This window comes from Amycolatopsis sp. La24 (assembly GCF_029087445.1).
Lineage (GTDB): Bacteria > Actinomycetota > Actinomycetes > Mycobacteriales > Pseudonocardiaceae > Amycolatopsis > Amycolatopsis nivea.
On sequence record NZ_JARACH010000077.1, the window covers coordinates 1 to 40,952 of the forward strand.

44 protein-coding genes are annotated in these 40,952 nt (G+C 68.8%); 24 read left to right on the top strand and 20 right to left on the bottom strand.

From position 1 onward, the window contains the following. Positions 1–115: 115 nt before the first annotated feature. Positions 116–1,189: a succinyl-diaminopimelate desuccinylase gene (gene dapE / locus PUT80_RS40985; protein ID WP_275295349.1), complete on the bottom strand. Its 1,074-nt coding sequence runs from the start codon at positions 1,187–1,189 to the stop codon at positions 116–118. Between the two features lie 42 nt (positions 1,190–1,231). Between dapE and PUT80_RS40990 the strand changes: the two genes are divergently transcribed. The 3 genes from PUT80_RS40990 (at position 1,232) to PUT80_RS41000 (ending at position 3,742) form a co-directional block, all read left to right on the top strand. Then, a complete protein-coding gene (locus PUT80_RS40990) occupies positions 1,232–1,672 on the top strand; it encodes a hypothetical protein (RefSeq protein WP_037816399.1) in 441 nt (146 codons plus the stop codon). A gap of 29 nt (positions 1,673–1,701) precedes the next feature. After that, positions 1,702–2,682 (top strand): 2,3,4,5-tetrahydropyridine-2,6-dicarboxylate N-succinyltransferase, encoded by a 981-nt coding sequence (gene dapD, locus PUT80_RS40995; RefSeq protein WP_275295350.1) that lies wholly within the window; start codon positions 1,702–1,704, stop codon positions 2,680–2,682. A gap of 100 nt (positions 2,683–2,782) precedes the next feature. Beyond that, positions 2,783–3,742 carry a CHAD domain-containing protein gene (locus tag PUT80_RS41000; RefSeq protein WP_275295351.1) on the top strand — a complete coding sequence of 320 codons (960 nt, stop codon included), beginning with the start codon at positions 2,783–2,785 and terminating at the stop codon, positions 3,740–3,742. Here PUT80_RS41000 and PUT80_RS41005 read toward each other — a convergent pair. Next, complete coding sequence (locus tag PUT80_RS41005) at positions 3,735–5,132, bottom strand: FAD-dependent monooxygenase (protein ID WP_275295352.1); 1,398 nt, start codon at positions 5,130–5,132, stop codon at positions 3,735–3,737. The genes PUT80_RS41000 and PUT80_RS41005 overlap by 8 nt on opposite strands. 87 nt (positions 5,133–5,219) lie before the next feature. Here PUT80_RS41005 and PUT80_RS41010 point away from each other — a divergent pair, with 87 nt between their 5' ends. After that, entirely contained in the window at positions 5,220–5,840 is a 621-nt protein-coding gene (locus PUT80_RS41010; protein ID WP_037815954.1) for a TetR/AcrR family transcriptional regulator, read from the top strand. A 60-nt stretch (positions 5,841–5,900) separates the two neighbouring features. Then, entirely contained in the window at positions 5,901–6,257 is a 357-nt protein-coding gene (locus tag PUT80_RS41015; protein ID WP_275295353.1) for a DoxX family protein, read from the top strand. A 10-nt stretch (positions 6,258–6,267) separates the two neighbouring features. On the opposite strand, the gene dapC is transcribed toward PUT80_RS41015, so the two are convergent. From dapC to PUT80_RS41030, 3 genes are all read right to left on the bottom strand, one after another. Then, positions 6,268–7,356: a succinyldiaminopimelate transaminase gene (dapC, locus tag PUT80_RS41020; RefSeq protein ID WP_275295354.1), complete on the bottom strand. Its 1,089-nt coding sequence runs from the start codon at positions 7,354–7,356 to the stop codon at positions 6,268–6,270. After that, positions 7,353–7,673, bottom strand: coding sequence for a ferredoxin (fdxA, locus tag PUT80_RS41025; RefSeq protein ID WP_009072848.1), 321 nt, complete (start codon positions 7,671–7,673; stop codon positions 7,353–7,355). Before fdxA ends, dapC begins: the two co-directional genes overlap by 4 nt. A 120-nt stretch (positions 7,674–7,793) precedes the next feature. Next, positions 7,794–7,967 (bottom strand): hypothetical protein, encoded by a 174-nt coding sequence (locus tag PUT80_RS41030; RefSeq protein WP_093575832.1) that lies wholly within the window; start codon positions 7,965–7,967, stop codon positions 7,794–7,796. Positions 7,968–8,014: 47 nt separating this feature from the next. Here PUT80_RS41030 and PUT80_RS41035 point away from each other — a divergent pair, with 47 nt between their 5' ends. From PUT80_RS41035 to PUT80_RS41070, 8 genes are read left to right on the top strand one after another with little or no spacing between them, the layout of a single operon-like run. After that, entirely contained in the window at positions 8,015–8,764 is a 750-nt protein-coding gene (locus PUT80_RS41035; RefSeq protein WP_275295355.1) for a GNAT family N-acetyltransferase, read from the top strand. Then, positions 8,761–9,753: a 2-phospho-L-lactate transferase gene (gene cofD / locus PUT80_RS41040; RefSeq protein ID WP_275295356.1), complete on the top strand. Its 993-nt coding sequence runs from the start codon at positions 8,761–8,763 to the stop codon at positions 9,751–9,753. The genes PUT80_RS41035 and cofD overlap by 4 nt, the downstream gene beginning before the upstream one ends. Next, positions 9,689–11,098 (top strand): coenzyme F420-0:L-glutamate ligase, encoded by a 1,410-nt coding sequence (locus PUT80_RS41045; protein ID WP_275295357.1) that lies wholly within the window; start codon positions 9,689–9,691, stop codon positions 11,096–11,098. The genes cofD and PUT80_RS41045 overlap by 65 nt, the downstream gene beginning before the upstream one ends. Beyond that, positions 11,095–11,622, top strand: coding sequence for an NUDIX hydrolase (locus PUT80_RS41050; protein WP_275295358.1), 528 nt, complete (start codon positions 11,095–11,097; stop codon positions 11,620–11,622). The genes PUT80_RS41045 and PUT80_RS41050 overlap by 4 nt, the downstream gene beginning before the upstream one ends. Before the next feature lie 9 nt (positions 11,623–11,631). Further along, on the top strand, positions 11,632–11,778 hold the full coding sequence (locus PUT80_RS41055; RefSeq protein ID WP_275295359.1) for an LPXTG cell wall anchor domain-containing protein: 147 nt from the start codon (positions 11,632–11,634) through the stop codon (positions 11,776–11,778). After that, positions 11,775–12,128: a GntR family transcriptional regulator gene (locus PUT80_RS41060; protein ID WP_037815963.1), complete on the top strand. Its 354-nt coding sequence runs from the start codon at positions 11,775–11,777 to the stop codon at positions 12,126–12,128. Before PUT80_RS41055 ends, PUT80_RS41060 begins: the two co-directional genes overlap by 4 nt. A gap of 55 nt (positions 12,129–12,183) precedes the next feature. Beyond that, the gene (locus PUT80_RS41065) at positions 12,184–12,417 is read left to right on the top strand and encodes a hypothetical protein (RefSeq protein WP_275295360.1); all 234 of its coding nucleotides are present in this window, start codon (positions 12,184–12,186) and stop codon (positions 12,415–12,417) included. A gap of 44 nt (positions 12,418–12,461) precedes the next feature. Then, entirely contained in the window at positions 12,462–12,776 is a 315-nt protein-coding gene (locus tag PUT80_RS41070; protein ID WP_037815966.1) for a hypothetical protein, read from the top strand. Between the two features lie 27 nt (positions 12,777–12,803). On the opposite strand, the gene PUT80_RS41075 is transcribed toward PUT80_RS41070, so the two are convergent. Then, positions 12,804–13,697, bottom strand: coding sequence for a DNA-3-methyladenine glycosylase 2 family protein (locus tag PUT80_RS41075; RefSeq protein WP_275295361.1), 894 nt, complete (start codon positions 13,695–13,697; stop codon positions 12,804–12,806). Then, positions 13,697–14,776: an NDP-sugar synthase gene (locus PUT80_RS41080; RefSeq protein WP_275295362.1), complete on the bottom strand. Its 1,080-nt coding sequence runs from the start codon at positions 14,774–14,776 to the stop codon at positions 13,697–13,699. The genes PUT80_RS41075 and PUT80_RS41080 overlap by 1 nt, the downstream gene beginning before the upstream one ends. A 140-nt stretch (positions 14,777–14,916) precedes the next feature. Between PUT80_RS41080 and PUT80_RS41085 the strand changes: the two genes are divergently transcribed. Beyond that, positions 14,917–15,396, top strand: coding sequence for a hypothetical protein (locus PUT80_RS41085; RefSeq protein WP_275295363.1), 480 nt, complete (start codon positions 14,917–14,919; stop codon positions 15,394–15,396). 170 nt (positions 15,397–15,566) lie between these two features. Here PUT80_RS41085 and PUT80_RS41090 read toward each other — a convergent pair whose 3' ends face one another. Together PUT80_RS41090 and PUT80_RS41095 are read right to left on the bottom strand one after the other, a co-directional pair. Further along, positions 15,567–16,430: a glycosyltransferase family 2 protein gene (locus PUT80_RS41090; protein ID WP_205670269.1), complete on the bottom strand. Its 864-nt coding sequence runs from the start codon at positions 16,428–16,430 to the stop codon at positions 15,567–15,569. A 50-nt stretch (positions 16,431–16,480) separates the two neighbouring features. Further along, the gene (locus PUT80_RS41095; protein ID WP_037815971.1) at positions 16,481–17,137 is read right to left on the bottom strand and encodes a TetR/AcrR family transcriptional regulator; all 657 of its coding nucleotides are present in this window, start codon (positions 17,135–17,137) and stop codon (positions 16,481–16,483) included. A gap of 133 nt (positions 17,138–17,270) precedes the next feature. Between PUT80_RS41095 and PUT80_RS41100 the strand changes: the two genes are divergently transcribed. The 3 genes from PUT80_RS41100 to PUT80_RS41110 are packed head-to-tail and all read left to right on the top strand — an operon-like array spanning position 17,271 to position 19,263. Beyond that, positions 17,271–17,888: an SRPBCC family protein gene (locus PUT80_RS41100; protein WP_275295364.1), complete on the top strand. Its 618-nt coding sequence runs from the start codon at positions 17,271–17,273 to the stop codon at positions 17,886–17,888. Between the two features lie 26 nt (positions 17,889–17,914). Next, positions 17,915–18,247 (top strand): hypothetical protein, encoded by a 333-nt coding sequence (locus PUT80_RS41105; protein WP_275295365.1) that lies wholly within the window; start codon positions 17,915–17,917, stop codon positions 18,245–18,247. 41 nt (positions 18,248–18,288) lie between these two features. Further along, complete coding sequence (locus PUT80_RS41110) at positions 18,289–19,263, top strand: amidohydrolase family protein (RefSeq protein ID WP_275295366.1); 975 nt, start codon at positions 18,289–18,291, stop codon at positions 19,261–19,263. On the opposite strand, the gene PUT80_RS41115 is transcribed toward PUT80_RS41110, so the two are convergent. Next, positions 19,260–20,390 carry a glycosyltransferase family 1 protein gene (locus PUT80_RS41115; RefSeq protein WP_134733810.1) on the bottom strand — a complete coding sequence of 377 codons (1,131 nt, stop codon included), beginning with the start codon at positions 20,388–20,390 and terminating at the stop codon, positions 19,260–19,262. The genes PUT80_RS41110 and PUT80_RS41115 overlap by 4 nt on opposite strands. A gap of 914 nt (positions 20,391–21,304) precedes the next feature. Next, positions 21,305–22,390, bottom strand: a complete 1,086-nt coding sequence (locus PUT80_RS41120) for a glycosyltransferase family 1 protein (protein WP_134668796.1) — start codon at positions 22,388–22,390, stop codon at positions 21,305–21,307. An 18-nt stretch (positions 22,391–22,408) separates the two neighbouring features. On the opposite strand from PUT80_RS41120, the gene PUT80_RS41125 reads away from it, so the two are divergent. From PUT80_RS41125 to PUT80_RS41135, 3 genes are read left to right on the top strand one after another with little or no spacing between them, the layout of a single operon-like run. Then, positions 22,409–23,338: a glycosyltransferase family 2 protein gene (locus tag PUT80_RS41125; RefSeq protein WP_275295367.1), complete on the top strand. Its 930-nt coding sequence runs from the start codon at positions 22,409–22,411 to the stop codon at positions 23,336–23,338. Between the two features lie 31 nt (positions 23,339–23,369). Further along, a complete protein-coding gene (locus tag PUT80_RS41130) occupies positions 23,370–25,883 on the top strand; it encodes a glycosyltransferase (protein WP_275295368.1) in 2,514 nt (837 codons plus the stop codon). Next, entirely contained in the window at positions 25,876–26,961 is a 1,086-nt protein-coding gene (locus tag PUT80_RS41135) for a glycosyltransferase family 1 protein (RefSeq protein ID WP_275295369.1), read from the top strand. Before PUT80_RS41130 ends, PUT80_RS41135 begins: the two co-directional genes overlap by 8 nt. Positions 26,962–27,353: 392 nt before the next feature. On the opposite strand, the gene rfbD is transcribed toward PUT80_RS41135, so the two are convergent. After that, positions 27,354–28,238 carry a dTDP-4-dehydrorhamnose reductase gene (gene rfbD / locus PUT80_RS41140; RefSeq protein WP_275295370.1) on the bottom strand — a complete coding sequence of 295 codons (885 nt, stop codon included), beginning with the start codon at positions 28,236–28,238 and terminating at the stop codon, positions 27,354–27,356. A 28-nt stretch (positions 28,239–28,266) separates the two neighbouring features. Beyond that, on the bottom strand, positions 28,267–29,259 hold the full coding sequence (rfbB, locus tag PUT80_RS41145) for a dTDP-glucose 4,6-dehydratase (RefSeq protein WP_275295378.1): 993 nt from the start codon (positions 29,257–29,259) through the stop codon (positions 28,267–28,269). A gap of 118 nt (positions 29,260–29,377) precedes the next feature. On the opposite strand from rfbB, the gene PUT80_RS41150 reads away from it, so the two are divergent. From PUT80_RS41150 to PUT80_RS41160, 3 genes are all read left to right on the top strand, one after another. Then, positions 29,378–30,916, top strand: a complete 1,539-nt coding sequence (locus PUT80_RS41150; protein WP_275295371.1) for an LCP family protein — start codon at positions 29,378–29,380, stop codon at positions 30,914–30,916. A 64-nt stretch (positions 30,917–30,980) separates the two neighbouring features. Beyond that, a complete protein-coding gene (locus PUT80_RS41155; protein ID WP_275295372.1) occupies positions 30,981–32,453 on the top strand; it encodes an LCP family protein in 1,473 nt (490 codons plus the stop codon). Between the two features lie 98 nt (positions 32,454–32,551). Continuing rightward, the gene (locus PUT80_RS41160; RefSeq protein WP_275295373.1) at positions 32,552–33,256 is read left to right on the top strand and encodes a TIGR03089 family protein; all 705 of its coding nucleotides are present in this window, start codon (positions 32,552–32,554) and stop codon (positions 33,254–33,256) included. Between the two features lie 44 nt (positions 33,257–33,300). On the opposite strand, the gene PUT80_RS41165 is transcribed toward PUT80_RS41160, so the two are convergent. Then, complete coding sequence (locus PUT80_RS41165) at positions 33,301–33,729, bottom strand: DoxX family protein (RefSeq protein ID WP_037815987.1); 429 nt, start codon at positions 33,727–33,729, stop codon at positions 33,301–33,303. Between the two features lie 146 nt (positions 33,730–33,875). On the opposite strand from PUT80_RS41165, the gene PUT80_RS41170 reads away from it, so the two are divergent. Next, positions 33,876–35,918 carry a translation factor GTPase family protein gene (locus PUT80_RS41170; RefSeq protein ID WP_343076917.1) on the top strand — a complete coding sequence of 681 codons (2,043 nt, stop codon included), beginning with the start codon at positions 33,876–33,878 and terminating at the stop codon, positions 35,916–35,918. Here the strand turns inward: PUT80_RS41170 and PUT80_RS41175 are convergent. The 6 genes from PUT80_RS41175 to PUT80_RS41200 all read right to left on the bottom strand — a co-directional run bounded on the left by PUT80_RS41175 (position 35,854) and on the right by PUT80_RS41200 (position 40,681). Continuing rightward, a complete protein-coding gene (locus PUT80_RS41175; RefSeq protein WP_134668777.1) occupies positions 35,854–36,276 on the bottom strand; it encodes a hypothetical protein in 423 nt (140 codons plus the stop codon). The two genes, PUT80_RS41170 and PUT80_RS41175, sit on opposite strands and share 65 nt — an antisense overlap. Before the next feature lie 84 nt (positions 36,277–36,360). Beyond that, entirely contained in the window at positions 36,361–37,290 is a 930-nt protein-coding gene (locus PUT80_RS41180; protein WP_275295374.1) for an alpha/beta fold hydrolase, read from the bottom strand. A gap of 75 nt (positions 37,291–37,365) precedes the next feature. Continuing rightward, positions 37,366–38,100, bottom strand: a complete 735-nt coding sequence (locus PUT80_RS41185) for an ESX secretion-associated protein EspG (RefSeq protein ID WP_275295375.1) — start codon at positions 38,098–38,100, stop codon at positions 37,366–37,368. An 8-nt stretch (positions 38,101–38,108) separates the two neighbouring features. Further along, positions 38,109–39,566 carry a hypothetical protein gene (locus PUT80_RS41190; RefSeq protein WP_275295376.1) on the bottom strand — a complete coding sequence of 486 codons (1,458 nt, stop codon included), beginning with the start codon at positions 39,564–39,566 and terminating at the stop codon, positions 38,109–38,111. A 3-nt stretch (positions 39,567–39,569) separates the two neighbouring features. After that, positions 39,570–40,211: a DUF3558 domain-containing protein gene (locus PUT80_RS41195; protein WP_275295377.1), complete on the bottom strand. Its 642-nt coding sequence runs from the start codon at positions 40,209–40,211 to the stop codon at positions 39,570–39,572. Then, positions 40,208–40,681, bottom strand: coding sequence for a hypothetical protein (locus PUT80_RS41200; RefSeq protein ID WP_037815995.1), 474 nt, complete (start codon positions 40,679–40,681; stop codon positions 40,208–40,210). The genes PUT80_RS41195 and PUT80_RS41200 overlap by 4 nt, the downstream gene beginning before the upstream one ends. Positions 40,682–40,952 lie beyond the last annotated feature (271 nt).

Here is a 40,952-nt window from a genome sequence, read left to right on the forward strand (position 1 = left end):
AAGGCATCTTTCCCGCCTTGACAAGCACCCCCGAACCGTCAGCACAATCAAGCTTCGGGGTGCCCCACGCAACCCCCACGGCAATGTCGCCGCCAGGCGACGAGCCGAAACAGAATCAACCCAAAAACCGCCTCAACACCTCAGCAACCCCCCGAATCTCCCCAACCCGAACCCACTCCTGCTGCGTATGCGCCAACGTAGGATCCCCAGGCCCGAAATTCACCGCAGGCATCCCCAACGCAGCGAACCGAGCCACATCCGTCCACCCCAACTTGGCCGCAGCCGACCCCCCAGCCGCAGCCACCAGTTCAGCTGCCGCCGGCGCGGACAACCCAGGCAACGCCCCAGGCGACATATCCACCAACGTCACATCAAACCCATCAAAAACCCCCCGCACATGCGCCTCGGCCTCCTCCGCCCCCCGATCAGGCGCGAACCGATGATTAACCGTCAGAACGGCAGCATCCGGCACCACATTCCCAGCCACCCCGCCGGAAATAGCAGTAGCCTGCAGCCCTTCCCGATAAGTCAGCCCGTCAATCTCCACCACCCGAGGCGAATAAGAAGCCAACCGCTGCAACGGCTCCGCCAACGCGTGAATCGCATTCGACCCCATCCAAGCCCGAGCAGTGTGCGCCCGAGCCCCGGAAGTCCGCACCTCAACCCGCAACGTCCCCTGGCAGCCAGCCTCAATCACCCCATTGGACGGCTCCCCGACAATCGCGAGGTCCCCGGCAAGCCACTCAGGCAACTCCCGCTCAATCCGCCCGAGCCCGTTCCGAACAGCCTCGACCTCTTCATTGTCGTAAAACACAAACGTCACATCATGCCGAGGCTCCGGCAAAGTAGCGGCGAGATGCAAGAAAACCGCATCCCCGCCCTTCATGTCCACCGACCCCAGCCCATGCAACACGGAGTCGTCCCCGACCCCAGTACGACGAGAAGGCAAGTTGGAATTCTCCGGAACAGTGTCCAAATGCCCCGCGAGAATCACCCGCGAAGGCCGCCCCAACCGAGTCCGCGCCAGCACCGCGTCCCCATTGCGCACGACCTCCAAATGCGGAGCCTGCTCGGCCAGCGCCGCCTGCACGAGGTCCGCGAGCTTGCCCTCCTCCCCGGAGACGCTGAACACATCCACAAGGGCAGCGGTGAGGTCGGCCGGATCGGCGCGCAGGTCAAGGGAGGTCATACCGGCACCGTACCCAGCAGGCGCGGGGGCTACCGTGAGGACGTGCGCACGCGAAGCTCCCTGGTCGCTCTCGGCGTCCTCGCCCTCGTCCTCACCGGCTGCAGCAACGAGGCCGGGCCCAAGGCCCGCCCCGGAGCCGGCGATCCGGGTCCGGACGCCCTGCCGACCAAGCTCGAGGCGCTGTCGGCCGACGCTTGCTTCACCGGTCCGCAGACCCAGCTGCCCAAGGGCTGTGAGAAATACGTCACCGAGGTCGGCAACACCGCCGGTTCGGTGCACAAGCTGGCGAAAGCGGGCAAGACGGTCAACCAGCCGCTCGACCGCGACGCGACCGCGCTCGACCAGGCGGTCGGCGCGTTCCGCCAGGCGGGCTGCACCACCGTGCCGACCCCCGGCGGGGCGTGCACGCAGGCGCTCGTGTCCATCTCGACCGCGCTGACCGAGGTCAAGCAAAAGGTGAACCAGCTGGCCACCACAGGTTGATCCGGCCCGCTTCGGCTACCGTGACCGGCGTGAGCGAGCAGACCACTGACCCCGAAACGACCGGCGCCGTCGGCGTCGGGCTGGCCACCGTCACGTCCGACGGGACCGTGCTGGACACCTGGTACCCGCACCCCAAGCTGGTCGACGCAGGCACGAGCGGCACCGAGCGGCTGACCGCGGAGCAGACCACCGAGCTGCTCGGCGAGTCCGCGGCCGCGCTGCTCGGCCCGGACACCGACCGCGGTGTCGAGGTCGTCGCGGTGCGCGTCACGATCGGCAGCCTTGCCACCGCGCCCGCCGACGCCCACGACGTCTACCTGCGCCTGCACCTGCTTTCGCACCGGCTGGTCCAGCCGCGCGTGCAGAGCCTCGACGGTATCTTCGGCCTGCTGGCCAACGTCGTGTGGACGAGCCACGGCCCGTGCCCGGTCGAGGGCTTCGAGCAGACCCGGCTGCGGCTGCGGTCGCGCGGCGCGGTCTCCGTGTACGGCGTGGACAAGTTCCCGCGGATGGTCGACTACGTCCTCCCGACCGGCGTCCGCATCGCCGACGCGGACCGCGTGCGGCTCGGCGCGCACCTGGCGTCCGGCACCACCGTGATGCACGAGGGCTTCGTGAACTACAACGCGGGCACGCTCGGCGCGTCGATGGTCGAAGGCCGCATCTCGGCAGGCGTGGTGGTCGGCGACGGCAGCGACGTCGGCGGCGGCGCGTCGATCATGGGCACGCTGTCCGGCGGCGGCACCGAGGTGATCTCGATCGGCGAACGCTGCCTGATCGGCGCGAACGGCGGCGCGGGCATCTCCCTCGGCGACGACTCGGTGATCGAGGCCGGGCTGTACATCACCGCGGGCACCAAGGTCGAGGTCGACGGCAAGACGGTCAAGGCACGCGAGCTGTCCGGCATCTCGGGCGCGGTGTTCCGCCGCAACTCCGCGACCGGCGCGGTGGAGGTCGTGCCGCGCGGCGGCGTCGGCATCCAGCTGAACGAAGCACTGCACGCCAACTGATCCAGCTCTTCGAAGAGGGTGCGCTTCCCGCTGCGGGAGCGCACCCTCTCGCTGTTTTGGCGGACTCCGATCGGATCGCTGTTCACCTACCATTAACTAGGTGACTTCCGACGCGACCAGCCGCCGCCGTACTCCGGAACCGACGACGCCGGCCGCTCTCGGGCTCCCCGCCGAACCGGCGAAGGCGGGCCCCGAGGCACCGGCCGCCGCGCACGTCCGCGCCAAACTCGACCACGAACTGCGCGAACTGCTGTCCCGCGAACCGGGCACCCGGGCCGGGGCCGATCCGGAGGAACTGCACCAGATGCGTGTCGCGCAACGGCGGATGCGAAGCGTGCTGAAATCCTCGAGCGCGCTGGTCGGCCCCACCGCGGAACCGGTACGCGCCGACCTCGGCTGGCTGGGCCAGGTCCTCGGCGAGGTCCGCGACTACGACGTCCTGATCGGCCACCTGCGCGAGGTGATCGCCGACTTCGACGTCCGAGACCAACCCGCCGGACGACGGCTGGTGTCCCGCTTCGTCTCCGAACGCACCACCGCCCGCCGCCGCTTGAACCGGGCGCTGTCGAGCCCCCGGTATGCGACCTTGCTGCAAGGCATCGCCCAGCTGTCCCGCACCGCCGAGCACGAGATCGACGAAACCCCCGCCGAGAAGCCCAGTTTGGCCGCGGACGTACGGAAGCCATACCGGAAACTCGCCCGCGCAGTCGCCGCCCTGCCCCCGAATCCCCCGGACGACGACCTGCACGCGCTGCGCATCCACGGCAAGAAACTCCGCTATACCGCCGAATTGGCCCGATCGGCGGCGAAGAAGAAGCAGGCCGCGAAACTGTCCGAACTGATCAAGGCGACGCGCAAATTCCAGACCGTGCTGGGCGATCACCAGGACGCGGTGTTCGCCGCGGAGAAGGTGCGCGGCGTACTGCCCAACGCAGACGCCGAAATCGGCTTCGTCGCCGGACGAATCGTCGAACACGAACTCGCCAAACGCGCCCACGCCCGCGCCACCTGGCTCGACATCTGGCACCGCATCGAAGCCGCCGAACACGCGGTCAGCTAACCGACCACACGTACCCATCCGGCCGCACCAGCACCCGCTTCGCCGGCGCCCCCTCGTACGCCGCGTACGCATGCCCGCCCGCGTCCACGAGCTCCCCCGTCGCACCCTGCGGCAGGATCCGGTACGCGGGATGCTCCGTCCCGAGCGGTCCGTCGCCGAAGACCAGTTCTGTCGCATGTGGACCCTGGAACAGCTCGAACAGCCGCACGCTCTTGCCGTTCGCGTCCACGAGCGGCGCGTCCGGTGCCCGATCACCCGGACGCAACGCTCCCACTCCAACCGGCGACAGCGGGCCGCCCCGGTAGGTCAGGTCGAGTTGCTGCGTCTCCGGCCCGCGTTCGTGCGCGTCCTCGGCACCCTCCTTGTACTTCTCCAGCAACGCAGTGCTCACCCCCAGAACCCGCGCCGCGACCGCGCGTCGTTCCGCCTCGTAGCTGTCCAGCAGCGCGGGCGATCCGTCGGCGAGCTTCCAGGCCAGGTTGTACGCGTCCTGCACCCCGGTGTTCAAGCCCTGCCCGCCGGTCGGCGGGTGTACGTGCGCGGCGTCCCCGGCGAGGAACACCCGGCCCTGCCGGAATGCCGCCGCCAGCCGGATGTTCGGCCGCCACACGGTTGACCACGCCAGCTCGAGCAGCCGGATCCCGCCGCCGGACACCGCGTCCAGGTGCTCCTGCAACTCGCTCAGCGAGGTGCCCGCGTCGCCGTCGCCGAGCGGGGAGGCGAACTGGAAGTACGGCGTCCCCGGGAGCGGCGTGAACGCGACGCCGGACATCGGCTCGTCCGCCTTCGCGAACCAGTACGCCGAGCCGTGGTCGAGCCCCTCCGCGGAGACGTCGCCCAGCAGCATCCGGATCGACTCGTCAGTGGTCCCCTCGAACGCGATCCCCAGCGTCTTGCGCACGAAGCTCTTCCCGCCGTCCGCGCCGACCAGGTAGTCCACGCGCACTGTCTCCCCCGTCGACAGCTCCGCGGTGACGCCCTCCTCGTCCTGCGTGAAGCCGGTCAACGCGGTGTTCAGCTCCACCCGCACGCCGAACTCGGCCAGCCGGTCCCGGAGGATCCCCTCGGTCTGCGACTGGCCGAGGAACCAGGCGGTCGGATACGGCACCGCGGGCGTCGGTTCGACCGGCTCGGCCATCCGCCGCACCATCGTGAACTCCCCGTCCAGGTACACGCGCATCTCGTGCGGCGGCGCACCCGCGGCGAGCACCGCGTCCAGCACGCCCAGATCCTCGAAGACCTCCATCGTGCGCGGCTGCAGACCGTCGCCGCGCGAGCCGACGAAGTACTGCTCCGCCTTGTCCACCACCCGCACGCCGACCCCGCGCCGCGCCAGCTCGATCGCCAGCGTGAGCCCGGTCGGGCCCGCCCCCGCCACCAGCACCGTCATGTCCTTCTCCCGTCTGACTGAATTATGATTCACTGAATTTAGATTCAGCATGCCCGCTGATAGCGTTCGCGTCAAGGGAGGTGCCGGATGACAGCGACGAGCCGCCGGGACAAAGCCGCCGAAACGGAAACGGCACTCAAGGACGCGGCCAAGCGCGTGTTCGCGGCCAAGGGCTACCTGAACACGAAGATCACCGACATCACCCGGGAAGCCGGCCGCGCCGCGGGGTCGTTCTACAACCACTTCGCGGGCAAGGAAGAACTGCTGATCGCGCTGCTGGCCGACCTGGCCGAGGACAGCGACCAGCAGGCCATGGCCGAGGACCATCTGTCCGATTTCAGCGATCCCGCCGCGGTCCGCTGGCACGTGCGGCAGTACTGGGACTTCTACCGCGCCAACGCGCCCACGATGCTCGCGCTGCGCCAGGCGGCGATGGTGAACGAGGACTTCGCCGCCGCGTACGCGAACTTCGGCGCCACCCAGGCCTCGGACGTCGAGAGCCACCTCGAGCACGTCACCGCGGCCGGCTTGCGGCTCCCGGCGAACACCCAGCTCACCATCGCGATGATGTACCAGCTGATCGACAACTTCGCGCAGATGTGGCTGGTCACGCCGCCGCCAGCAGGGTGGAACCAGCCCTCCGACGAGGAAGCGATCGAGGCGCTCACCCGGTTCGTCTACCGCGGTTTCACCGGCCGCGACTACTGACGGCCGGTCACCTTTCCGGCCCCCGCCCCGTCAGGGAAGTGGGACCGGAAAGGAGCAGCCATGGAAACCGGACTTCTCGTCGCCACCTTCGTCTGCGTCGCGATCAACGCCTTCGAGGTCGTGGCCAAAGCCGTCCGAGCGCGGTTCGTGGTGCAGAACTCGACCGAGGTCGGCGTCGGCCCGCGATGGATCCCCTACCTGGCGATCCTGGAAGGCGCGGGCGTCGCCGGGCTGGTGGCCGGCCTGCTCGGCTGGCCCCGCCTAGGGCTGGCCGCAGCGATCGGGCTGACGCTGTTCTTCATCGGCGCGGTCGGAGCGCACATCCGCGCGAAGGTGTTCCACAACATCGCGTTCCCGGCGGTCTTCCTCGCGCTCGGGGTCGCGGCGACCGGGTATTTCACGGGGTCAGTCGCCTGACCCCGTGCTCTCAACCCTGCGCCAGCCGCTCCGCGGCCGCCTCGATGCGCTCGTCCGTTGACGTCAGCGCGACCCGCACGTGTTCCTTGCCCGCGGGCCCGTAGAAGGTGCCCGGCGCGACCAGGATGCCGCGCTCGGCGAGCCATTCCACCGTGGCCTGCGCGGATTCCCCGCGCGTGGCCCAGAGATACAGCCCGGCCTCGGAATAAGTGATCTCGAAGCCGTTGTCCTGCAACGCCTTCCGCAGCACGACCCGCCGCGCGCGATAGCGTTCGCGTTGCCCGGCAAGGGCTTCGTCGTCGGAAAGCGCGGCCACCATCGCCTGCTGCACCGGGCGCGGCACGATCATGCCGGCGTGCTTGCGCACCTCCAGCAGGGTCTTCACCAGCTTCGGGTCGCCCGTCACGAACCCGGCGCGATAGCTCGCGAGGTTCGCCGACTTGGACAGCGAGTGCACCGCGAGCAGGCCGTCCGTCTGTCCACCGTGGACGGACGGATGCAGCACCGACAGCGGTTCCGCCTCCCAGCCGAGCGAGAGGTAGCACTCGTCGGACACCACGACGGTGCCGCGTTCGCGCGCCCATTCGACCACCTTGCGCAGGTGGTCGACGCCGAGCACGCGGCCGGTCGGGTTCGACGGCGAGTTCAGCCAGATCATCGCCGGGCGGCGCGGGCCGAGCTGGGTCAGCCCGTCCGCGCGCACCACCTCGGCGCCCGCGAGCAGCGCACCGACCTCGTACGTCGGATACGCCAGCTCCGGGATGACCACCAGGTCGCCCGGCCCGAAGCCGAGCAGCCGCGGCAGCCAGGCCACGGCCTCTTTCGAACCGATCGTCGGCAGCACCGCGTCCGGTTCGACGCCGGTGATCCCGTACCGCCGCCCCAGCGCCGCGACGGCCGTTTCCCGCAGCTCAGGCGTACCGTGCGTCGCCGGATAGCCGGGGATCTCCGACACCGACGCGAGCGCGGCGCGGATCGAGTCCGGCACCGGGTCGACGGGCGTGCCGACGGACAGGTCGACGATGCCCCCGGGATGCGCCTGCGCGCGGGCCTTGACCTCGGCGAGCGAATCCCAGGGGAAGTCGGGCAGCCGGGTCATTCGCCCTGCGGGGGCAGAGCCTTGATGAACCCCGGGTCGTGCGCGGTCTTGCCGACCTTGGAGGCGCCGCCGGGCGAGCCCAGCTCGTTGAAGAAGTCGACGTTCGCCTTGGTGTAGTCGGACCAGTTGTCCGGGACGTCGTCCTCGTAGTAAATGGCCTCGACCGGGCAGACCGGCTCGCAGGCGCCGCAGTCGACGCACTCGTCCGGGTGGATGTACAACATCCGCTCGCCCTCGTAGATGCAGTCCACGGGGCACTCGTCGATACACGCCTTGTCGAGCACGTCGACGCAGGGCTCGGCGATCACGTAGGTCACTGCGTACTCCTGGCTTCTCCTGCTGGGCCGGTCGGTGCGGACATTACGCGCTTCCCTGGCCCCCGGTGGTGGTTAGGCGACCCTTATCCCACCCCTGGAAACGGGGCGGATCCGAGCCGCTCAGCGGTCCCGGCGGCGCGGTTTCGGCGCGTTCCGGGCATCGCCGGTAATGGTGAAGGCGGGTCCGGCGGGCTTGCCGTCCTCGCGTTTCTCCTCGAGAGTCCGCTTGAACCCGTCGGCGATCTCGTCGACAAGCTCATCGTTGTGCCGGTCGTCCTTGCGCGCGTAACTCATGGGGTTCTCCTGCGGAACGGGACAGCTCTCTCCGTCACAATCTAACCGTGAACTCCCGGGAAAAGCTCGAAATCGTGTGTGCGAAAGCCTGGCAGGCGGTGGTCGAGGAGCCGCTCGGAGAATGGACTCTGCGCTGGGCGGACGGCTTCACCGGGCGCGCGAACAGCACACTCGCGGTCGGCGACCCCGGCTGTCCGGTCCCGGACGCGCTCGCGGCCGTATGTGACTTCGCCCACGCTCGCGGCATTCCGCCCGCGGTTCAGGTGCTGGAAGACAGCGAACTGGAGCGCGCGGTGGCCGCCGCGGGCTGGCGCGAGCAGGTCGAGCACGCCGCCGGGTACCGGGTGTCGGTGCTCACCGGTCCGCTGCCGTCCGGTCCTTCGCCCGGCGCCGAGGTCCTCGACCAGGCGACGCCGGAATGGTGGGAATTGGCCGAGAACACCACCGAGCCGGGTTCCGCCCAGCGGCACGTCGTGACCACCGGAAAGGTCGGTTACGGCGTCGTGCTGGCCGACGGGGTCACCGCCGGGGCGGTGCGCGGAGCCGTCGTCGACGACTGGCTCCACGTCGCCCGTCTCGCGGTCGCGCCGGAGTTTCGCCGCCGCGGCCTGGCCACCACGGTGCTGCACGCGCTCGCCGACTGGGGCCGCGCGCACGGCGCCGACAAGTGGGTCCTGCAAGTGGCGGTGGGCAACGCCGGCGCGCTCGCGTTGTATTCCGCGCTGGGCTGTTCGGAGCACCACAGGTACCGGTACTGGGGCCCGGCGCCGCGGACGTGCGAGGATCGCCAGTCGTGAAGATCGTCGTACTGGTAGGCGGGGTGGGCGGCGCCCGCTTCCTGCTCGGGGTCAAAACCGCACTCGGACTTCCCGCGATCGGCGCGGGCGAGTCCCCGCACGAGATCACCGCGCTGGTGAACACCGGCGACGACGTGTGGATGCACGGCCTGCGCATCTGCCCGGATCTCGACACCTGCATGTACACCCTCGGCGGCGGCATCGACACCGAACGCGGCTGGGGCCACGCGGGCGAGACCTGGACGGTGAAGGAGGAGCTCGCCGCCTACGGCGCGGAGCCGACCTGGTTCGGGCTCGGCGACAAGGACATCGCGACCCACCTCATCCGGTCGCGGATGCTGCGCGCGGGCTATCCGCTGTCCCAGGTCACCGAGGCGCTGTGCGACCGCTGGCAGCCCGGCGTGCGCCTGCTGCCGATGTCGGACGACCGGGTCGAAACGCACGTCGTGATCGACGATCCGGACCAGCCGGAGCAGCAGAAGGCCGTGCACTTCCAGGAGTGGTGGGTGCGTTACCGGGCCGGCGTGCCCGCGCATTCGATCGTCGCGGTCGGCAACGACGAGGCGAAGCCCGGTCCGGGCGTGCTCGAAGCGCTGACCGAGGCGGACGTCGTGCTGTTCGCGCCGTCGAACCCGGTCGTGTCGGTCGGCACGACGCTCGGGGTGCCCGGCGTGCGCGACGCACTGCGGAAAACTCGCGCCAAGGTCGTCGGGGTGTCGCCGATCATCGGCGGGAAAGCGTTGCGCGGCATGGCCGACGCGTGCCTCACCGCGATCGGCGTGGAGACCTCCGCGGAGGCGGTCGGCCGCCACTACGGAGCGCGTTCGGAAGGCGGCGTGCTCGACGGCTGGCTCGTCGCGCCGGAGGATCACGAGGTCACGGTGCCCGGCGTGGACGTGCGCGCGGTGCCGCTGCTGATGTCCGATGTGGACGCGACGGCGGACATGGTCCGCGCGGCGCTCGACGTGGCTGGAGTCTCCAGTGTCTGATGCAACACAGCTTGACCACGCTTCCCAGAAGATCGAGATCCTGCCGGTCCCCGGGCTGCCGGAGTTCCGTCCCGGCGACGACCTGACCGGCGCGATCGTGTCCGCCGCGCCGTGGCTGCGGTCCGGCGACGTGGTCGTGGTGACCAGCAAGGCGTTCTCGAAGATCGAGGGCCGCTTGGTGCGCGTGCCGAGCGACCCCGAGGCGCGCGACGCGGCCCGGCGGAAGCTGATCGAGGAAGAATCGGTGCGGGTGGTCGCCCGGATCGCGCGCACGCTGATCACCGAGAACAACCTGGGCATCGTGCAGGCGGCGTCCGGGATCGACGCGTCGAACGTGCGCGGCGACGAGGTGGCGTTGCTGCCCGCGGACCCGGACGCGTCCGCGTTGGCTCTGCGCAACGGTTTGCGCGAGCGGCTGGGCGTGGAGGTGGCCGTGGTCGTCACCGACACCATGGGCCGGGCCTGGCGAGTCGGCCAGACCGACGCCGCGATCGGCGCGTCCGGCCTGCGCGTGCTGCACGGGTACGCCGGACAGGTCGATTCGCAGGGAAACGAGCTGGCCGTTACGGAAATCGCGATCGCGGACGAGATCGCCGCCGCGGCGGACCTGGTGAAGGGCAAGCTCGGCGGATTGCCGGTCGCGGTCGTACGCGGTCTGCAGATCCACGACGACGGATCCACCGCGCGGGACCTGATCCGCCCGGGCGAAACCGACCTCTTTCGCTTGGGCACCAACGAATCCATCGCGCAGGGCCGCCGGGAAGCGGTACCGCACCGGCGTTCCGTCCGGCACTTCAGCGACGAGCCGGTCGACCCCGAAGCCATGCGCCGCGCGGTCGCGTCCGCGCTCACCGCGCCCGCGCCGCACCACACGCACCCTGTGCGGTTCATCTGGCTGCGCGACGAAGGCCTGCGCCGCAAACTCCTCGACGCGATGCGCTCGTCCTGGGAAGCCGACCTGACCAGCGACGGCTTCACGCCCGAGCAGATCGCGAAACGCCTGTCCCGCGGCGACATTCTTTATCGCGCACCGGAACTGGTGATCCCGTTCCTGCTGCCCGAAGGCGCGCATACCTACCGCGACGACCGGCGAAACCGCCACGAGCGCACCATGTTCACCGTCGCCGCCGGTGCCGCCGTGCAGGGCCTGCTGGTCGCGCTGGCCGCCGAAGACCTCGGCTCGTGCTGGATCGGCTCGACCATTTTCGCCGCCGACCTGGTCCGGTCCACTTTGGACCTGACCGACCAGTGGCACCCGCTCGGCGCGGTCGCCATCGGGCACCCGGCCGAACCCGCTCCCCCGCGCGGACCCCTTTCCACCGGCGATTGGCTGATCGAACGATGACCCTGCACGACTCCGCGGTCGCCGCGCTGACCGACTGGAAACCCTCCGAACCGGCACAAGAGTCGCTGCGGCAAGCGTTTCTCGGTTTCCTGGCGTCGCGTTCGGACACTTGCCAGCGCTCCTGCGAAGCCGGGCACCTGACCGCGTCCGCGGTGGTCCTCGACTCGACCGGCACGCAGGTCTTGCTGACCCTGCACCCGCGCGTCGGCCGCTGGCTGCAACTCGGCGGGCATTGCGAACCGTCCGACGCGTCGCTGGCCGAAGCGGCCCTGCGCGAGGCGACCGAGGAATCCGGCATGAGCGGCCTGGTGATCGGGGAAACGCCCGTGCACCTGGACGTCCACCCGATCACCTGCTCGCTCGGCGTCCCGACCCGGCATTTCGACGTCCGGTACGTCGTGCACGCCCCGCCCGGCGCGGAACCCGTGCGCAGCGAGGAATCCGACGACCTGCGCTGGTGGCCGGTCGACGCGCTGCCCGCGGGTTCGGAAGATCTGGCCGAATTGATCGCCGCGGCCCGTTAACCTGGACGCATGGACCTGGCGCGACCGCACCTGCACCCGGGCGACACCGGCGCGGCCATCAGCGGATGGGCGGTGCTGATCGGCTTCGCGGTAGCGTTCGCGCTGCTGGCACTGGGCATTGTGGTCAGCATCCGACGGAAACGGCGGCAACAATGAGCATCAGCTACGACCCGGCCTCGGCTGTCCCGCCGTTCGAACAGGTCCGGACCTCGCTGGCGAACCAGATCAACGACGGCACCCTGGCGGTCGGCACCAAACTCCCGACGGTGCGCGGGCTGGCCGCGGAACTGGGCATCGCGCCGAACACCGTCGCGCGTGCGTACCGGGAACTCGAGGAAGCCGGTCTGCTGGAAACCCGAGGCAGGGCAGGCACTTTCGTCGGCGCGACCGGCGACGAGACGCTGTCTCGAGCCCAAGCCGCCGCGGCCACGTACGCCGAGGTGATCCGGGGGTTGGGTTTGTCGGCCGAACAAGGCGTGGCGATCGCGGCGGCGGCCCTGCGCTGATCGCGGCGAGGAATTAGCATCTGGTTTTGTCCGTGCCCGACCCGATGGGAACCTCATGCTGAAATTCGTCCTGCCGGTCGTGCTGATCCTGCTGCTGATCCTCATCCTGGTCTTGAAATTCGCGGTGGGACGGCCTAAGCAGCCGCCGCAGGCCGGTCCGGGGCAGTACCCGGGACAGCAGGGGCCCGGTGCTCCGTATGGTCAGCAGCCGCAGGGCCAGTACCCGCCGCAGCCTGGTCCGCAGCAGTACCCACCGCAGCAATATCCGCCGCAGAATCCGCAGGGCTGACCCGCTTCGTCCTGCGGCAAAGCCTTGACCAGGGGAGGGTCTTCATGGCTGTACAACCGTGGCATCTCATCATCCTGCTGCTGATAGCAGGCGTGGTATTCGCGATCGTGCGCGCTTCGGCCAAAAAGAAGCAAGGCCCGCCGCCGGGCTACTTCCCGCCGCAGCAGGGCTATCCGCCGCCCGGCCAGGGCTATCCCCCGCCGGGACCGCAGCAGGGCTACCCCGTCCAGAACTACCCCGGCTACCCGCAGCCCGGCCCGCAGTATCCGCCGCAGCCCGGCGCCCAGTACCCGCCGCAGCCCGGTGTCCCGCCGCAGAACCCGCAGTACCCGTACCCGCCGCAGGGCCCCGGTCAGTAGCCAGACCGCGGCACGCCGGTCAGGCACTCACATCGCGCGGTAATCCCGCAGCTCAATCCGCGGCCCGAACCGCGGCCGCCGAGCCCCGGCCGCTCCCAGATACCGGATCGCCCGCTGTCGCTGCGGCGCGTACGGGGCGAGTACCTGCGCCATCTCCTCGTCGTCGATCTCCCGCCCGAGCAGCGTATGCCCGACCACCGCCGGGATGTTGTAGTCGCCGAAGCTGACCGCGTCCGGATCGCCCCACGCGCGCTGGGCGATCTCCGCCGCCGTCCACACTCCGATGCCCCGCACCTTCCGCAGCCACGCGCGTCCCTCAACCCCGCGCAGCTGCACCGCTTCTTCGAGCCGCGAAGCGACCCGAGCCGCCTCGATCAGGGCCGAGCGGCGCTTCACATCCACGCCGATCTTGTGCCAGTTCCAGTCCACAATGGACCGAATGGCGACCGGGTCCGGCGGCACCCGCAGGAAGTCCGGGCCGGGGCCGGGGGCGCGCGTGCCGAACCACCGGCACAGCTCCGCCCACGACCGGATCGCTTCCTTGCCGCTCACCTTCTGCTCGAGGATCGCCAGCACCAGCGCGTCCCACACCCGTCCGGTCGAGCCGAGCCGCAGCCCGGGCGTGTCGCGGCGGGCGGCGGCGATCACGTCGTGATGCGCGACGAATCCGGTGTCGTCATCGTCCGCGCCGAGCAGCGCCGGCACGCCGGCGAGCAGGAAATCCGCGCCCTCGCCCCACGCCTCGGCCTCGACGACGCCGTCCGGCCGGTGCAGCAGCGCGAGCGTTCCCTTGCCGCCGGGTGTGTTCGCGGCCAGCCACCAGACGCCGCGGTCGCGCCGGAAGTTCAGCGACCCGCGCCCACGGCTCAGCGGACCCAGCACCTGCGCCAGATCCACCGGAAACCCCGGACGCCACTCCATCACGCGTCGCTCGAAAACCGGATGCCGCCGTCCGGCACCGCAACGCCGGGCCAGATCCGCACGCCGTCGAGCAGTTCGCAGCGAGCCCCCACCGACGCGCCGTCGCCGAGCACGACACCGCGCAGCACCGCGCCCTCGCCGACCTGCGCTCCGCGGCCCAGCACCGAATTCTCGACAATCGCGTCCGGGCCGATCACCGCGTCGTCGAACACGACCGAGCCGGACACCGTCGCGCCCTTTCCGACGACGGCCCGCGCACCGACCGTCGTGCCGTCGGTGAGCTTCGCTCCGGTAAAGACAGAAGCCCCGTCCAGCGCCAGAAAATCGCCGGTCGGCCCGGCCAGCGCGGAAGTCGGCGCGACGCCGCGGACCAGATCGGCACTGCCGCGGACGAACGCCTCGGGAGTACCGACATCGAGCCAGTACGAAGAATCAACAAATCCGTGCAGATGCGCACCATTTTCGAGGAGGCCGGGGAACGTCTCGCGTTCGACCGACACCCGCCGCCCGGCCGGGATGGTCTCGATCACCGGACGGCGGAAGACGTAGCAGCCGGCGTTGATCTGGTCGGTCGGCGGATTCGGCGTCTTCTCCAGGAAGGCGGTGACGCGCCCGTCGGAGTCGGTCGGCACCGAACCGAAGCGGCTCGGGTCCGGGACGCGCTGGAGGTGCAGGGTCACGTCCGCGCCGGAGTCGAGGTGGGTGCGCAGCTGGGCGTGCAGGTCGGCACCGGAGAGGATGTCGCCGTTGAAGACGATCGCGTGGTCGGCGCGCAGCCGGTCGTAGACGTTGCGGATGGCGCCGCCGGTGTCGAGCGGCTCCTCCTCCACCACGTACTCGAGCTCAAGCCCGTGCGCGGACCCGTCGCCGAAGTACTCCTCGAACACCTCGGCCCGGTACGACGTGCCGAGCACCACATGCCGGATCCCGGCCGCGCGGATGCGGGAGAACAGGTGGCTCAGGTAGGGCGTGCCCGCCGTCGGCAGCATCGGCTTCGGCGCGGACAGCGTGAGCGGGCGCAGCCGCGTGCCCTGGCCGCCGACCAGTACGACGGCGTCGACCTCGACCTCGGACGTCACAGAAATCTCCTTTGTATCACGCACCGCTGAGCGACAAGCCGCGGGAAACGTGGGCGGCGCGGGCCCCGAGGGCCTACCCTAGACAGGAAACAGGCGGGCCTTTCCCTAGAGGCCCCGGGTCAGTCGGGAGGCCGAGGGGAATGGACCCCCGCGATCGCGCGGACGCATTGCTCGCACGCGCACGATCCCGCGGCGCCTTCGTGGTGACGCCGGACAACATGACGTCTCCGATGGATTCCTCCAGCACCCAGCAGATCTCCGCCGCGGTGGTCTCCGGGCTGGATCCCGACACGACGACGCAGCTGCCCGCGTCGCTGATCGAAGAGAACGACCATCCGCTGGCAAGCGGCACGCGCACCCAGCCGTCGCCGCATCCGCTGGCCCAGCCGACGCCGACGCGGCCGCTCGAAATCCCCGGCGCGCAGAGCACCGCTCCGCAGCCGACGGTGCCGAGCCCGGCCGCTCCGCAGACGACGACGCCGCTGGTCCCGCGCCCGCAGGCGAAGCCGGTGGCGAGCCCGCTGAAGGATCCGGCCGAGGAGGAAATGACCGGCCTGGTCCCCACGATCAAGCAGAACAGCGGACGGTCCAACCTGTCCCGGCGGCTCGACGGGCTGTGATCCTCACGGGGTCTCCCCCGGCCCGGGCTGCCCGGATTGCCCGGGGAGACTTCCCGTGCGGGAGGTCGGGTCTCCCGCGAGCGATCTTTACGACCGCAAAGTGTTGCGGCGGCTGAGCAGCTGGACGATCCCGGGGGCACGCCGGTTGCCCGGGTGTCCTTTGCGGACCGTCAGCCCTTGCGGGTCTCCAGCTTCACCCGCAGCGCCAGCCCGAGCTTCACCGCGGCCAGCACCGGCTTCCACAGCAGCCCCTGGTGCCGGTCGGCGAGGTAGCGGTAGGCGCTCGCGTGGTGGGCGCGCAGCATCTTCGCCGACGCGCGCGCGGTCGAGTGGCCGCCGATGTGCATCACGCTCGACGACGGCGCGTAGACGTTCTGCCAGCCCGCCTTCGCGAGCCGGTCGCCGAGGTCGACGTCCTCGAAGTACATGAAGTAGCGGGTGTCGAAGCCGCCGACGGAGTCGAACGCCTCGCGCCGGAAGAGCTGGCAGGAGCCGGACAGCCAGCCGGACGTGCGCTCGACCGGCGCGGCGTTTTCCTGGCGGTATTCGCGGGTCCACGGGTTGCCCGGCCAGACCTTGCCGAACACCGCGTGCCCGATCCCGCGCCCGAACGACGGCAGCAGCCGCGCGGACGGGTAGACGGTCCCGTCGAGGTCGTGGATCAACGGCCCGAACGCGGCCCCGCGCGGCCAGCGCCCGGCGACCTCGATCAGCGCGTCGAGCGAGCCCGGCTCCCATTCGAGGTCCGGGTTGACCACGACGACCCAGCCGTAGCTGTCGTCGAGTGCCGCGACACCGCGGTTGGCAGCCGTTCCGTAGCCGACGTTCTCGCCGATGCTGACGAGCGTCACGTTCTCGCGTTCGGCGGCCTTCTCCGGAGCGCCGTCGGTGGACGCGTTGTCGGCGACGACGACGTGCACCTCGCGGTCCGTCGCCTTGTCGAGCGTGTCGAGGAACTTCTCGAGCGTTTCGCCGGGGAAGTAGGTCACGGTCACGACGCCGACGCGGTCACCATACGTGCGCTGCTCAGTCACGGCGCCATTGTCCACTGCTCACGGACGGCTACGTCAGCCCACCGACCCGGTCACCCGCAGTGATTTCCCGGACCGCCTTTCAGCTCCGCCAGTTCGTCGTCGATCAGCAGGCCCGGGTCGAATTTCATCCCGGTGAAGTGGCCGGCCAGTTCGAGCGACAGGACCCCGTGCAGGCGGGTCCAGAAGGACAGCGCGCGCCGCACCGCGCCGGTGCCCGCGGTGTCGCTGTCCACCCACTCGCGATGGGTTTCGAGGTGCACGTGGAACGTCGTCGCCGACTCCGGTTCGCCCAGTGCCGCGTTCGCCTCGATCAGGACTTCCATGACCTCGTTGGAGATCGCCGTCGTGTCCGGCGGCGCGTGGTAGCCGGGCACCGGCGTGCCGTAGATGAGGAAGTAGCGCTGCGGATCGGCCTTGGCCCAGTCCCGGATGACGTGCGCCAGTGCCAGCAGGTCCGCCCCGGAATCCGCCGCCGCGCGGACGGTGTCGGCGAGGCTCCGGAACGCGTCCCGGATCAGCGCGGTGATCAGCTCGTCTCGGCCGCGGTAGTACCGGTACAGCGCGGGCACGGTCATGCCCATCTGCTTGGCGATCGCGGTCAGCGACAGCGCGGGCAGCCCCGCCTCGGCGATCTGCTGCCGCGCGTGCTGCTTGATCTCCTCGCGCACCTGTTCGCGGTAGCGCTCCCGTGGTGCCTGTTCGGCCATCGGCTGTTCCCCTTCGTTCCTCTCCGCTCAGTGTAGTTAAGCCCCTTCACTCCCGCTATTGACGTTCACGGTCGCGAACTTGTATGGTCTTAACTGTAGTTAAGCATATTAACTATCACTAATGGAGTTCACCATGTCGAACCTCAAGCCGCGTCTGCGCGCCGCACTGCTGACCCTTCCGATCGTCGCCGGACTGCTCGGCGCCGCGCCCGCCCAAGCCGCCACCCCGCACCCGAGTTCCCTGACCTGCCAAGGAAAAAGCATCGACCCGTCCGCCCAGCTTCACCACCGCGCGGAAACCTTCATCAAGGCCCCGCTGAGCACCGTGTGGCGACTGCACACCAGCGTCGAAAGCTGGCCGCGCTGGCAAAAGCCGGTCACGAGCATGAAGCGCCTCGACCCCGGCCGCCTGCACCCCGGTTCGCGGTTCCGCTGGACCACGCCCGCTCCGCCCACGCCGTCGACCCCGGCCACCACGCTGGTCATCACGTCGACCGTCCACCAGGTCAAACCCGGCCAGTGCATTCGCTGGTCCGGCCCGGCGATCGGCCAGGGCCTGCGGATCGACAAGGGCACGCACGTCTGGAACTTCGTCCCGGTGCGCGGCGGAGTCCTCGTCCGCACCGAAGAAAGCTGGACCGGCCAGCAGATCGAGGCCGACCCGGCCACCGCGATCAAGTACCTGGCCCCGGGGCTGGACCTCTGGCTCGCCGATCTGAAGACCGCCGCCGAAGCCCGCTGCCACCGCTGAACCCGTACCCGCGAAGGAGAATCGTCATGCCCGCGTCCCGTGCCTCGCTGCCTGTCCTGATCACCGCCTGGTCCGTCCCGGCTCTCGTCCTCGGACAGTTCGCGTTGCTCTCCGGTATTCCGTTGATCGCGCTTCTCGTCTCCAGCCTGCGCAATTCCCAGCCGCATGCCCTGCGCTGGTGGTCCGCCGGATTGGCCGCGGTCTATCTCGGAGTGCTCGCGCTTTGGGCGTTAAGTCCGGAAAGCGCGCCGAGTTTGTCTAAATCCATGAATCCGGCGGTCACCGCATTCTTCGTCGCGAGCGGAGTCGCGGTCGCCATCGCCCACCACGTCCGCAAACGCCCCGGCGCCGTTAACTGAAACTGGTAACCTCGAAACCACCAGCCGTAAAGAGGGGGCCGATGAAAACCGTCGCCATCGAGGAGCACTGGACCACCCCCGGCATCGACCGGATGCTGCGCACCGAATCCGGCGACCCAAGCATCGCGCACAACGACCGCGGCGATCTCGCCGAGCGCCTGCTCGACATCGGCGACCAGCGCGTCGCGTGGATGGACGAGGCGGGCATCGACGTCCAGATCCTCTCGATCGCGCCGCCGGGAACGCACGGATGCCCGGCCCCGCAAGGCATCGAGCTGAGCCGCGAGGCGAACGACCTGGTCAGCGAGGCCGTCGCGAAGCATCCCGACCGCTTCCGCGCCATGACGACGCTGCCGATGTCCGATCCGGACGCAGCGCTCGCCGAACTGCAACGGACCGCGAAGGATCCGGCGCACGTCGGGATCATGTCGTACGGCCGCAGCGGCGACCGCCCGCTCGACGATCCCGCGTACGACGAACTGCTCGGCGCGGCCGCCGCGCTCGGCAGGCCGGTTTTCGTCCACCCGCAGATCCCGGTGGAGTCCGTCCGCAAGGCTTCCTACAGCGGTTTCGGCCCGGAACTCGACCTCGGACTGGCCACGTACGGCCTCGGCTGGCACTACGAGGCCGGGCTAGCCGTCATCCGGCTGATCCTGCGCGGAACCTTCGACCGCCACCCGGATCTGCAGGTCGCCCTCGGCCACTGGGGCGAGGTGGTCCTGTTCGCACTGGACCGCATCGACAGCCTGTCGCACACGGCCACGCATCTCGAACGTCGCGTCGCCGAGTATTTCCGCACTAACATTCACCTGGCGACCAGTGGAATGCTCGTCCCGCGAATGCTGCGCAACGCTCTCGAATACACCAGCGCCGATCGGATCTTGCTTTCCGGCGATTACCCGTTCCACCGGGTCCAAGCCACGGCTGTCGCGGAATTCCTGCAGAATTTGCCCGACGAGGAAGACCGGGAAAAGATCGCGCACGCCAACGCGGAAGCCCTTTACGGTCTCCGTTAACGATTGCGCAAATGCTGATGCCAGGCTTTTCCGTAAGCCTCGCGGTGCCGATCCGCCGTTGTCGTCCACGAGAATTCCTTGGCGCGCCGCTGCGCCGCGGAAGCGAGTACTGAGCGACGCGACGGATCGGCCAGCAATTCCGTCAACGCCGCGGCGACATCGCCCGCACCGACACCGCAGTACGCGACCGCGTCGCCGCCGACTTCCGGCAGGGAGAGGCGGCGCGTGGTCAATACCGCGGCACCGCAGGCCATCGCTTCGAGCACCGGAAGCCCAAAGCCTTCGCCGAGGCTCGGGTACGCCACGAGCTCCGCGCCGCCGAGGAATCCGGCGAGCGTCCCGAACGGCAGATACCCCGCGCGGATCACCCGAAGCCGGTGCGGCACCGCGTCCAGCGCGCGCTCCACCTGGGTGTCCCAGCCAGGCTGCCCGGCGAGCACGAGCGCCGGCGCGTCCCGCTGCCCAGCGACCGCGCGGGCGTAACCGCGGATCAGCGCGGGCACGTTTTTCCGCGGTTCGAGCGCCCCGAGGAACGCGATGTACGGCGTCGAGCCGAGCCCGACCGCCTTCCGCGCCGCCGCGATCTCCTCCGGGGACGGCGGGTGGAACCGTTCGCTGTCGACGCCGTGATGGATGATCTCCAACTCCGCGTGCCGAACCGGGCTCACCCGCGCCAGCTCTACCGCTGTCGCGTGACTGGGAACTACGCAGAGTGTCGCCCGCCGCAGCGCGGTAGCGGTCCATGCACGGAAGAACCGGGCCTTGACCGACGAGTGGAGGACCGCGTCGGTGAAGAACGTCGCGTCGTGCAGCGTGACCACCGAAGCGGCCCCGCTGGCGAGCGGCATCGTGTAGTGCGGAGAGTGCACGACGTCCGCAGCGAGCCGCCGCACGAGCCGGGGCAAGGTGGCTTGCTCCCAGGTCAGCCGTGCAGTGCGCGTAGAGGTCGCGGGCGACGCGGCGACAATCCGGGAACCAGGCGCGAGCTGACTGTAAAGCGGCAGGTCACGAGGCTGGCAGACCACCGTCAGCCGCGCCCCGTCCTGATCGAGCGCACCGACGAGCGAGTCCACGTATCGGCCGACCCCACCCCGATCCGCGGGCACCGCGGTCGCGTCGATCAGCACACGGGGATCACCGGTCACGAGTGCAGCGTACGGCGATCACCCACCGCACAGGTCAGGAACCGGCAAACTGCCGCCGACTCCAGGCGCCACCACCCTCGCCCACCTGCACTCACCCGTCCGGGTTCACCCGACCGTGTTAGGCCGATGGCAGCCTGACGACTGCCGACGCCGCAGCGCCCCGCGAACACCTGCGCCTGCTCCCTGCCGAGCTTCGACAGCCCCGCCGCCCCTCGGCAGCCGCGGCGCTGCCAGCCCGACCGCCCCGGTTCGACCAGCACCGGAACCTTCGCGAGCACCCGACCGCCTCCCGAACCCCTCAGCCCGGCCGCCAGAGGCCAGCCCCGACCGCCGGTGCAGCCGCCAAAGCCCGACAGCCGACTCCGCTGACGAGCGCGCCGCCAGTCCGGCCGCCGATGCCCAGCCGCTACCCGAACCCGACCGCAGCCTGCCCGATCTGCCCGGCCCGCCAAACCGCCAATGCCCGACCGCAACCCTGAGCCCAACCGCAGCCCGCCCCATCTGCCCGGCCGCCGATGCCCAGCCCGCCAAGCCGCTGCTACAGCCACCATTGCCCAGCCGCTACCCAAACGGCCGCCGGTGCAGCCGCCGAAGCCCCGACCGCAACCCGCCCACCAAAGCCCCCACAGCAGCCCGACAGCAGCCCGCCCGCCGACGCAACCGCAGTCGCCGCTCCCGCTACAAACCAGCCGCTCGCCGCCGCAGTCGCCAAAGCCCAATTGCCGACCCGCCGCAAGCCCGCCAGCCGTCAGCCAGCCCGACCGCCGACGCAGCCGTCAGAACCCACTCGCCGCCGACCGCAGCCAGCCGCCGCAGCCGCACTCGCCACCCCGCTACAAACCAGCCGTCAGCCAGCCCGCCGCAGCCGCACTCGCCACCCCGCTACAAACCAGCCGTCAGCTAGCCCGCCGATGAGCCGCCCACACCGCCTCAGCCGCCGCTCGCCAAGTGAACGTCCGGGCCCGCTCCCGCCCCAGTTTCGAAAGCTCCGCCGCCTTGTCCGGCGACAACAGCACCTCTTTCAGCGCCCAAGCCAGCGCGTCCGCATCCCCGCGCGGCACCACCAGCCCGGCCCCGCCGGAGACCTCTACCAGGGCCGGGACGTCCGTGTGCACCACCGGCACCCCGATCGCCATCGCTTCCAGCAGCGGCAGTCCGAAGCCCTCGGCGAGGCTCGGCATCGCCAGCACGCTCGCGCCGCGCATCGCGGTCGCCAACTGGGCGTCAGTCACCTTCCCCAGGACCCGCACCGATTTCAGGCCGCGGTCGGCGGCCAGTCGCACCGGGTCGATGCCGCCCCAGCCGGGCTGGCCGGCGAGCACCAGGCCGACGTCGCCGACCTCGTCCGTGCCGTCGAGTTGCGCCACCGCGTCGACCAGCACGTCCATGCCCTTGCGCGGTTCGATCGTCCCGACCGCCAGCACGTACCGCGACGGCAGGTCGAGCTGCGCTGACCCCTCCGGCACGGTCACCCCGTGCGGCACGACCCGCACCGGGACGTCCACGTCCAGCAGCACCGCCAGTTCGTCGGCGACCGCTCGGGTCGGCACGATCAGCCCGGACGACCGCCGCGCCGCCCGCGCGATCATCGACCGGTGCCAGCTGACGCCGCGTGCGGTCAGGGTCTCCGGATGCGTCCACGGCACCGTGTCATGCACGGTGACGGTCAGCGTTCGCCCAGCCGGGGCACGGGGCGGCGCGAACGGGGTCGGCGCGTGCACCGCGTCACCGCCCGGCCACCAGCGCAGGCCCAGTTGCCACAGCGCGACCAGCGCCCTCGGCGGCAGCGGCAGCACGCGTGGCCCCTCGACCCCCTCGACCTGCGCCGCGGAGACGTCCGCGTGCCGCGCGACCACGCTGGACACGGTCCAGCCGGGCGGCGCGGTGCGGGCGAGCGCGGGCAGCAGTTCGGCGGTGTACCGGCCGGTGCCACCCGGAACGGGGGCGAGCAGTTGCTCGGCGATCACGACCAGTTCGGGCACGCCGCTATTCTCTCCCAGGTGACCAGCGCGGAATCCGGCACCACCGTCGTCGTGGTGACCTGGCGTGGGGAAGCCCACCTCGCCGCATGCCTCGACGCGCTCGCCGCGCAGGACCGTCCACATCGGACACTCGTGGTGGACAACGCCTCAACCGACGGCACCGCAACGATTCTGGCCGAGCACCCGAGCCGTCCGGAGGTCCTCCGGCTGCGTCGCAACACCGGTTACGCCGGTGCGATGGCCCACGCGCTCGACCGCATCGGCACCCCTCGCGTCGCCTGGCTCAACGACGACGCCGCCCCCGAACCGGACTGGCTCGCCAACCTCGAAGACACCCTCGACAGCCAGCCGCTCGCCGCCGCCGTCACGTCCCGGCTCGAACTGACCGACGGCAGCACCCAGTCGACCGGCGTCCGGCTCACCGCCGACGGCCACGGCGCCGACCTCACCGAGCCCAGCGACGAGGTCTTCGGCTTCTGCGGCGGCGCCGCGCTGCTGCGCACCGACGCCGTGCGCGCGGTCGGCGGTGTCCCGGCGAGCTTCTTCTGTTACTACGAGGACACCGACACCGCGTGGCGGCTGCGGCTGGCCGGATGGCACGTCGTCGCCGCGCCGAAAGCACGGGTCCAGCACCTGCACGGAGCCAGCACGAAGCCCGGTTCACCGCAATTTCACCGCTGGAACGAACGCAACCGCCTGCTGATGCTGCTGCGCTGCGCCCCTACGAAAGTCGCGATCCGGGAATTGGCCCGCTTCGCCGCGATCACCGCGGTGCTTCCGCTGCGCCGGCGCCGTCCGGACGCGGCGAACTTCGACCCCGCGCTGCGGCTGCGGGTGCTGGCGGAGATCGTCTTCCGGCTCCCCCGCACGCTGCGGGAACGCGGTCGCGTCAGCCGGATCTCGGCGCTGGGCCGAGGCGCGATCTGGGATGCCTGGGCTGGCCTTTAAGCTGGGCGGAAATTCGACGGAGGAGCTCGTCTTGGCAGTGGGGGACCCGCAACCGCTCGTCTCGGTGATCGTGGTGAATTACCGCGGCGCCGACGACACCATCACCTGCCTGCGGGCGCTGCGAACCGACCTGGATTACGCGAATGTCGAGCTGATCTGCGTCGACAACGCTTCCGGCGGCGACGACGCGGCCCGCATCCGCGCCGAGGTGCCCGACGTGCGGCTCATCGAATCGCCGGTCAACACCGGGTTCGCCGGCGGCTGCAATCTGGGCGCGAAGCACGCCAACGGCACCGTCCTCGGCTTCCTCAACAACGACGCCCGCCCCGCTCCGGCGTGGGTCTCCGCGGCCGTCGCCGAACTGCGCGCGCAGCCGACCGTCGCCGCGGTGGCGAGCAAGGTCCTCGACTGGGACGGCACCGGCACCGACTTCGTGGACGCGGGTCTGACTTGGTTCGGCATGGGCTACAAGCGCCACGCCGGCAGCCCGATCGCGGACGTGCCCGAGGCCGAGCACGACGTCGCCAAGGACGTCCTCTTCGGCACCGGCTCGGCGCTGTTCGTGCGCGCGTCGGTGTTCGCCGAACTCGGCGGTTTCGACGAGCGTTTCTTCATGTTCTACGAGGACGTCGACCTCGGCTGGCGGCTCAACCTGCGCGGCTGGCGCGTCCGCTACGTGCCGGAATCGCTCACCTACCACCGCCACCACGGCACCATGGCCGCCGTCGACGCACCCGACACCGGCCGCGAGACCTTCCTGCTGGAACGCAACGCGCTGGCCGCGCTGTACAAGAACCTCTCCGACGAATCCCTGGCCCGCGCTCTTCCCGCGGCCCTCGCGCTGGCCGTCCGCCGGGCGACCGCACGCGGCGGCATCAACCCGGACCAGCTGGACCTGGAAAAGGGCGTCGGCCCGGTCGACACCTCGGAGGTCGCGGTCCCGCGCACCACGCTCGCCGGAGTGTTGGCGGTGGACCGATTCGTGGAGATGATGCCGTCGCTGGCGGAGTCCCGCGCAGTCGAGCAGGCCGCGCGCGTGCGTACCGACGCGGACCTGCTTCCGTTGCTGCGCAAGGCACTTGAGCCCGCGTACCCGCTGCCGGATTACCTTCGCGCACACGAAATCCTCGTCGAAGCGTTCGGCATCAAGGACGTGTTCGGCCAGCGCCGCAAGATCCTCGTGCTGACCGGCGATTCGATCACCGAGCGCATGGCCGGCCCGGCGATCCGGGCGTGGAACATCGCCTCGACGCTGTCCGCCGAGCACGACGTGCACCTCATGACCACCAACCCGCTGGTCTCGCCCCCGCCGGCGGCCTTCCAGATCAGCTCGGGCAAGCACCGCGACCTCGACGGCCCGATCGAATGGGCGGACGTCGTGATCCTTCAGGGGCACGTGCTGGAGCTGGCGCCGTCGCTCAAGAAGCAGCACGAGCACAAGATCGTGGTCGCCGATGTGTACGACCCGATGCACCTGGAGCTGCTGGAACAGGGCAAGGACGCCCCCGACGACCAGCGCGCGCTCGACCTGGCCGGCGTCACCCGTGTCCTCGACGCCCAGCTCGAACGCGCCGATTTCTTCCTCTGCGCCTCCGAACGCCAGCGCCACTTCTGGCTGGGCCACCTCGCCGCACTCGGCCGCCTGTCCCCGCGCCTCTACGACGCCGACCCGACCACTCAGTCGCTGCTCGCCGTCGTCCCGTTCGGGCTCTCCCCGCAAGCCCCGACGCGCACCGGCCCGGGTCTGCGTTCCGCTCTCGGCATCGGCGAATCCGACCGGGTCGTTTTGTGGGCTGGCGGCGTCTACAGCTGGTTCGACCCGCTGACCCTGATCCGCGCCTTCGACCTCCTCCGCCACCGCCGCGACGACGCCCGTCTGGTGTTCCTCGGCATGAAGCACCCGAACCCCGAGGTCGCCGAAATGGACATCGGCGCCAAGACCGTGCGGCTGGCGGATTCGCTGGGCCTCACGGACAAGAACGTTTTCTTCAACGAACAATGGGTCCCGTATTCGGACCGCCAGAACTGGCTTCTCGACGCCGATTGCGGTGTCACCACGCATTACGAACACGTCGAGACGACTTTCGCTTTCCGCACCCGGGTTCTCGACTACCTGTGGGCCGGTTTGCCGATCGTGACGACCGACGGTGACGCATTCGCCGACCTCGTCCGCGCGGAAGGCCTCGGCGTCGTCGTCCCCGCCGAAGACGCGGGCGCGTTGGCAGACGCACTGGAAAAGTCGTTGTACGACCGAGAATTCGCCGACGCCTGCGTCGAACGGATCCGAGTGGTCGCGCAGCACTACGCCTGGCCGGAAGCGCTGAAACCCCTGGTGGAGTTCTGCCGCAACCCGCGCCCCGCCGCGGACCGGTTGCCCGGCGGCGCCGACCTCACCGTCAGCGACCCGGTACGCGGCACCGCGATGGTGCGGCGCGATTTGGCTCTGGTGCGGGAATATCTCGCCGCTGGCGGTCCGGGCGAACTGGCGAAGCGAGCAGCAGGACGGGTCACGAAGGTAGCGCGGGAGCGGTTGCGCCGTGGCTGACCGTCCGCTGCGCGTCCTGCTAGACGGCACCCCTCTGCTCGGTTCCCGGACGGGCATTGGCCGGTACACCGCCGCGTTGAGCGAAGAACTCGCTTCGATGTCCGAAGTGGACCTTCGCGCAGTCGCGTTCACTCTGCGGGGCTGGCGGAAACTGCGGCATGTCTTGCCGCACGGCGTTCAGGCACGCGGAATGCCAGTCTCCGCAAGGCTGCTGCGAGCCACCTGGCTACGGACCCAGCTACCCCCCGTCGAACTTTTCGCCGGGCCAACCGATGTAGTCCACGGCACGAACTTCGTCCTCCCCGGCCGCCTCCGTGCCGCCGCAGTACTGACGATCCACGACCTGGCTTTCATCGACGCCCCCCAGGAACTCGCCCACTCCGACCGAACCCTCCCGGAATTGGTCCGACGCGGCGCCCACCGGGCGAATGTCATCTGCACCCCCACCGAGGCGGTCGCGGATTCCGTCGCGGAGAAACTGGATGTCGATCGATCGAAGATCATCGCCACCCCGCTAGGCGTGAACCCAGCCTGGTTCACCGCCCGCCCACCGGCCGACGGAGTGCGAGCGAAGCTACGGTTGCCAGAGAAGTATTTGCTGTTCGCCGGCGCCGCCGGACCACGCAAGGGCCTCGACTGGCTAGCCGCCGCCCACGCCGCCGCCCCAGACCTGCCACCGCTGGTCTTCGCTGGCCCCGGCCCATTCCCCAGGTTGCCAAGGTCAGGACAGACCGGCTATCTGTCCGATGTGGACCTCCGCACGGTCGTGGCTGGTGCCGCAGCATTGGTTCTCCCGTCGAGGGATGAAGGCTTCGGCTTGCCGGTCCTGGAGGCAATGGCCTCGGATGTCCCCGTCGTCTGCACCGACATCCCGGCTCTACGCGAGGTAGCAGGAGACTGCGCCACCTTAGTCCCGTATGACGATGTAGACGGCCTCGCAGAAGCCTTGCGCCAAGCCGTAACCGACCCCCACGGCCTAGCCACCTCTACCGCCCGCAGAACTCACGCGGCAAGCTTCACCTGGCACAACACCGCGCTACGCACGCTAAACGCATATCGTCAGGCAACCGAAGCGTAAAGCGCTTTAAAACCGCAGCAGCAACGCATAACAGGAGCACCACCCAGACCCCCGCATCCCCGATCCCCGCCAAGCACGCGGTCTGAGGTGCTTGTCAAGGTACTCTTTCCAGCCTTGACAAGCACCTCAGACCGTAGTGACAATTAATGGATCGGGGTGGGGGGGGCCACAAGCCGAAAGGCCCGGCGAAGCCGGGAAGAACCGGCGAAGCCGGGAGAAAAGCCCGGCGAAGCCGGAAAAGAAAACCCGCCCGGAGAAAGGCCCCGAAGCCCCATTGTGCTGACGGTTCGGGGGTGCTTGTCAAGGCGGGAAAGATGCCTTGACAAGCACCCCCGAACCGCAGGGCGGCTTCGTATAGGGGCACAGGGAGGGGGCCTGGGCCTTTCTCCTCTTTAGGCGTGGATGTAGCTGTTTAAAGCCGCGCGCCAATCCCTTAGTGGGGTAAGTCCTGCGTCTCGCCAGGATGCGTTGGAGAGCAAAGAATAAGCGGGGCGGGGTGCTGGGCGGGGGAATTCTTCGGTGGTGCACGGCTTGACTCGGTCGGGGTCTGCTTCGATTTCTTCGAAGATCGCCCTGGCGAATCCGTACCACGACGTCTCTCCGCCGCCAGTGCAGTGCAGGACCTTTCCTTCAGGTCCGCGTCCCTCGGCGATCGCTCCTGCCAGTTCCCAGAGGCCTTGGGCGAGATCAGCTGACCAGGTCGGTGCGCCTACCTGGTCATCTACCACCGACAGCTGGTCTCGTTCCGATTCCAGCCGCCGGATTGTCTCTACGAAGTTGGCTCCGGTCTTCCCATAAACCCAGCTCGTCCGCACTACCCAGGCCGACGCTCCTGACCCGAGTACCGCGTCCTCCCCTGCGGCCTTAGTCCGCCCATAGGCATTCTTAGGCCCCAAAGCATCATCGACCTCGTACGGCCGATCTCCATCCCCAGGGAATACATAATCCGTAGAGATGTGAATCAACGGCACTCGCCGTGAAGTGCAAGCCGCCGCCAGTACCCGTGGTCCGTCGACGTTCACCGCGAACGCTCTAGCCTCATCCGACTCCGCTGCGTCAACTGCCGTGTAAGCCGCGGCGTTGATCACGACCGGCACCGCACCTGCCGCCGAAGCGCGCTCTGCCAGCTCTCCCACGGCGGCGATCACCTGGCCGGTCGCCGTGATGTCCAGCTCCGCCGACGAAGGTGCCAGCACCTCCGTTTCCGGGCCCGCGGAATTCACCAGGTCCCGGCCTAGCTGGCCAGAACCGCCGGGCACGAGCACTGCCAGCCGCACCGGCGTACCTCCTACTGCGAAAAGGGTTTCAGGACGTGCCGAGCGCGGCGCGGGCCTTCAGCGGCTCCCACCACGCGCGGTTGTCGGCATACCAGCGCACCGTCTCCGCCAAACCGTCCTCGAACGACACCCGCGGAGCGTAACCGAGTTCGCCGCTGATCTTCGCGATGTCGACCGAGTACCGCCGGTCGTGGCCCTTGCGGTCGGCCACCGGTTCGACCATTTCCCAGCCGACGCCGACCGCGGCGAGCAGGCGTTCGGTCAGGTCCCGGTTGGTCAGTTCGGTGCCGCCGCCGATGTTGTAGATCTCGCCGGGACGGCCGCCGTCGGCGACCAGCTGGATTCCGTGGCAGTGGTCGTCCACGTGCAGCCAGTCGCGGACGTTCAGGCCGTCGCCGTACAGCGGGACCTTCTCGCCGTCCAGCAGGTTCGTCACGAACCGAGGGATGACCTTTTCCGGGAACTGGTACGGGCCGTAGTTGTTCGAGCACCGCGTGACGCACACCGGCAAACCGTGCGTCCGGAAGTACGAGCGGGCGATCAGATCCGACGAGGCCTTCGAGGCGGAGTACGGCGAATTCGGCTCCAGTACGTGGTCTTCCGACCACGAACCGTCCTGGATGGACCCGTACACCTCGTCCGTCGAGACGTGCACGAACTTCCCGACCTGCGCCTCCAGCGCCGCCTGCAACAAGGTCTGCGTGCCGAGCACGTTGGTGAGCACGAAGTCCGCCGAGCCGAGGATCGAGCGGTCCACATGGGACTCCGCGGCGAAGTGCACGACCAGGTCGACTCCGCTCATCAGCTCGGCGACCTGCGCGGTGTCGCAGATGTCGCCGCGCACGAAGCGCAACCGCGGGCTGTCGGCGACCGGGGCGAGGTTCGCCTCGCTGCCCGCGTAGGTGAGCTTGTCGAGCACCACCACCTCGGCGTCGGACAGTGTCGGATACGCCCCCGACAGCACCTGCCGCACGTAATGCGAACCGATGAACCCAGCACCGCCCGTGACCAGGACCCGCATCCTCATCCACCCCTTCCGCCCGACCGGGCACTCTCGCCACCAGCCTACGGGTGGCTCACCTGAGACTCGGTAGAGTTCGGCAAAGCGCGAAAAGCGCTGGGCATCCTGGGGAGGAACAGTGGCCGAATGGCCGGGGACGCCGCTGCCGGCGCACCGCGGTCGCGGCGTGCTTGTCGTGCTGCGGCGAAGCGGGAAGATCCTGCTGTCCGTCGTGTCCGTGGTCGTGCTGGCGGTGACCTGGTACGGCTGGCAGTTCATCGGCGACCCGCGGTCCGGCTTCTCCACCACGGCGATCTTCGGCGAACAGCAGCCGCACGCGAAACCGCTCGACGGCGCGATCGACATCCTCCTGGTCGGCCAGGACAGCCGCACCGACGCGCAGGGCAATCCGCTGCCCCGCGAAGTGCTCGACATGCTGCACGCGGGCGAGTCCGACGGCGAAAAGCAGACCGACACGATGATCCTCGTGCACATCCCGCAGAACGGGGAGCACGCGATCGCCATCTCCTTCCCGCGCGACTCCTACGTCGAGATCACCGGCGGCTTCGGCAAGCACAAGCTGAACAGCGCGTACGTCTACGCCTACAACGACACCGCCAAGACGCTGCAGGCCAAGGGCAACGCCGACCTCAAGGACGTCGACGAGAAAGCCAAGCTCGCCGGACGCAAGAACCTCGTCGCGACGCTCGAGAAGTTCATCGGCAAACCGGGCATGATCGACCGCTACGCCGAGGTGAACCTGGCCAGCTTCTACGAGGTCACGAAGGCTATCGGCGGCGTGCAGGTGTGCCTCAAGAACCCGGTGAAGGAAAAGAAGTCGGGTGTCGACCTTCCCGCGGGCAAGCAGACCATCGAGGGCGTCCAGGCGCTCGCGTTCGTCCGCCAGCGCTACGGCCTGCAGAACGGCGACCTCGACCGGATCGCGCGCCAGCAGGCGTTCCTGTCCGGGCTCGCGAGCAAGGTGCTCTCGTCCGAGGTGCTCGCGAACCCGGTGCGGATCGCGCAGCTCATCGAGGCGGTGAAGAAGTCCGTGGTGCTGTCCGCGGGCTGGGACCTGTCCGAGTTCGTCGACCAGATGCGCGGGCTGACCGGCGGAAACGTCGAATTCCACACCATCCCCACCGAGGGCAACGCGGTCATGGGCGGCGCTGACGTGCTGCGCGTCGACCCGGTGAAGGTCCGCGCCGAGATCGACCGGCTGACCTCCGACGGCAGCACCCCGACCTCCAGCAACGCGCCGTTGCCCGGGGCCGCGCAGACCACCGTCGAACTGTTCGACGGCTCCGGCTCGGGCGCCGCCGACCAGGTGCAGACTCTGTTGCAAGGCAAGGGTTTCCAGCTCGGCACCAGCACGAAGCTGTCCACCCGCGCGACGACGGTGCTGCGCTATCACCCGTCGGACGAGGCCGCCGCCGATCTGGTCCGCCAAGCTCTCGGCAGCAACGCTCAGGCCGAGCCGGACGCCGACGTCGCCGCCGGGCACGTCCGGGTGATCCTCGGCAAGGACGCGCGCGACACCGCCGGCGCGCCGGCCACGACGTCCTCGGCTCCTCCTGCGGCACCGCCCGCGTCCTCGCCGTCCGGAGCCCCTCCGTCCAGCCCGTCGACCTCACCCGCGCCGCTCATCACGGCGGGCGATGTTCCCTGCGTCAACTAGAGTCGAGCACCCAGCGTGCCGGTGCGCCGCAGGCCGTACGCTGGTGAACGGGGAGGTAGCCGGGGTGAGCGAAAACCAGGACAAACCGGACCGGACGGCGGATTCCGCCGACAGTCCGGCGGTTTCCGACGCCTCGGACCGCGGATCCGCCGGAACGCCGGAGCCGAAGCACGCGGCCGTCGAGCCTGCTGCCGAGGAATCCGCGTCCGCTGAGCCCGCTGCCGAAGAGTCTGAGCCCCCCGCCGAAGAGGCAGCCGAGGACACCGCCGCGGACGAAACCGAGCCGGTCGCCGAGGGCGCCGCTGCCGCTTCCGAGTGGAAACCCTCGCCGCATCCGCGCGTCGAACTCCCCCAGCCGTCGAACCCGGCCCCGCCGCCGGAACCGCAGCGCCGCTCGGGCCGGGCCACCCGGATCACCCGCCGCGTCGCGATCGGCCTGGTCTCCCTGCTCGCGCTGAGCGGCACGGGCTACGCGTACGTCACCAAGGACAAACTGCAGGACAACGTCGCGACCGCCGACGTCCTCACCCCGCGCGCGGGCGAGCCCCCGGCCCCGCCCGCCGACGACGGCGGCACGGACATCCTGCTCGTCGGCAGCGACGCGCGCACCGACCAGCAGGGCAACCCGCTGCCGCCGAGCATGCTGAAGTCGTTGCGCACCGAGGACAAGGCCGGCATCAATACCGACACAGTCATCCTGCTGCGGATCCCGAAGAACGGCGGCAAGGCGTCCGCGGTGTCGATCCCGCGCGACAGCTGGGTCGACGTGCCCGGCCGCGGCAAGGCGAAGATCAACTCCGCGTACGGCGTCGCCAAGGCGCACGCCGAACAGGAGGAACGCGCGCAGGGCGAGCGCGACCAGGCGAAGATCGCCCGCGATTCGGACGCCGCCGGGCGGCGGGCGCTGGTGCAGACCGTGCAGGACCTCACCCAAGCGCGCATCGACCACTACGCCGAGATCAACCTGCTCGGGTTTTACCTGATCACCGAGGCCGTCGGCGGCGTGCCGGTGTGCCTCAACCACGCGACCTCGGACAAGGACTCCGGCGCGAACTTCCGCCGCGGCGTGCAGACGGTGAGCGGCGGCGAGGCGCTGTCCTTCGTGCGCCAGCGCAAGAACCTGCCGAACGGCGACCTCGACCGGATCAAGCGGCAGCAGGCGTTCCTGTCCTCGGCGCTGCGCAAGGTGCTGTCCGCGGGCACGCTCGCCAATCCGGGCACGCTGAACAGCCTGATGGACGCGGTGCACCGGTCGTTCGTCCTCGACGACAGCCTGGACGTGCTCGAGTTCGCCCAGCAGGTCAAGGGCATCGCGTCCGGCGACCTGACCTTCGCGACGATCCCGGTGATCACCACGAACGGCCGCAGCGAGGACGGGCAGAGCATCGTCGAGGTCGATCCGGCGGCGGTGCGGAAGTTCGTCGCGGGACTGGCCGGACGCACCAGCACCGGCAGCACCGGGGGCGGCGGCGCGGCGGCCGGTGCGGTTTCGCAGAGCCTCGACTCCGGAATCCCGGGCGTGCCCTGCGTCGACTGACGCCGCGACTAGCCTGAGGACATGAGCGAGCTTGCGAGCGAATCATCCAACACTGCGCCTTCGGCTCATGCCGCGCCGAGCGCTAGCGAGGCGGGCGCATGAGCCTCACCGAGCAGCTGCTGCGCCCGCTTCTGTCCTCGCCGGCGAAACCGCTGATCACGCACTACGACGACCGGGTCGGCAGCCGGGTCGAGCTGTCTGTGGCGACGATGCAGAACTGGGCTGCGAAAACGGCGAACTGGCTGGTCGACGAGTTCGACGTGGAGCAGGGCGACGCCGTCGCGGTGCGGCTGCCCGCGCACTGGCAGACCGCGGGCGTGCTGCTCGGCGCGTGGTGGTGCGGAGCCCGCGTGGTCTCGGAGCCCGACGGCGCGCGGGTCGTGTTCACCACCCCGGACGAGGAGATCGACGCCCCGGCCGTCGCGATCGTGTCGCTCGACCCGATGGGCCGCGGCCTGTCGACCCCGCCGTCCGGCGGAGCGCTCGACTACCTCAGCGAAGCCCGGATGTCCGGCGACCAGTTCTTCCCGGCGCAGCCGACTCCTGGCGACACCCCCGCGCTCGGTTCCTCCACAGTGGACGAAGTGTGGGCGGAAGCCACTGCGCGCGCGGCAAAACTCGGCCTGACTGCGGCGGACCGAGTGTTGTCCACAATGGACTGGACGGTGCCGGACGGCGTACTCGACGGCCTGCTCGTTCCGCTCGCCGCCAGCGCGCACCTGGTCCAGGTGACGAACGCCGACCCGGCGAAACTGTCCGCCCGCCGCGAGGCCGAACGCACCACCGCCGACCTGCCCTCGTGAGTGCTGACCATGGCTAGAAACCGTGATCAGCACTCACGACGCGCTCAGGCGCTCTGCAGTTCGTGCGCCCCTTCGCGGCGACGCCGGAACAGCACGTGGTCAAGGGACAGCCGTCCGCCATTGAAGCCCAGCGCCAGCGCGGTGAGGCCGAGCACCAGCACCAGTTCGTAGCCGCCTTCGCCGGTGAGACCGTGCGCCGCGTGCACCGAGATCAGCGCGCCGGCCATGTTGATCGCGTAGCCGATGGCGACCACCGGCAGCAGGAAGCCGACGACGAACGCGATCGAGCCGAGCAGTTCGAGCACGATCACGAGGAACGCGGAGACGCTCGGCAGCGGGATGCCGATCTGGCTGAACATGTCGGCGGTCGCCCCGACGCCGCTGTCCCATTTCTGCAGGCCGTGGGCGAAGAACACCACCGCGATGCCGATCCGGCCGAGCAGCAGCGCGACGTCCTTGACTCGAGTCAACATGGAGACAGCTCCCGATAGGTGAAAATTCAACTGACCAGGCCCACGGTAGGGCGCTGAACACCGCCGCGGGGGTGTCAGCCAGTGATCGACAGGAAACCGACAGGCACCGAAAACTCGCTGTACACCGCGCCCGGCCCGGCGCTACCGTGCCGATAACCGCGGGTATGTGCTGCTCGCGGCCGTGTAGTTCGCTGTTGTTCGCTACCTGCGAGGAGTCCCGATGCGCCGACAGTCCGATCGACCCCAGTTCGGCCTGTCTCCCGCAGCTGAGGACTTCCGCACGCATGAAAACACTGACCATCGGCATCCTGGCACACATCGACGCAGGTAAAACCAGCCTCACCGAACGTCTGCTGTTCGAGACCGGCGTGATCGACCATGCCGGTCGCGTCGACGACGGCGACACCCAGACCGATTCGCTCGACCTCGAACGCAGGCGCGGCATCACCATCAAGTCCGCCGTAGTGGCGGTCAGCACGCCCGGCCACCGGCTCAGCCTCGTGGACACCCCCGGCCACCCCGATTTCATCGCGGAGGTCGAACGCGCCGTCGGCGTGCTCGACGGCGCGGTACTCGTCGTGTCCGCAGTGGAAGGAGTGCAAGCCCAGACCCGCGTGCTGATGCGCACGCTCCTCCGGCTCGGCATTCCGTTGCTGGTATTCGTGAACAAGATCGACCGCACCGGCGCGCGGGAAGCGTCGCTGCTGGAATCCTTGCGTACCAAGCTTTCTCCGCATTGTGTCGCAATGAGCGCGGTAAAGGAGCTCGGCACCGCTAACGCCCACCCAGTGCCACTGCCCTTCGACGAACGACTCGCCGACGCTCTCGCCGGAGACGACGTCTTCCTTGAGTCCTATGTAGCCGGTACAGCGTCTCCTGTGGATTACCGAAAAGCATTGGTGCGCCAGGTATCCACTGCCTCGGTGTATCCAGTCTTCTTCGGCTCCGCAGCCACCGGCGCTGGCGTCGCCGATCTCATTGCTGGTGTTTACGAATTGCTGCCATCTCGCGAACGCCGCGGCGACGGACCGCTCGACGCCACGGTCTTCAAAATCGAACGCGGCCGCTCGGGCGAGAAAATCGCTTACGTACGAATGTTTTCCGGCACCCTGGCAGCACGCCGACCGGTACCTTTCCGCCGCGTGGGCGCGGAAGGTGTCGGCCGCCCGTCGACAGTACGAGTGTTCGAGCACGGCGCGACCCCCGTGTCCGGCGAGGCGCTGGCTGGAGATGTCGCACGCGTCTGGGGCTTGCCGGAGATCCGGATCGGCGACCGATTAGGCGACAGCGCCGACCTGTCTCAGGACCGGTTCTTCGCCCCGCCGAGCCTGGAAACGCTGGTGTACCCGGTCGATCCAGAGCAGACCAGCGCGCTGTACACCGCGCTGACCCGACTGTCCGAACAGGACCCGTTGATCAGCATCCGCCGACAGGATCAGGAAATCACCGTCCGCCTGTACGGCGAGGTACAGAAAGAAGTCATCCGGACGACCCTCGCCGAAGAGTTCGGCATCGCCGCCGAATTCGAGGAGTCACGACCGCTGCTGGTCGAACGTCTACATGGGACTGGGCATCGCGTGCGCCGTCCCGCCCCGGACGAGCGTGTGTTCTTCTGGGCCACCGTCGGACTCCGCGTCGAACCCGGCCCGCCCGGCTCCGGTACCGACTACCGGCTGGAAGTCGAACTAGGCTCGCTGCCGCTTTCCTTCCACACGGCCATTGAGGACACTGTCCACGAGGTCCTGCACGAGGGTTTGCACGGCCGGGAAGTGATCGACTGCGTGGTCACCCTCACCGACACCGCGTTCTACCCACCAGCCAGCACCGCCGGCGATTTCCGCGGCATGACACGGTTGGTTCTGCAGGAGGCGCTTCGTCAAGCCGGAACCCGCGTGTACGAACCAGTCCACGCGTTCGAACTGGAGGCTCCGGCTTCCGCGATCAGCGCCGTACTGCGCAAGCTAATCGAGCTACGCGCAGTCCCCGGCGAACCAGTGATCACCGGCGATCGGTGCACTGTGGACGGTCATCTCCCCGCCGTCTCAGCGCACGAATTGGAACAAGCACTGCCCGCGCTCACCCAAGGCGAGGGCACGTTGGTCACCAGTTTCGCCGAGTACCGGCTCAAGCCGGGTGGCGGCGGGCCAGGTCGAGTTCCGTCCAGCCGCCGTGGGCGGACAACAGCGTGAGAACGCGCTCCGCGAGGGCCGAAAACCGGCGCAGGTCCTCGTGGAGCGCCTTCGCGCGGGTGGAGTCGAGCGGGGCGTGGTCGTCCCACCAGAGGCAGATGACCGCGCTCGCGCACAGCACCAGCGGCTGAACGATGTCCGTGAACTCCGCGGACGGCTCGGCCGTTTCCCGGCACGTGCTCTCGATTTCGTCGCACGCGTCGAGCAGTTCGCGCAACGGACCCACCGCGCCGGACGGGGTGCCGTCCCACGACGCGGTGGGCCACGCGCGGTCGCTCAGCTCGAGCCAGAGCCGCCATCCGGCGACCAGCTCGGCCTCGTCGTGCGGCGTCCAGGTGTCGGGGAGCAGCCAGAACATGTCACCGACTGTGACACCGGAGCCGGAGTCCGCACAACCAGGTCGGCGAAAGTGTTCGCGTTTATACCCCGGGGCGGGGGTATCTCAGCTGATCACCGGGGGCACGAACATGCAGTTGGGCTTTTTCGCGTGCTGCGGGTCGAGTGCGTTGAGCACCTCGCGCTGCGCGATCGGGTCGTAGGTGATGCCGAGGTGGTCGGTGTAGTCGAGCCCGCAGACGTCCTGGAGGACGAGGTTTTTCACGTTGGGCGCGGGCTTGAGGAACGCGTTGGTGTACGGGGTGACAACGTCGTCATACCTGGTCTGGATGACGGTGTAGTCGACGCCCGGAACTGTGTCGCCGCCGGCGTTGAGATCTTTGAGGAACGCCGACCCGGTCGACTGCTCATTGCAAGCCGCACAAGCCACGCCGACGAGATCGCGCGCGGGCGGGATCGCCTGGATCGCGGTGAGCAGCCCGAACAGGCTGGTGCCGTAGTTGGACGGAGACAGCCCGATCAGCTTGCCGATCTTGCTCGCGCCGCCGAGGTACTTGATCCAGTAGCGCGGGTTCATCCCGCCCTGCGAATGCCCGACGACGTCGAGCTTCGAGGCCCCCGTGGCCTGGAGAATCTTGTCCCCGAAGGTCGCGAGCTGGCCCGCCGTCCCGGCGACCGGACCCACCGTCTGCAGGAACGCCCCCGGCGACCCGCCGAAGTTCCCCGCGAACACGCAGTACCCCTCGTCGGCGAGCCGCTGGGAGAGGTTCGCCCAGTTCTCGTACGCGTTGGCCGTGGTGCCGTTGGACAGCAGCACCGGGTTCGGATGCTCCGCGGAAGGTTTGCAGTTCCAGTCGTTGGCCCCCGGCGGCGCGATCGTCGGCTGCCCGGCCGAGTAGATCGCCGCGGCGATGATGTTCGGCTGCACCGGACCGGTCGGTTCTTTCCCGGTCGCTGCCACCGCGGTGCCCCCGCCGAGCGCGACCACCGCCGCTGCCAGGAGGACCATGCCCCGTCCGAACGCGCGTACGCCCATTCCGTTTCACCTCTCTGTGAACCCGACGCTTTGGTTAACGCGGAACACGAGAAAGGGAAACGCGGTTACTAGTTTTTATCGCAAACTGACGAGTGCCCGGTTCACCGCATCGATCAAGGAGGCCCGATTTCCCGGGTAGACGCTAATCTGCGCCTCGCCACCGTTGGTGGTCTGGAAGCTCAACACCCGCCCGCGCCCACTGAGATCAAGCACCGAGAGCGGCGAGCTGTACCTCCGCTCGCCTCGCCCATCGCGGACCGCGGCATGCAACTGATGCACCGCGTCGCGCGGCGCCCGCATCAGATACCGCAACTCGTCCGCCTCGCCACCCTCCTCAGCCAACGGGTCCGCCCCGCCGTTGTCGTAGTACTCCCGGCTGACCCGCATCGCCCGCACGGAGGCCGGCGGACATTCCGGCATCGCCATGACCAAACAAGCCGCCAACTCGTCCGGCGACACCGGATCCAGCTGAACGAACTCCGAGTCGGTAATCAACCGAACGGCGTCGGGTTTGGTCGCCGCGACGAGAATCGCCCCGTTGTCCTCCTGATGGGTGCCGAAGTCAGTCCACCCGTACACCTCATGCCGCGCCGTCGCGAGCAGCTTGAGCGTGCCTCGCAACGCATCCGCCGTCCCGCCAAGGTCTTCGAGAAGCCCGCGCGTCCGCTTCGCCCGCTCGGCCGCGCCTTCCTCGGTGAGATACATCGGGGTGTCCTCAACCACCACCGGCGCTTTCCCGAGGTTTTCCTCGTGCCACAGCGCCAAAAACACCGACCGCGGCATCCGCAGCGGTCTGTCGATGATCGTCATCGAGCCCCTCAACCACCAATCGTCGGAGGCGTAGGAGGCAGCCCGGTCCGGGGGTCGAGGGTCCGCTCGCCGTTCTCGTCAACGAGCGAGAAGGCCGAGTCGTCGTCGATTCCGTACTTGCGTTGGTGTTCCTTGTCTTCCTCGCCTTTGCCTTTTCCTGCGCCGGCCATGCCACCCATTCCGGGTGCGCCCTTGGCTCCAGCCGCGCCCTTGCCCGCCGCTCCGGCCCCTCCGCGGACCGCACCTTCTTCACCCGCGCCGACCCCGGCTCCGGCTCCTACGCCTGTGCCTGTGCCCGCACCCGCACCGCCGCCAAGCCGAGCCGCGATCCCGCCACTGCGCCCCGCGGTTTCGCCTGCTCCACCGAACGGCCCAAACCCGCCCGGCGTCCAGGTACTACCGCCGCTGTTGCCTGTGCCGGTGCTGTTGCCGGTGCCGTTGCCCCAGGAAGTCGGCGTCGACGGAGTCCAGTTCGACCCACCACCCCGATCAACCGACGGCGGAGTCCACCCAGCCGTCGAAGTCCCATCACCATCCCCCGGCCGATACCCCGGCGGCACCGTGACACCTCCCGGCGGGTACGACACCCCACCGGGTCCGCCAGTAACCCCAGACCCACTACCCCCAGGCCCGCTGGTTCCCGGCCCACCGGTTCCCGGGCCGCTGGTCCCTGGCCCGCTGGTTCCTGGCCCATTCCCGGGCCCGCCAACGGCCCCCGGCCCCCTCCCAGGCCCACCAGAATCCTGCCCGCCTTTTCGATAGACCTTCTCGTGCGACCCGGTCTTGCCCTTGCCGCGATCTTCCCCGGAGTCGATCTTGAGATTCTGCCCGTCGAACCCGGAAACCTGACCGTAATTGCTATTCAACCCCTGACCATTGGTCTTAGCCTGGTCAGCGTACTTCTGATACCGCTCGACATTGTGATTGGCAGCAGCGTTGTACTCGTTGATCTGCTTCTCGGTATCAGTGTCCCAGGGAGTCCCCTGGTCCCAAAGATTCTTGTGCGGAGGCGTGGGAGGCATCGCCTGCAACGCGATCTTCATGTCGTTGTAGCCGTGCGTGGTGTCGACCAACTTCTGCCCATTGACCACGTACGCCTGCGCAGAAGTAGAAGAAGCATCCGACAACGGCCTCAACCGAGCCCGAGCCGCGTCCGCACCGTCGCCGGTCCAGACAGATTCCAGCATGGTGGTGATCTGCTGTGCGTCGTCGCTGTTCTGGTTGTGCTCCTGGATCATCTTCTGAACCATGGAACTACCACTGTCCCACGACGACGTTCCGGGCCCTTGCTGAACCTGCTGCACAATCGCCGGCGCCGGAAGAGCTTGATCACCGAGGTTCCCGTGGTAGAAGTCGGAAAACCAGTTCCCAGCGTCCTTGAGCCGATCGTTGACCCAGTCATCCGCGTCACTGATCCGGTCGCCAATCCACTGGGCGCTCTCGCCGATGAAGTCGAAGAACCCCATCGGTCACTCACCCGCCTTCTTCTTCAGATTGGTGACCACCATGTCCGCAACGACCGCCGCCGCATCACACGGATCCGTCTTGCCGATCTGCGAATAGCCAAGCGTGACTGATGCATCAATTGTTTTCTGGTCACTAATACCAACAGTCACTTGACAGAAAGAATTTTTCCCTGCCTGCTGCTGATAAACCGAAGAAGCTACAGCTGGAAGGCCTTGAATAGGGGACAACGGGCGCCATAACTTCGACTGTGGCTTCGTGTTCGCATATACCGCGCTTAACCCATCTGCCACCTTGGTCGTATAGAGCACCGTAGCCAATGAGCCGGCATCCTTGTTCGACCAATGACACTCTGCCCCGAGTGCTGGGTTGTCGGCATGTTCACCCTGCGTCGGCTTCCCGAGAAGAGTGTTCACCTGCTCCGAAGTAAGCGCACCGTCACACGGATGCACGGACAACACCGACTCCGGCAATGGATGCTCCACCTTCGGAGCACCCGCATACGGCAACGTCTTGCCCGCTGCGGAAGATGACGGGGGAGCATTCGTCGCGCCAGGAGAAGTACTTGGCGTCGAACCGCCGGAGCACCCCGCCAGCAATACAGCCGTCGCGACGCTGACAACCGAGACCGAGAACCGCATCCTCATCCAAGTAGCCCCTTGCCCTGCTCGGTCTCTCCGACAGCCTTCACGTCCGCAGCTGCATGGCTGTCCGATTCGCTGACGATGCCCAATGCCTTCTCCAGGCGGCCAATCAACTCCACCATGTACTGGTCCATGGCATTCAGCGAGTCCCTGCCCGCTGAGAAAGTGGTGACCGCCTGCTGGTTGAATCCCACGCTTCCCGGGTCCGGCGAGGGCGGAGTGAGCCTGGCCAGCGCTTGCGCATCCGCCTGCATCTTCGCCACGTTTTCCCTGAGCCTCTTCGCCCGCTCGAGGAGCGAACGAGCCTCATCCGGACTCAGGGTGAATCCGGCACCTGCCTTCGTGGCAGATGCCACCGCGGCAGCGTCCGACACCCCCTGAGCGACGTTCATCGCAGTGCCCACGACGGTGATCGGCAGCCCGGTCAGCCACCCGGTCGTTTCTATCGCTTTCCCCAGGCCGTCCTCAGCCATGCCTGCCCCTCCCGTGCCCGTGCACCGCCTCTTGACCAGGCAACCAGTCAGAGGCCCCTCCGGATGCCACTGTAACCAACTGCTCACACCGGGGTGCCGGAAACAGGCAAACTCACCCCACTGTGCGCTACGCCGAGCAGCCCAATGAGGTTCACCCCGAATGGTGGACAGGGGCTTACGAGGGGTTCAGGCAGCCGTTCGGAGTGCCTGCTCGAAGTTGTCGGGGCTGAGCATCCCGATAGCGGAGTGCCGCCGCACACTGTTGTAGAAA

Bases quoted from the DNA above. Each gene is read 5' to 3' on its own strand.
- PUT80_RS41180 (WP_275295374.1), bottom strand. From the start codon at position 37,290: ATGGGCGTACGCGCGTTCGGACGGGGCATGGTCCTCCTGGCAGCGGCG.
- PUT80_RS41165 (WP_037815987.1), bottom strand. From the start codon at position 33,729: ATGTTGACTCGAGTCAAGGACGTCGCGCTGCTGCTCGGCCGGATCGGC.
- rfbB (WP_275295378.1), bottom strand. From the start codon at position 29,259: ATGCGGGTCCTGGTCACGGGCGGTGCTGGGTTCATCGGTTCGCATTAC.
- dapC (WP_275295354.1), bottom strand. From the start codon at position 7,356: ATGACCCGGCTGCCCGACTTCCCCTGGGATTCGCTCGCCGAGGTCAAG.
- PUT80_RS41075 (WP_275295361.1), bottom strand. From the start codon at position 13,697: ATGGAGTGGCGTCCGGGGTTTCCGGTGGATCTGGCGCAGGTGCTGGGT.
- PUT80_RS41110 (WP_275295366.1), top strand. From the start codon at position 18,289: ATGAAAACCGTCGCCATCGAGGAGCACTGGACCACCCCCGGCATCGAC.
- PUT80_RS41055 (WP_275295359.1), top strand. From the start codon at position 11,632: ATGGACCTGGCGCGACCGCACCTGCACCCGGGCGACACCGGCGCGGCC.
- PUT80_RS41060 (WP_037815963.1), top strand. From the start codon at position 11,775: ATGAGCATCAGCTACGACCCGGCCTCGGCTGTCCCGCCGTTCGAACAG.
- PUT80_RS41105 (WP_275295365.1), top strand. From the start codon at position 17,915: ATGCCCGCGTCCCGTGCCTCGCTGCCTGTCCTGATCACCGCCTGGTCC.
- PUT80_RS41100 (WP_275295364.1), top strand. From the start codon at position 17,271: ATGTCGAACCTCAAGCCGCGTCTGCGCGCCGCACTGCTGACCCTTCCG.
- PUT80_RS41065 (WP_275295360.1), top strand. From the start codon at position 12,184: ATGCTGAAATTCGTCCTGCCGGTCGTGCTGATCCTGCTGCTGATCCTC.
- PUT80_RS41195 (WP_275295377.1), bottom strand. From the start codon at position 40,211: ATGAGGATGCGGTTCTCGGTCTCGGTTGTCAGCGTCGCGACGGCTGTA.
- PUT80_RS41010 (WP_037815954.1), top strand. From the start codon at position 5,220: ATGACAGCGACGAGCCGCCGGGACAAAGCCGCCGAAACGGAAACGGCA.
- PUT80_RS41045 (WP_275295357.1), top strand. From the start codon at position 9,689: ATGTGGACGCGACGGCGGACATGGTCCGCGCGGCGCTCGACGTGGCTG.
- PUT80_RS41070 (WP_037815966.1), top strand. From the start codon at position 12,462: ATGGCTGTACAACCGTGGCATCTCATCATCCTGCTGCTGATAGCAGGC.
- dapE (WP_275295349.1), bottom strand. From the start codon at position 1,189: ATGACCTCCCTTGACCTGCGCGCCGATCCGGCCGACCTCACCGCTGCC.
- PUT80_RS41030 (WP_093575832.1), bottom strand. From the start codon at position 7,967: ATGAGTTACGCGCGCAAGGACGACCGGCACAACGATGAGCTTGTCGAC.
- PUT80_RS41160 (WP_275295373.1), top strand. From the start codon at position 32,552: ATGAGCCTCACCGAGCAGCTGCTGCGCCCGCTTCTGTCCTCGCCGGCG.
- PUT80_RS41095 (WP_037815971.1), bottom strand. From the start codon at position 17,137: ATGGCCGAACAGGCACCACGGGAGCGCTACCGCGAACAGGTGCGCGAG.
- PUT80_RS41005 (WP_275295352.1), bottom strand. From the start codon at position 5,132: ATGACGGTGCTGGTGGCGGGGGCGGGCCCGACCGGGCTCACGCTGGCG.
- PUT80_RS41015 (WP_275295353.1), top strand. From the start codon at position 5,901: ATGGAAACCGGACTTCTCGTCGCCACCTTCGTCTGCGTCGCGATCAAC.
- PUT80_RS41190 (WP_275295376.1), bottom strand. From the start codon at position 39,566: ATGGGGTTCTTCGACTTCATCGGCGAGAGCGCCCAGTGGATTGGCGAC.
- PUT80_RS41050 (WP_275295358.1), top strand. From the start codon at position 11,095: ATGACCCTGCACGACTCCGCGGTCGCCGCGCTGACCGACTGGAAACCC.
- PUT80_RS41185 (WP_275295375.1), bottom strand. From the start codon at position 38,100: ATGACGATCATCGACAGACCGCTGCGGATGCCGCGGTCGGTGTTTTTG.
- PUT80_RS41085 (WP_275295363.1), top strand. From the start codon at position 14,917: ATGGACCCCCGCGATCGCGCGGACGCATTGCTCGCACGCGCACGATCC.
- PUT80_RS41200 (WP_037815995.1), bottom strand. From the start codon at position 40,681: ATGGCTGAGGACGGCCTGGGGAAAGCGATAGAAACGACCGGGTGGCTG.
- PUT80_RS41175 (WP_134668777.1), bottom strand. From the start codon at position 36,276: ATGTTCTGGCTGCTCCCCGACACCTGGACGCCGCACGACGAGGCCGAG.